At 65.9% G+C, this 56,094-nt stretch carries 53 protein-coding genes, 1 tRNA gene and 1 riboswitch (1 of these 55 only partly in view); of the genes, 42 read left to right on the top strand and 12 right to left on the bottom strand.

Annotation, left to right across the window (positions count from 1 at the left end; genetic code table 11):
- Positions 1-877: 877 nt before the first annotated feature.
- Genes ABE463_RS17755 through ABE463_RS17765 form a run of 3 tightly spaced genes read left to right on the top strand, consistent with a single transcriptional unit; the run spans position 878 to position 3,363 of the window.
- Positions 878-1,291, top strand: coding sequence for an acyl-CoA thioesterase (locus ABE463_RS17755; RefSeq protein ID WP_019184839.1), 414 nt, complete (start codon positions 878-880; stop codon positions 1,289-1,291).
- 46 nt (positions 1,292-1,337) lie between these two features.
- Entirely contained in the window at positions 1,338-2,156 is an 819-nt protein-coding gene (locus ABE463_RS17760; protein WP_346469054.1) for an NAD-dependent protein deacetylase, read from the top strand.
- Positions 2,157-2,214: 58 nt separating this feature from the next.
- Positions 2,215-3,363 carry an NADH:flavin oxidoreductase/NADH oxidase gene (locus ABE463_RS17765; RefSeq protein ID WP_346469055.1) on the top strand — a complete coding sequence of 383 codons (1,149 nt, stop codon included), beginning with the start codon at positions 2,215-2,217 and terminating at the stop codon, positions 3,361-3,363.
- 50 nt (positions 3,364-3,413) lie between these two features.
- Here ABE463_RS17765 and ABE463_RS17770 read toward each other — a convergent pair whose 3' ends face one another.
- Positions 3,414-4,346, bottom strand: coding sequence for a LysR family transcriptional regulator (locus tag ABE463_RS17770; protein WP_346469056.1), 933 nt, complete (start codon positions 4,344-4,346; stop codon positions 3,414-3,416).
- Between the two features lie 139 nt (positions 4,347-4,485).
- Here ABE463_RS17770 and ABE463_RS17775 point away from each other — a divergent pair, with 139 nt between their 5' ends.
- Together ABE463_RS17775 and purU are read left to right on the top strand one after the other, a co-directional pair.
- Positions 4,486-4,752, top strand: a complete 267-nt coding sequence (locus tag ABE463_RS17775; RefSeq protein WP_123731102.1) for a DUF2798 domain-containing protein — start codon at positions 4,486-4,488, stop codon at positions 4,750-4,752.
- Positions 4,753-4,829: 77 nt separating this feature from the next.
- Complete coding sequence (purU, locus tag ABE463_RS17780; RefSeq protein WP_346469057.1) at positions 4,830-5,681, top strand: formyltetrahydrofolate deformylase; 852 nt, start codon at positions 4,830-4,832, stop codon at positions 5,679-5,681.
- 129 nt (positions 5,682-5,810) lie between these two features.
- On the opposite strand, the gene ABE463_RS17785 is transcribed toward purU, so the two are convergent.
- From ABE463_RS17785 to metE, 3 genes are all read right to left on the bottom strand, one after another.
- Positions 5,811-6,437, bottom strand: coding sequence for a nicotinamidase (locus ABE463_RS17785; protein ID WP_346469058.1), 627 nt, complete (start codon positions 6,435-6,437; stop codon positions 5,811-5,813).
- A 52-nt stretch (positions 6,438-6,489) separates the two neighbouring features.
- The gene (locus tag ABE463_RS17790) at positions 6,490-7,179 is read right to left on the bottom strand and encodes an epoxyqueuosine reductase QueH (RefSeq protein ID WP_121044311.1); all 690 of its coding nucleotides are present in this window, start codon (positions 7,177-7,179) and stop codon (positions 6,490-6,492) included.
- 70 nt (positions 7,180-7,249) lie between these two features.
- Complete coding sequence (metE, locus tag ABE463_RS17795) at positions 7,250-9,547, bottom strand: 5-methyltetrahydropteroyltriglutamate--homocysteine S-methyltransferase (RefSeq protein ID WP_346469059.1); 2,298 nt, start codon at positions 9,545-9,547, stop codon at positions 7,250-7,252.
- 213 nt (positions 9,548-9,760) lie between these two features.
- Positions 9,761-9,992, bottom strand: a riboswitch (cobalamin riboswitch).
- A 321-nt stretch (positions 9,993-10,313) separates the two neighbouring features.
- Here metE and ABE463_RS17800 point away from each other — a divergent pair.
- From ABE463_RS17800 to ABE463_RS17815, 4 genes are read left to right on the top strand one after another with little or no spacing between them, the layout of a single operon-like run.
- Entirely contained in the window at positions 10,314-11,798 is a 1,485-nt protein-coding gene (locus ABE463_RS17800) for a class I SAM-dependent DNA methyltransferase (RefSeq protein ID WP_346469060.1), read from the top strand.
- Positions 11,799-11,800: 2 nt separating this feature from the next.
- Positions 11,801-12,898 (top strand): restriction endonuclease subunit S, encoded by a 1,098-nt coding sequence (locus ABE463_RS17805; protein WP_346469061.1) that lies wholly within the window; start codon positions 11,801-11,803, stop codon positions 12,896-12,898.
- 32 nt (positions 12,899-12,930) lie between these two features.
- Entirely contained in the window at positions 12,931-14,919 is a 1,989-nt protein-coding gene (locus tag ABE463_RS17810; RefSeq protein ID WP_346469062.1) for an RNA-binding domain-containing protein, read from the top strand.
- Positions 14,920-14,923: 4 nt separating this feature from the next.
- Complete coding sequence (locus ABE463_RS17815; protein WP_346469063.1) at positions 14,924-18,376, top strand: DEAD/DEAH box helicase family protein; 3,453 nt, start codon at positions 14,924-14,926, stop codon at positions 18,374-18,376.
- Between the two features lie 6 nt (positions 18,377-18,382).
- Here the strand turns inward: ABE463_RS17815 and ABE463_RS17820 are convergent, their stop codons facing one another.
- Positions 18,383-18,670 carry a HigA family addiction module antitoxin gene (locus ABE463_RS17820; protein WP_346469064.1) on the bottom strand — a complete coding sequence of 96 codons (288 nt, stop codon included), beginning with the start codon at positions 18,668-18,670 and terminating at the stop codon, positions 18,383-18,385.
- Between the two features lie 376 nt (positions 18,671-19,046).
- Between ABE463_RS17820 and ABE463_RS17825 the strand changes: the two genes are divergently transcribed.
- The 12 genes from ABE463_RS17825 (at position 19,047) to ABE463_RS17880 (ending at position 30,628) form a co-directional block, all read left to right on the top strand.
- On the top strand, positions 19,047-19,823 hold the full coding sequence (locus ABE463_RS17825) for a hypothetical protein (protein ID WP_346469065.1): 777 nt from the start codon (positions 19,047-19,049) through the stop codon (positions 19,821-19,823).
- A 70-nt stretch (positions 19,824-19,893) separates the two neighbouring features.
- Positions 19,894-20,460 carry a sigma-70 family RNA polymerase sigma factor gene (locus tag ABE463_RS17830; protein WP_346469066.1) on the top strand — a complete coding sequence of 189 codons (567 nt, stop codon included), beginning with the start codon at positions 19,894-19,896 and terminating at the stop codon, positions 20,458-20,460.
- Positions 20,457-21,251, top strand: coding sequence for an anti-sigma factor (locus tag ABE463_RS17835; RefSeq protein WP_346469067.1), 795 nt, complete (start codon positions 20,457-20,459; stop codon positions 21,249-21,251). The genes ABE463_RS17830 and ABE463_RS17835 overlap by 4 nt, the downstream gene beginning before the upstream one ends.
- A gap of 90 nt (positions 21,252-21,341) precedes the next feature.
- Positions 21,342-22,301: an acyl-CoA desaturase gene (locus ABE463_RS17840; protein ID WP_346469068.1), complete on the top strand. Its 960-nt coding sequence runs from the start codon at positions 21,342-21,344 to the stop codon at positions 22,299-22,301.
- A gap of 1 nt (position 22,302) precedes the next feature.
- Positions 22,303-23,583 (top strand): FAD-dependent oxidoreductase, encoded by a 1,281-nt coding sequence (locus ABE463_RS17845; protein WP_346469069.1) that lies wholly within the window; start codon positions 22,303-22,305, stop codon positions 23,581-23,583.
- Positions 23,580-24,347 (top strand): DUF1365 domain-containing protein, encoded by a 768-nt coding sequence (locus ABE463_RS17850; RefSeq protein WP_346469070.1) that lies wholly within the window; start codon positions 23,580-23,582, stop codon positions 24,345-24,347. The genes ABE463_RS17845 and ABE463_RS17850 overlap by 4 nt, the downstream gene beginning before the upstream one ends.
- The gene (locus ABE463_RS17855; RefSeq protein WP_346469071.1) at positions 24,344-25,600 is read left to right on the top strand and encodes a cyclopropane-fatty-acyl-phospholipid synthase family protein; all 1,257 of its coding nucleotides are present in this window, start codon (positions 24,344-24,346) and stop codon (positions 25,598-25,600) included. The genes ABE463_RS17850 and ABE463_RS17855 overlap by 4 nt, the downstream gene beginning before the upstream one ends.
- Position 25,601: 1 nt before the next feature.
- Positions 25,602-26,159 (top strand): DUF2878 domain-containing protein, encoded by a 558-nt coding sequence (locus ABE463_RS17860; RefSeq protein WP_346469072.1) that lies wholly within the window; start codon positions 25,602-25,604, stop codon positions 26,157-26,159.
- Positions 26,156-26,953 carry a DUF1295 domain-containing protein gene (locus ABE463_RS17865; protein WP_346469073.1) on the top strand — a complete coding sequence of 266 codons (798 nt, stop codon included), beginning with the start codon at positions 26,156-26,158 and terminating at the stop codon, positions 26,951-26,953. Before ABE463_RS17860 ends, ABE463_RS17865 begins: the two co-directional genes overlap by 4 nt.
- The gene (locus ABE463_RS17870) at positions 26,950-28,023 is read left to right on the top strand and encodes a class I SAM-dependent methyltransferase (RefSeq protein ID WP_346469074.1); all 1,074 of its coding nucleotides are present in this window, start codon (positions 26,950-26,952) and stop codon (positions 28,021-28,023) included. Before ABE463_RS17865 ends, ABE463_RS17870 begins: the two co-directional genes overlap by 4 nt.
- Before the next feature lie 28 nt (positions 28,024-28,051).
- Complete coding sequence (locus ABE463_RS17875) at positions 28,052-28,588, top strand: lipocalin family protein (protein ID WP_259260518.1); 537 nt, start codon at positions 28,052-28,054, stop codon at positions 28,586-28,588.
- A gap of 144 nt (positions 28,589-28,732) precedes the next feature.
- A complete protein-coding gene (locus ABE463_RS17880; protein WP_346469075.1) occupies positions 28,733-30,628 on the top strand; it encodes an RpoH suppressor in 1,896 nt (631 codons plus the stop codon).
- Between the two features lie 154 nt (positions 30,629-30,782).
- Here the strand turns inward: ABE463_RS17880 and ABE463_RS17885 are convergent, their stop codons facing one another.
- Positions 30,783-32,153 (bottom strand): short-chain fatty acyl-CoA regulator family protein, encoded by a 1,371-nt coding sequence (locus tag ABE463_RS17885; protein WP_346469076.1) that lies wholly within the window; start codon positions 32,151-32,153, stop codon positions 30,783-30,785.
- A gap of 111 nt (positions 32,154-32,264) precedes the next feature.
- Between ABE463_RS17885 and ABE463_RS17890 the strand changes: the two genes are divergently transcribed.
- From ABE463_RS17890 to mmsB, 5 genes are read left to right on the top strand one after another with little or no spacing between them, the layout of a single operon-like run.
- On the top strand, positions 32,265-33,770 hold the full coding sequence (locus ABE463_RS17890; RefSeq protein ID WP_346469077.1) for a CoA-acylating methylmalonate-semialdehyde dehydrogenase: 1,506 nt from the start codon (positions 32,265-32,267) through the stop codon (positions 33,768-33,770).
- Positions 33,771-33,795: 25 nt separating this feature from the next.
- Complete coding sequence (locus ABE463_RS17895; protein WP_346469078.1) at positions 33,796-34,962, top strand: acyl-CoA dehydrogenase family protein; 1,167 nt, start codon at positions 33,796-33,798, stop codon at positions 34,960-34,962.
- The gene (locus ABE463_RS17900; protein WP_346469079.1) at positions 34,959-35,756 is read left to right on the top strand and encodes an enoyl-CoA hydratase; all 798 of its coding nucleotides are present in this window, start codon (positions 34,959-34,961) and stop codon (positions 35,754-35,756) included. The genes ABE463_RS17895 and ABE463_RS17900 overlap by 4 nt, the downstream gene beginning before the upstream one ends.
- Entirely contained in the window at positions 35,753-36,928 is a 1,176-nt protein-coding gene (locus ABE463_RS17905) for an enoyl-CoA hydratase/isomerase family protein (protein WP_346469080.1), read from the top strand. The genes ABE463_RS17900 and ABE463_RS17905 overlap by 4 nt, the downstream gene beginning before the upstream one ends.
- The gene (gene mmsB, locus ABE463_RS17910; RefSeq protein ID WP_346469081.1) at positions 36,925-37,815 is read left to right on the top strand and encodes a 3-hydroxyisobutyrate dehydrogenase; all 891 of its coding nucleotides are present in this window, start codon (positions 36,925-36,927) and stop codon (positions 37,813-37,815) included. Before ABE463_RS17905 ends, mmsB begins: the two co-directional genes overlap by 4 nt.
- Positions 37,816-38,007: 192 nt before the next feature.
- On the opposite strand, the gene ABE463_RS17915 is transcribed toward mmsB, so the two are convergent.
- Both ABE463_RS17915 and ABE463_RS17920 read right to left on the bottom strand, forming a co-directional pair.
- Positions 38,008-38,790, bottom strand: a complete 783-nt coding sequence (locus ABE463_RS17915) for a hypothetical protein (RefSeq protein WP_346469082.1) — start codon at positions 38,788-38,790, stop codon at positions 38,008-38,010.
- Positions 38,791-38,877: 87 nt separating this feature from the next.
- A complete protein-coding gene (locus ABE463_RS17920; protein ID WP_346469083.1) occupies positions 38,878-39,303 on the bottom strand; it encodes an organic hydroperoxide resistance protein in 426 nt (141 codons plus the stop codon).
- 110 nt (positions 39,304-39,413) lie between these two features.
- Between ABE463_RS17920 and ABE463_RS17925 the strand changes: the two genes are divergently transcribed.
- Positions 39,414-40,250, top strand: a complete 837-nt coding sequence (locus tag ABE463_RS17925) for an AraC family transcriptional regulator (protein ID WP_346469084.1) — start codon at positions 39,414-39,416, stop codon at positions 40,248-40,250.
- Between the two features lie 21 nt (positions 40,251-40,271).
- On the opposite strand, the gene ABE463_RS17930 is transcribed toward ABE463_RS17925, so the two are convergent.
- A complete protein-coding gene (locus ABE463_RS17930) occupies positions 40,272-41,228 on the bottom strand; it encodes a cation transporter (protein WP_346469085.1) in 957 nt (318 codons plus the stop codon).
- A gap of 169 nt (positions 41,229-41,397) precedes the next feature.
- Here ABE463_RS17930 and dusA point away from each other — a divergent pair, with 169 nt between their 5' ends.
- From dusA to ABE463_RS17950, 4 genes are all read left to right on the top strand, one after another.
- A complete protein-coding gene (gene dusA, locus ABE463_RS17935) occupies positions 41,398-42,414 on the top strand; it encodes a tRNA dihydrouridine(20/20a) synthase DusA (protein ID WP_346469086.1) in 1,017 nt (338 codons plus the stop codon).
- 212 nt (positions 42,415-42,626) lie between these two features.
- On the top strand, positions 42,627-42,995 hold the full coding sequence (locus tag ABE463_RS17940; protein WP_313208862.1) for a hypothetical protein: 369 nt from the start codon (positions 42,627-42,629) through the stop codon (positions 42,993-42,995).
- A 77-nt stretch (positions 42,996-43,072) separates the two neighbouring features.
- Positions 43,073-43,756, top strand: coding sequence for a response regulator transcription factor (locus ABE463_RS17945; RefSeq protein WP_019185514.1), 684 nt, complete (start codon positions 43,073-43,075; stop codon positions 43,754-43,756).
- Between the two features lie 20 nt (positions 43,757-43,776).
- Positions 43,777-45,201: a sensor histidine kinase gene (locus ABE463_RS17950; RefSeq protein WP_070474511.1), complete on the top strand. Its 1,425-nt coding sequence runs from the start codon at positions 43,777-43,779 to the stop codon at positions 45,199-45,201.
- A 4-nt stretch (positions 45,202-45,205) separates the two neighbouring features.
- Here the strand turns inward: ABE463_RS17950 and ABE463_RS17955 are convergent, their stop codons facing one another.
- The gene (locus ABE463_RS17955; RefSeq protein ID WP_346469087.1) at positions 45,206-45,991 is read right to left on the bottom strand and encodes a M90 family metallopeptidase; all 786 of its coding nucleotides are present in this window, start codon (positions 45,989-45,991) and stop codon (positions 45,206-45,208) included.
- Complete coding sequence (locus tag ABE463_RS17960) at positions 45,958-46,233, bottom strand: hypothetical protein (RefSeq protein WP_346469088.1); 276 nt, start codon at positions 46,231-46,233, stop codon at positions 45,958-45,960. Before ABE463_RS17960 ends, ABE463_RS17955 begins: the two co-directional genes overlap by 34 nt.
- Positions 46,234-46,350: 117 nt before the next feature.
- Between ABE463_RS17960 and birA the strand changes: the two genes are divergently transcribed.
- The 7 genes from birA to ABE463_RS17995 all read left to right on the top strand — a co-directional run bounded on the left by birA (position 46,351) and on the right by ABE463_RS17995 (position 50,806).
- Positions 46,351-47,328, top strand: a complete 978-nt coding sequence (gene birA / locus ABE463_RS17965; RefSeq protein WP_346469089.1) for a bifunctional biotin--[acetyl-CoA-carboxylase] ligase/biotin operon repressor BirA — start codon at positions 46,351-46,353, stop codon at positions 47,326-47,328.
- On the top strand, positions 47,325-48,062 hold the full coding sequence (locus ABE463_RS17970) for a type III pantothenate kinase (RefSeq protein ID WP_346469090.1): 738 nt from the start codon (positions 47,325-47,327) through the stop codon (positions 48,060-48,062). Before birA ends, ABE463_RS17970 begins: the two co-directional genes overlap by 4 nt.
- Positions 48,063-48,071: 9 nt before the next feature.
- A complete protein-coding gene (locus tag ABE463_RS17975) occupies positions 48,072-48,911 on the top strand; it encodes an SPOR domain-containing protein (protein WP_346469091.1) in 840 nt (279 codons plus the stop codon).
- Positions 48,912-48,952: 41 nt separating this feature from the next.
- Positions 48,953-49,028, top strand: a tRNA-Thr gene (locus ABE463_RS17980).
- Between the two features lie 93 nt (positions 49,029-49,121).
- Positions 49,122-50,042, top strand: a complete 921-nt coding sequence (rocF, locus tag ABE463_RS17985; RefSeq protein WP_346469092.1) for an arginase — start codon at positions 49,122-49,124, stop codon at positions 50,040-50,042.
- 191 nt (positions 50,043-50,233) lie between these two features.
- On the top strand, positions 50,234-50,371 hold the full coding sequence (locus tag ABE463_RS17990) for an entericidin A/B family lipoprotein (protein WP_123731139.1): 138 nt from the start codon (positions 50,234-50,236) through the stop codon (positions 50,369-50,371).
- Between the two features lie 213 nt (positions 50,372-50,584).
- On the top strand, positions 50,585-50,806 hold the full coding sequence (locus ABE463_RS17995) for a CsbD family protein (RefSeq protein WP_019185523.1): 222 nt from the start codon (positions 50,585-50,587) through the stop codon (positions 50,804-50,806).
- A 90-nt stretch (positions 50,807-50,896) separates the two neighbouring features.
- Here the strand turns inward: ABE463_RS17995 and ABE463_RS18000 are convergent, their stop codons facing one another.
- A complete protein-coding gene (locus ABE463_RS18000; RefSeq protein WP_346469093.1) occupies positions 50,897-51,697 on the bottom strand; it encodes a hypothetical protein in 801 nt (266 codons plus the stop codon).
- Positions 51,698-51,805: 108 nt separating this feature from the next.
- Between ABE463_RS18000 and ABE463_RS18005 the strand changes: the two genes are divergently transcribed.
- The 4 genes from ABE463_RS18005 to ABE463_RS18020 form a co-directional block, all read left to right on the top strand.
- Positions 51,806-53,095 (top strand): tryptophan--tRNA ligase, encoded by a 1,290-nt coding sequence (locus tag ABE463_RS18005; protein ID WP_346469094.1) that lies wholly within the window; start codon positions 51,806-51,808, stop codon positions 53,093-53,095.
- An 81-nt stretch (positions 53,096-53,176) separates the two neighbouring features.
- Entirely contained in the window at positions 53,177-53,506 is a 330-nt protein-coding gene (locus ABE463_RS18010; protein ID WP_259260499.1) for a hypothetical protein, read from the top strand.
- Positions 53,507-53,546: 40 nt separating this feature from the next.
- Positions 53,547-54,479 (top strand): MBL fold metallo-hydrolase, encoded by a 933-nt coding sequence (locus ABE463_RS18015; RefSeq protein WP_346469095.1) that lies wholly within the window; start codon positions 53,547-53,549, stop codon positions 54,477-54,479.
- A gap of 71 nt (positions 54,480-54,550) precedes the next feature.
- Positions 54,551-56,094, top strand: partial view of a M28 family metallopeptidase gene (locus ABE463_RS18020; protein ID WP_346469098.1) — the 5' portion only. It continues 109 nt past the right edge of the window; the window shows 1,544 of its 1,653 coding nt (coding positions 1-1,544); the start codon lies at positions 54,551-54,553; its stop codon lies beyond the right edge, outside the window.

Here is a 56,094-nt window from a genome sequence, read left to right on the forward strand (position 1 = left end):
ACATCTGTCCCTTAAAATGCAGACGCCCGATGCAGTGCATCGGGCGTCCTTGGCCGCCTGACGGCGGCCTCTACATCCGCCACAGGTGTCAACCTATGGCAGGACGGGTCACCGCTTTACTCGCTGAAGCGATGAAGCGATGAAGCGATGAAGCGATGAAGCGATGAAGCGATGAAGCGATTAAGCGATGAAGCGATTAAGCGATGAAGCGATTAAGCGATGAAGCGTTGAAGCGTTGAAGCGTTGAAGCATTGAAGCATTGAAGCAAGAGCGTTGGCGTCCGGATGCTGCGAGTGGAAGTGACCCGGGCAGGCGAATGCTGGACCCGCCGTGAACACGTCCGTGTGGGCTCGTGGGCCGCATCCATGCGGCCCCAACGGTCCTGCATTCGCCTGCCCGGGTCACTTCTCACGGATCTCCCAGTGCGGTTGGAAAGGCACTTTGCTTCTGATGGCTTCTACTGTCGTGGCATGCCTTCCTATCACACGTTGGGTAGAGCCGAGCCATGCTCGGCTGCTCTTCCTTCCCCACACCACGTCGCGTAAGCATCCGCTGGAACTGCTCTCCCCACCGCGCAACGACACACTATCCAGAGGAGGTCGGGGGCCCCTTTGCAGGACCGTTAAGCGGCATGGATGCCGCTTACGAGCCTACATGGGTGAGAACGCATTGCCTGCGAGGTATTGCCTCGCATGCGTTCGAACGCACAGCCGCCGGCGGCTGGGCCGGGCCGCGGAGCGGGATTTACGGCGCGTCCAGCAAAGGGGCCCCCGACCTCCTCGAACCGATAGAGATAAATGCGCCAAGAGCGCTCTACGCGTCCAACCACCCCCTGTCGTATCATCCGCGCCACCCCACAAGACTCCCGGCCCACGCCATGACCCCCATCCCTGAGACCATCCCGCCCATCGAAGTCCGTATGGCCGAGATTGTGTTCCCCAACCACACCAATCACCTGGGCACCCTGTTCGGTGGCCAGGCACTGGCATGGATGGACAAGGCGGCGTTTCTGGCCGCCGCCCGCTACTCGCGCCGCACCGTGGTCACCGCGCGCTCGGACCAGGTCGATTTCAAGCTGCCGATCCGCATCGGCCAGATGGTGGAGACCGTCGGCCGCATCGTGGAAGTGGGCCGCAGCTCGATGAAGGTGGAGGTCGAACTGATCGCCGAAGACCTCCACACCGGTGAGCGCAAGCTGTGCACGCGCGGGCACTTCGTGATGATCGCGTTGGATGCCGACGGCCATCCGACCAGCGTCCCGTCGCTGCCGGGTGACATCCCGGGTCCGTAAGCGGCCCGCGATTGCCTCTCCGCGCCTGCGCCCCCATCTGCTGATCATGAGCACACCTCTCGCTGAGTTCATCGACCGCGCCCAGCGCCTGTTCGTGCTGACCGGCGCGGGCTGCAGCACCGATTCGGGCATCCCGGATTACCGCGATGCCGATGGCCAGTGGAAGCGCAGCCCGCCCGTCACCTACCAGGCTTTCATGGGTGAGCTGGCCACGCGCCAGCGCTACTGGGCGCGCAGCCTGCTGGGCTGGCCCCGGTTCGGGTGGGCCCAGCCGAACGGCACGCACGCCGCGCTCGCCGCACTGGAAGCCCGGGGCCAGGTCGAGCTGCTGCTCACCCAGAATGTCGACCGCCTGCATCAGCGGGCGGGGAGTGAGGCGGTGATCGATCTGCATGGGCGGCTGGACCAGGTGCGCTGCATGGGCTGTGAAGCACGCACCTCGCGCGAGGCGTTCCAGCACCGGCTGCTGGCGCTCAACCCCGGCTGGGAGCATCTGGAGGCAGGACAGGCGCCCGACGGCGATGCCGATCTGGAGATGGATTTCTCCGCTTTCCAGGTGCCGGCCTGCCGGGCCTGCGGCGGCGTGCTCAAGCCGGACGTGGTGTTCTTCGGTGAAAGCGTGCCGCGCGAGCGGGTCGCCACCGTTCACGACCATCTGCAGCGGGCCGATGCGGTGCTGGTGGTCGGTTCCTCGCTGATGGTCTATTCCGGATTCCGCTTCGTGCAGGCGGCCGCGCAGGCCGGGGTGCCGATCGCTGCGCTCAACCGTGGCCTTACCCGCGCCGACGCGCTGCTGAGCCTGAAAGTCGACCAATCCTGCGCCGAGGCGCTGGCCTTCCTGCTGCCGGGAACCGCCGCCGCCTGAGCCGCTACGAAACACTGATCCATTGGCACGGTTGCCTCCGCCGCCGCACAGGAGTGCAATGGCGTCCGGTTCCATTTCCTCTTCCCGAGTTCCCCCCTTGAGCCAGCTCTTCTCCTCCATCCCCTTCGGCCCGCTGACCCTGCCCAACCGCATCGTGATCGCGCCGATGTGCCAGTACTCCTGCGTCGATGGCCTTGCCAACGACTGGCACCGCATCCATCTCGGGCAGCTGTCGCAGTCCGGTGCCGGCCTGCTGATCCTGGAAGCCACTGCCGTGCTGCCGGAAGGGCGCATCAGCTGGGCCGATCTGGGTCTGTGGGATGACGCCACCGAAGCCGCGCTGGCCTCGGTCGTGGCCTCGGTCAAGCAGTGGTCACCGATGCCGCTGGGCGTGCAGTTGGGCCATGCCGGGCGCAAGGCGTCGGTCAACAAGCCGTGGGAAGGCGGCGGTGCGATGGACCCGTCCGATCCGCGCGCCTGGCCCACGGTCGCGCCGTCCGCACTGCCGTTCGCCAAGACCGATCCGACGCCGACCGAACTGGACCTGGCCGGTATCGATGCCGTGGTGGAGGCCTTCGCGGCTGCGGCCCGTCGCGCCGAACGCGTCGGCATGGATCTGATCGAGCTGCATGCCGCGCACGGCTACCTGCTGCACCAGTTCCTGTCGCCGCTGAGCAACCGCCGCGAGGACGACTACGGTGGTTCGCTGGAAAACCGCATGCGCCTGCTGGTGCGCGTGTTCGACGCCGTGCGCGAGGCCGTCTCCGATCGCATCGCGGTGGGTGTGCGCATCTCCGCCAGCGACTGGGTGGCCGGCGGCTGGGATATCGAGCAGACCACGACCCTGGCGCACGTGCTGGACGCGCGCGGGTGCCAGTTCCTGCACGTTTCCAGCGGTGGCAATGATCCGCGCCAGCAGATTCCGCTGTCGCCGGGCTACCAGGTACCGTTCGCGCAGGTGATCAAGGCGCACAAGCTGCGCATGCCGGTCATCGCCGTGGGCCTGATCACCGAGCCCTCGCAGGCCGAATCGATCCTGCGCCATGGTCATGCCGATGCGATCGCGCTGGCCCGCGGCATCCTCTACGACCCGCGCTGGCCGTGGCATGCCGCCGCGGCACTGGGCGATTCGGTCGCTCCGGCACCGCAGTACCTGCGCTGCGAACCGCGTGAAGCCCGCGGTGTGTTCATCGCGCCGGAACGCTGACACGCTGACGGGAGTGCCGGCCGCTGGCCGGCATCCGGGTGACCCTGCACTCAGCCGACGTGCACCCGCCACGCCGGCGGCAGCCCCTCGATGATGTGCTGCATCAGCGCCCGCACCTTGGGCGTCAGATCACGGCGATCGCTGACGCACAGGAACAACCGCATCGGCTCCGGTGAGGCCTGGGTGCTCTGCGCATCGCCGGGTTCGAACAACGCCTGCAGTTCGCCGCGCGCGAGATAGGGCGCGGCCACGAACGCTGCCAGGCGGGTGATGCCGCCACCGGCCACCGCCATCGCGGCCAGCGCGTCGATGTCATCACTGGCCAGTGCCGGGGTCACCTCGGCATCGAAGCGCATGCCGTCGCGCACGAAACCCCAGCGCAGGTAGCGCCCATCCAGCGGATAACGGAACAAGAGGCAGCGATGCTCGCGCAGCGCCTCTGGCGTGAGCGGGATGCCGGCACGCGCGAGATACGACGGTGCCGCGCAGACCACGAACGGCACCTGCGCGATGGGCCGTGCGACCAGGCCTTCTTCCAGCTGCGGTTCGATGCGGATGCTTACGTCCACGTCTTCGTGCGCATGGTCGACGCTGCGGTCGGCCAGCAGCAGTTCGATCGCCAGCCGTGGATAGCGTGCCTGCAATGCGGGCATCAGCGGCGCCAGCACATGACGGCCGAAAGCCGCGCTGCTGGCAATGCGCAGCCGGCCTTCGGGCGTGGCATCCAGATCGGTCACGGCGGCCTGTGCCCGCTGCAGATCACGCTCGATGTGGCGCACCTGGGCGAGATAGACCGCGCCGCGCTCGGTCAGCGCGAGCTGGCGGGTGGTGCGGTTGAGCAGGCGCACGCCGAGGTGGGCTTCGAGCCGGGCGATGTTCTGCCCGACCGCGGCGGGGCTGATGCCCAGCGTCCGCGCGGCCGCGGCCAGGCTGCCGGCATCGGCGGTGCGGATGAAACTGCGGATTGACTGGAGAATGTTCATGCTGAAGGCCATTTTCCATGGTCATTGCAAAGAATTGCTTTATAAAGCGCCAAGCCGGCGCGGTCTACCAGGCTTTCCGGGCGCTGGCTATCGTGCCGGTCCCGCAACCGCTGGTTGCCTGATCAAAGGAACCCTACGCATGACCGCTCCCCAGGCTGTGGCGATGCGCCGCTGGAAGCTCGGCGCCCGCGCTACCCCATTCGTGTTCGCCTTCTTCATGGCCTCGATCATGGCCATGCTGATGTGCCTGGTGATCACGGCCGCCAATGCCGGCGTGGGCGCGGACTACCCCGCGCGCGTGCTTGGCGCCTACCAGTTGGCGATGCCGACCGCGTTCTGTTGCGTGCTCATGGTGCGCCCGGTGGTGATGCGGCTGGTGGCGTGGACGGTGCATCCGCCGCGGTAACCCGGATGGCCTTGCCGAATGGTTGCAGGTGAGAGCAACCGTGCCGCGGATCCGGGCGCTCCTTTACACTTGAAAGGATGCGCCCCGATTCCATCCTCACCCTCTCATGCCCGGACCGTACCGGGATCGTCTACCGTGTGTCCGGCCTGCTGTTCGAGCTGGGCTGCAACATCCTCGATGCCCAGCAGTTCGGCGACGACGAGAGCGGCCGGTTCTTCCTGCGCGTTCATTTCGACCGTGCCGCCGAGCAGTCGCTGGGCGACGTGGAAGCCTGCATGGCCACGCTGGCCGCCGAGTTCGGCATGGACTGGCAGCTGCATGACGCCCGCCGCCGTGCGCGCCTGCTGGTGCTGGTGAGCAAGCAGGGGCATTGCCTCAACGACCTGCTGTTCCGCGCGCACAGCCGGCAGCTGCAGGTGGACATCGCGGCGGTGGCCTCCAATCACGAGGATTTCGCTGCCCTGGCTGGGTCCTACGGCGTGCCGTTCCATCACCTGCCGGTCAACGCGGACAACCGTGCCGTGCAGGAGCAGCAGATCATCGACCTGGTCGAACGCGAGCAGATCGACCTGGTGGTGCTGGCGCGTTACATGCAGATTCTGTCGCCGCGACTGTGCGAGGCCTTGGCCGGGCGCGCGATCAACATCCACCACAGCTTCCTGCCCAGCTTCAAAGGCGCGCAGCCGTATCACCAGGCGCACGCGCGCGGGGTCAAGATCATCGGCGCCACTGCGCACTATGTGACCCCGGATCTGGACGAAGGCCCGATCATCGAGCAGGACGTGGCGCGTGTGGATCACGCGATGACGCCGCGCGATCTGGTGCGGCTGGGCAGCGATACCGAATCCCAGGTCCTGGCGCGCGCGGTACGGCGGCATGTGGAGCATCGGATCCTGCGCAACGGGCATCGCACCGTCGTGTTCCGCTGACCGGTAGGTACCCACCGTTGGTGGGTACGACGCTACCAGCGCACGGCCGGCACCAGACGATCGTTCTTTGATCCGGTAGGTACCGACCGTTGGTCGGTACGCTTTCTGGCAGGCGCCCGGGTTCGCCGGTCAGATGACCGCGATCTTCGCCTTGGCCAACGCCTCACGCACCATGCCGTCATTGGCCTCGGTCACCGGCCGGGTCAGTGCCCAATGGAACTTGACCCGGAACCCGGACTTCACCGCGTCCTGCGCGCTCCACAGCACGCAGTAGTCGCGCGCCAGGCCGCACACATGCACCTCGCGGATGCCGCGCTCATGCAGCCAGCCGGCCAGGCCGGTCGCGGGGCGGGTGCCGTCAGGGCCATGGTTCTCACGGAACGCGCTGTAGGAGTCCACCTGCTGGCGCGTGCCCTTGCGCAGGATCAGGTCGGCCACCGTCCAGTCCACGCCCGGATGCAGCACGGCGCCGTCGCTGCCTTGTACGCAGTGGTCCGGCCACAGGGTCTGCGGCTGGGCGTGCAGCAGGATCGCTTCGAACGGGAGATGCCCAGGGTGCTGGCTGGCGAAGGAGGCGTGGTCGGCCGGGTGCCAGTCCTGGGTCGCCACCACGGTGGCATACCGGCGCTCGGCCAGCAGCGCCGTAATGTCCGGCACGATCGCATCGCCGTCCACGCAGGCCAGTGCGCCACCGGGCATGAAGTCCGGCTGCAGGTCGATCACGACCAACGCGACATCGGCGGGGTAACGGTGCATGGCGGCTTCACGGCGGTGGGGGCGCCCAGTCTAGCCGACGCCCCCGCAACGGTCAGTCGGCGTCGCCCTGCTTCGAGGTCCCGTCGCCGTAGTACAGCACGCCCAGCTTGATCCGCTCGCGGCCGGTCTCGCGACGGTGGCGGTTGGCGTCGCGCAGTGAGTACACGCAGCCGCAGTATTCCTGTTGATAGAACTGCTCGCGCTTGCTGATCTCCACCATCCGCGCGGCACCGCCGCCCTTGCGCCAGTTGTAATCCCAGTACTGGATACCCGGGTAGTGTGCGGCGGCGCGGTGGCCACAATCGTTGATCTGGTTCATGTCCTTCCAGCGCGAGATGCCCAGCGAGCTGCTGATCACCGCAAAGCCGTTCTCGTGCGCGTACAGCGCAGTGCGCACGAAACGCATGTCGAAGCACATCGTGCAGCGGATGCCGCGCTCGGGTTCGTTCTCCATGCCGCGGGCGCGGGCGAACCAGTTGTCGGTGTCGTAGTCAGCATCGACGAACGGCACGCCATGTTTCTCGGCGAAGCGGATGTTCTCCTGCTTGCGCAGTTCGTATTCCTTCACCGGGTGGATGTTGGGGTTGTAGAAGAAGATCGTGTAATCGATGCCGGAGGCGGTGATCGCCTCCATCACTTCGCCCGAGCACGGCGCGCAGCACGAGTGCAGCAGCAGCTTGGTGTGGCCGTCGGGAAGGGACAGGGTCGGGCGGTCGATCGGTGTCAGGTCATGCGGGTTCATGCGTTTCTCGTCGACCCCACCGCCGGCAACGGCGGCGATGGGGTCCTTGGGGCTGTCTACAAGGGTCGGATCAGGCGGCGTTGGCGTCGGCGGTTTCCTCGCGCAGTTCGCGCGCGGCGGCCACCAGCGCTTCCAGCGCGGCACGGGTTTCCGGCCAGCCACGGGTCTTCAGGCCGCAATCCGGGTTGACCCAGATCTGCTCCGGGCGCAGCACCTCGGCGGCCTTTCGCAGCAGCGCCAGCATCTCGGCCTTGTCGGGTACGCGGGGGGAGTGGATGTCGTACACGCCCGGGCCGATCTCGTTGGGATACTGGAAGCGCACGAAGGCATCCAGCAGCTCCATGCGCGAGCGCGAGGTCTCGATCGAAATCACGTCCGCGTCCATCGCAGCCACCGAGTGGATGATGTCGTTGAACTCGGAATAGCACATGTGCGTGTGGATCTGGGTCGCATCGCGCACGCCGCTGGCGCTGATCCGGAACGCTTCCACCGCCCAGTCCAGGTACTCGCGCCATTGGGCACGGCGGAGCGGCAGGCCTTCACGGATCGCCGGCTCGTCGATCTGGATCACGCCGATGCCGGCCGCTTCCAGATCGGTCACTTCATCGCGCAGCGCCAGCGCGATCTGGCGGCAGGTGTCCGCCCGCGATTGGTCATCGCGCACGAACGACCACTGCAGCACCGTCACCGGGCCGGTCAGCATGCCCTTCATCGGCCGCTGGGTGAGCGACTGCGCGTACTGCGACCAGCGCACCGTCATCGGCTGCGGACGGGTCACATCGCCGAAGATCACCGGCGGCTTCACGCAGCGCGAGCCGTAGCTCTGCACCCAGCCGTTCTTGGTGAAGGCAAAGCCATCGAGCTGTTCGCCGAAGTACTCCACCATGTCGTTGCGCTCGAACTCGCCGTGCACCAGCACGTCCAGTCCAATCTGTTCCTGCACGCGCACGCAGTGCTCGGTCTGGGTCGCCAGGAACGCATCGTAGTCCGCATCGGAGAGCTTGCCGGACTTGTTGCGGGCACGCGCCTCACGCACCTCCAGCGTCTGCGGGAACGAACCGATCGTGGTGGTCGGAAAACGCGGCAGCTTCAGCGCGGCGGCCTGGGCGAGGTGGCGTTGCGGGTAGCGGCTGTGGCGCTGTGCATCGGCCGGGGTCAGCGAGGAAAGACGCGCGGCGACGGCCGGGTTGTGCACGCGCGGCGAACGACGGCGCGACTCGATGCACGCACGCGCATGGGCCAGCGGTGCTTCGGCACGCGCGGGTGCATCGATCGCGTCGGCCAGTACGCGCAGCTCGCCGAGCTTCTGCCTGGAGAACGCCAGCCAGCTGCGCAGTTCGTCATCGAGCTTCTTTTCGTGGTCCAGATCGACCGGGGTATGCAGCAGCGAACACGACGGCGCCAGCCACAGCGCATCGCTGCCGACATGGCCGTGCGCGTAGCGCGCCAGCACCAGGGCGTTGTCCAGATGGGTGCGCCAGATGTTGCGGCCGTTGACCAGGCCGGCCGACAGCACGCGACCGGCCGGCAGCGCCTTGATCACCGCATCGAGCTGTTCCGGCGCACGGACCAGATCCACATGCAGGCCATCGACCGGCAGCGAGGCGGCAAGGGCGAGGTTGTCCTCCAGCGCACCAAAGTACGTCGCCACCAGCACGTTGGGGCGGGCAGCCTGGGACAGCACCGCGTAGGCATGCTCGAAGGCCGCACGTGTGGCCTCGTCCAGGTCCTGCACCAGCAGCGGCTCATCCAGCTGCACCCACGCCGCGCCGGCGGCCTTGAGTTCGCCCAGCAACTGCACGTACACCGGCAGCAGCGCATCGAGCAGGTCCAGCGCGTTGCTGCCATCGGTGGTCTTGGACAGCCGCAGGAAGGTCACCGGGCCGATCAGCACCGGACGGGTCTCGATCCCCAGTGCCTTGGCCTGGCGGTACTCGGCCAGCGGCTTGTCGCCGCGCACCGCGAAGGCTTGGCCAGCATGCAGTTCGGGCACCAGGTAGTGGTAGTTGGTGTCGAACCACTTGGTCATTTCCAGCGCATGCAGGTCGATGCCATCGCGCTGCAGGCCACGCGCCATCGCGAAGTAGCCGCTCAGCGGCTCGGCATCGGCGAGCGCGCGGTAGCGGGCCGGGATCGCATCGAACAGGAAGGCCGCATCCAGTACCTGGTCGTACAGGCTGAAGTCGTTGCTCGGCGGCACATCCACGCCGGCCTCGCGCTGCAGCTGCCAGTGGCGTTCACGCAGCTCGGCCGCGGTGTCCTGCAGCGACGCGGCGGTGCTTTCGCCGGACCAGAAGGCTTCGAGCGCGCGCTTGAGTTCGCGCTTGGCGCCGATGCGCGGAAAACCCAGGTTGGTAACAGTGGTCATTGGAACGTGTCCTCATTGCGTAGGGGCATTGAGGAACGAAGGAACCGCGCGCCGTCCGAGGCCTTGCAGCCCGTTCCGCCCCGCCAGCGACCTTCGCCCCCGCGGGCGAACCGGATGCCGTGAAGCGGACGCACGGGGGCAGCGCCAGGCAGGCGGCATGGCGGCAGGCCCCGGCAACCTCCCCGCGGACGTTCCAGGTCGAATCGGAGGACGGTCATGTCCTCCGGCCGGGGCCGGTATTCGGGCTGATGGACACGGGCGCAGGCGCCCACCTAGTACCTGCCGCTTCCCAGGCCGGGGCCCAGTGCTGTTGGCAGGAGTCGTTTCCATTCACCGCTGCGGGGCAGCTCCGGAATGGGCGCGGGATGCGCCTTCACCGGATTCCCGTTTAAATCCATCCATTCATCTGCATGAAGAGATGGATACCTTCGGCGAGCACAAGGTAGGCCGAAGGCGGGCGATGGTCAAGGGGGCGTCTATTGAACCCTGTCCGGAGCTCCCCTGCAGATCAAGACCGGCGTGGTCGTGTCCGGGGCAGGCCGGGCTTTTGCGTAGATCGGACCGATGTTGCACGCCGGATGAAGCTCGCGTCACCCTGTTCGGCAGGGAGCACGACCGCGTATTCTGTTCTTCTATCAGCGGTGTCCTGAGCTTGCCAAGCAATGCGCGCATCGCTCACGAACAGACGTCAAAAGAATGAGGTGGCGCTCCTGCCCCGCCATTCCAGGCATCTTCATCGAAGCATCGAACGGAAAAGCTGTACGACATGATCACAGGCAACCTCAAATCCCAGATCGACCGCATTTGGGACGCATTCTGGAGCGGCGGCATCTCCAACCCCATGGAGGTCATCGAGCAGATGACCTACCTGCTGTTCATCAAGCGCCTGGATGAAGAACAGACGCGTCGCGAGAGGCAGGCAGCACGCACCAGAAAGGATGTCGAAGACCCCATCTTCAACAAGCGCCAGCAGAAGCTGCGCTGGTCGAAGTTCAAGGAGTTGGGTGATCCGGCCGAGCTGTACCGGGTCATCGCCGATGAGGTATTTCCGTTCATCAAGGCGCTTGGCGGGCATGGCGCCGAGTCGGCCTATGCTCGGCATATGAAGGATGCGCGTTTCACCATTCCCAGCCCGGCATTGCTGGCAAAGGTAGTCGACATGATCGACGACGTGCCGATGGAGGACCGCGATACCAAGGGCGACCTGTACGAGTACATGCTCGGCAAGATCGCCAGCGCAGGCACCAACGGCCAGTTCCGCACGCCGCGCCACATCATCAAGCTGATGGTGGAGATGATGGCACCGACCGCCGATGACGTGATCTGCGACCCGGCCTGCGGCACCGCCGGTTTTCTGGTGGCGGCGGCCGAGTACCTGCAGCAGCACCACCGCGAGGCCATCTACAAGGACAGGAAGGCTGCACGCCACTTCAACCAGGACACCTTCCACGGTTTCGATTTCGACAGCACCATGCTGCGCGTAGGCGCGATGAACATGCTGCTGCATGGCATCGAACAGCCCAGCATTGAAAACCGTGATTCGCTCAGCGAAGGCCATGCCAAGGTGGCTGAGCAGTACAGCCTGATCCTGGCCAATCCGCCGTTCGCCGGCAGCCTGGACTATGAGAGCACCGCCAAGGACCTGCTGCAGATCGTCAAGACCAAAAAGACCGAGCTGCTGTTCCTTGCCCTGTTCCTGCGGCTGCTCAAGCCCGGTGGCCGCGCGGCGGTGATCGTGCCCGATGGCGTGCTGTTCGGCTCGTCCAAGGCGCACAAGGAACTACGTCGGATGTTGGTGGAGGAACAGCGCCTGGATGGCATTGTGTCCATGCCGTCGGGGGTGTTCCGCCCGTATGCGGGCGTTTCCACCGCCATCCTGCTGTTCACGCGGACTGACAGCGGCGGTACTGACAACGTCTGGTTCTATGACATGCGGGCCGATGGCTACAGTCTGGATGACAAGCGCAATCCGCTGGACGTAGACAAGCATGAGCAGAACAACTTGCCTGACGTCTTCAATCGCTGGAAAGATCGCAAAGCGGAAGTGACCCGACTACGTACCGACCAGAGTTTTCTTGTGCCGAAGACCGAGATTGCAGGCCATGGCTACGACCTTTCAATCAATCGCTACAAGAAGGTGGTGCATGAGGTCATGCAGTGCGACGAGCCGCATCAGATCATGGCGGAACTGAAGTCTCTGGAGGCGGATATCATGCGTGGTATGGAAGAACTGGAAGGGATGCTGCAGTGATGATGAAGCATCTCCCGTTCTCAGCTCTTGTCCGTGACGTATCTGGGGGAAATGCCAAAGTTGCCCAATCGGAATTTTTGTCGAGCGGGGATTTGCCAATTGTTGATCAAGGGAAGAGCTTCATCGCTGGATATACGGATAGTTCAGCCAGTGGATTCAAGAGCTCAGAGCTGCCTGTCATTGTCTTTGGCGATCACACCAAAGCAATTAAGTTCATAGATTTCCCGTTCGCGATGGGTGCCGATGGCATAAAAGTCCTGAAGGCAAACAAGGACTGCGATTCCAAGTATCTATACCACTACCTTCGTCAGGTCATACTCCCTGACGCTGGTTACAGTCGACACTACAAGTTCCTAAAAGAGCTGTTTGTTCCGTTGCCATCGCTTCCTGAGCAACGCCGGATTGCGGGGATCTTGGACAAGGCCGATGCGGTGCGCTCCAAACGTACCGATGCCATCGCAAAGCTCGATCTGCTGCTCAAGTCGGTGTTCTTTGAGATGTTTGGAGATCCGGCTACAAATCCGAAAGGACTTGAGATGGTGCGCCTGGGCGACCTTGGCGAATGGAGTAGCGGCGGAACTCCCTCAAGAAGCGATGCCGATAATTTCGAGGGGGATATCCCTTGGTATACGTCCGGCGAGTTGAATGATGTCTATGTACATAAAAGTGCGGAGCATATCTCTTCCAATGCACTACGAGCCAGTAGCGCAAAGCTGATGGCGCCTGGCACATTGATGCTGGGAATGTATGATACTGCGGCATTCAAGTCGAGCATTTCGACGATTTCCAGCGCATGCAACCAGGCAATTGCGTTCTCAAAGCTGTGTGCGGATAAGGTAGAGACGCTGTATGTCTATTACTTGCTTCAATTTGGAAAGGAGCATTACAAACGGTTGCAGCGTGGGGTGCGTCAGAAGAATCTGAACCTCTCGATGGTGAGGGAAACCAGAGTCTTGTACCCATCCATGATGCAGCAGCAGCAGTTCGTTCGGATTGCAGAGAGAGTCTTGAAGCATAAAGCGACGCTGCAGGCTCAAGCTGGGCAATTCGATGCTCTGTTAGTGGCCCTGCAACAGCGCGCGTACAACGGAACGCTGTGACCAACCCGTACCCAGCTGCCAGATCTTGGAAAATGACCGACATCCAGTCAATCGCCGATATCCAGTTGCTTCGCGAGTCAGTCGACCTCGAGTGCAAGCTCGCCCGCGGTCGAGACGGCCAAGGCGCGTTGCCTGACGACTTTTGGCCCACCTACAGCGCCTTCGCCAATGCCGGCGGCGGCGTGGTCGTACTGGGGCTGCGCGAGCGCAACGGGGCGTTTGCCATCGAAGGCATCGCCAATGTGGCCAAGGTGCGCAAGGAGCTGTTCGATGGCCTTGGCAACCGGCAAAAAGTCAGTGCCAATTTACTGGTGGATGCGGATGTCAGCGAACTGGTCCTGCCGGAAGGCACCTTGCTGGTCATCCAGATACCACGTGCTGGCCGCAAGCAGCGCCCCGTGTTTCTGAAGGGCAACCCGCTCGGTCACACCTACCTGCGGCTCAATGAAGGCGACCGTTGTCTGCCCGATGAAGACGTCAAGCGCATGCTGGCCGAACAGGTCGAGGACAGCCGTGATGACCGCATTCTTCGCGGCTATGGCATGCCGGACCTGTGCATGGAAACCTTCCGTGCCTACCGGCAGGTGTTCGCCAACCGTGATCCGCTGCACCCGTGGAATACGCAGGACGACCTGGGCTTCCTGCGCCAGATCGGTGGCTGGCGCCAGGACCGCGAAACCGGCGACGGTGGCCTGACGTTGGCTGGTCTGCTGATGTTTGGCTGGATGTCCACCATCCAGGAGGCGTTGCCGAACTACATGCTGGACTACCAGGAACGTCCGGAAGCCCGCATCGAAAGCCGCTGGGTGGACCGGATTACGCTGGACGGCAGGTGGTCGGGAAATCTGTATGACTTCTATCGCAGGGTCTACCTGAAGCTGACTGAAGATCTGAAGGTGCCGTTCTTGCTTGAGAAGGGTGAGCGTAAGGATGAAACCGCTGTACACGTTGCCCTGCGCGAAGCCTTGGCCAATGTGCTGGTGCATGCGGACTATTCCGAGCGCGCCCCGGTGCTGGTGGTGAAACGGCCGGACATGTTCGGCTTCCGTAACCCGGGCCTGATGCGGATTCCCCCTGAGATCGCCATCCGCGGTGGCGAGCATGATTGCCGCAATCGGACGCTGCACAAAATGTTCCGGTTTGTGGGTGTGGGTGAGCAGGCTGGATCCGGTATTCCAAAAATATATGGCGGCTGGGCCGACCAGCATTGGCGCGCGCCTGCGCTGTACGAGCGTATGGAGCCGTACAACCAGACCCTGCTGGAACTACGCATGGTCGACCTGTTGCCGGATGACCTACTGGCAGGATTGAGGACACGCTTTGGTGTCCGTTTCGATGCATTGCAGCGCAATGAGCGGCTGACCTTGGCAGCCGCTGCCACGGAGAAGACGGTTACCCATGCCCGGGTGATCGAGATGACGGCCCTGCACCCGGTGGACGCGACGCGTCTGCTCCAGGCACTGGTCAAGGAGGGGTTCCTGGAAGGGCACAATCCCGGGCGGGGCGCCGTGTACTGCCTGCCGGGGGCCGCGCTGCCGAGGCCGGAGGAAGTGTTCGGGGACAGCTCCGCACATTTGCCCGCGGGCTCCGCACATTTGGTCCCGAGCTCCGAACATTTGCCACACAGCTCCGCACACTTCCGCACAGATAACTCGGATAAATTGGTAGAAAATCAAAGAGATACAAACGGTCTTCTGATCAGCGCACAGCTCGACGCACCCATCATCGACTCGCTGGAGCACTTGGCCCCGACATTCCGTTCGATGCTGGAAGCGATGGCGGCACTGCCGCGCACCCGAAAGAAGGTAGGCAAGGCCGAAATGAAGGACGTCATCGTCCGTCTGTGCGTAGGCCATTACGTCACCGGTACCTGCATTGCCGCGCTAATCGCGCGCGATTCAGATGCGTTGCGGCAGCACTACTTGAAGCCACTGGTCCGGGAAGGCCGCTTGCGCTTTGCCTTCCCCACCACGCCCACCCATGCCATGCAGGCATATCAGGCCACTCAGCCCGGGGAATAAGGATTTGAGCAACTTCCAGTTTCTGCTGCCGGAATTCAACGCGCTCTGCGAGCCTGCCAAGGCCGCGGAGCAACTCGCGCATTCCGACCCGCGTGCGTGCTGCATGCGCACCCGCCACGCGCTGGAGCAGGCGGTGCATTGGCTGTACCAGAATGACCGTGACCTGCGGATGCCCTATGACGGCGGGTTGAACGTGTTGCTGACCCAGGTTGCGTTCACCCAACTGGTTCCGCCTTACGTGCATGACAAGATGCGGCTGATCCAGAAGCTCGGTAACCAGGCGGTGCACGGCAACCAGCGGCTGGGCAGTGGCGATGCGTTGCGACTCGTCCGCGAATTGTTCCACGTACTGTTCTGGCTGGCGCGCACCTATACCCGCGCCAGCGACCCGAAGCGTATCGTTGCCGAGTGGGATGAGCAGCGGGTCATAGGCTTGGTCCGTGCCGATGAGGCAGTTGCTTTTACCCGCGACGAGTTGAAGAAGCAGGAAGCCAGGTTCCAGCAACAGATCGGCGAACTGCATGCTTCGCTCGAAGCGCGTGAGGCACGCGTTGCTGAACAAGCAGCTACGTTGGCCGAGCGGGAAGCGCTGCTGGCGCAGCTGGATGGCGCCTTGGCCGGCCGACGTGCCGAACTGGCGCAGGCCAAGCTCGCCAACATCAGGGTGCCTGATGCCCATGACTACAACGAGGCTGACACCCGAACCTATTTCATCGATGTACTGCTGCGCGAGGCCGGATGGGAGGTAGGGCGCAACGTCTCCATTGAAGTTCCGCTTGCAGGTATGCCCAACAGCAAGGGAGAGGGCTTCGCCGACTATGTGCTCAATGGCAGCGACGGCAAGCCACTGGCAGTGGTGGAAGCCAAGCGCAGCTTCAGTGATCCGGATGTCGGCCGGCAGCAGGCCAAGCTGTACGCTGATTGTCTGGAGAAGATGACCGGCCAGCGCCCGTTGATCTTCTATACCAATGGCCACAACACGTGGCTGTGGGACGACATGAGGGCGGCGCCACGTGAGGTGCAGGGTTTCTACAGCGCCGAAGAGCTGAAGCTGTCCATTACCCGGCGTGAGTTGCAGCAGGATCCGCGGCGGCTTCAGGTCAACACCGGCATCGCAGGTCGTGCCTATCAGCTTCGGGCCATCAAAGCGATGGCAGAATCGCTTGCACATGGGCGGCGCTCAGGTCTGTTGACGATGGCGACGGGCACGGGTAAGACCCGTATGTCGATAGCCTTAGTGGACCTATTGATGCGTGCCAACTGGGCAAAACGCGTGCTCTTCCTGGCGGACCGCGTGGCGCTGGTGAAGCAGGCAGCAAATGCTTTCAAGGCCCACCTGCCTGATTCCAGTCCGGTGAATCTGGTGACAGAAAAAGACGGGCAGGGGAGGGTGTATCTGTCCACCTACCCGACGATGATGAACCTGATCGATCAGATTGCTGACGGGCGTCGTCGCTACGGCGTGGGCCACTTCGACCTGATCATCATCGACGAGGCGCATCGGAGTGTGTACCAGAAGTATGGTGCGATTTTCCGATTTTTTGACAGCTACCTGGTGGGTCTGACGGCAACGCCCCGCGACGAAGTGGATCGCGACACCTATCACCTGTTCGGGCTGGAAACTGGCGTTCCCACCGACGCGTACGGGTTGGATGAGGCGGTCGCCGACGGTTTTCTGGTGCCTCCGCGCGCGCAGTCGGTTCCCTTGAAGTTCGTTCGTGAGGGTATCCGGTATGACCAGCTCAGTGAGGAAGAGAAAGAACACTGGGAGTCGCTGGATTGGGGCGAGTGTGAGGAGGACGGCGCTCCAGGCGAAGTGCAGGCGTCGGATATCAACAAGAAACTCTTCAATGAAGATACCGTCGACAAGGTGCTTCAGCATCTGATGCAGCACGGTTTGAAGGTCGATGGCGGCGACACGCTTGGCAAGACGATCATATTCGCGGTCAATCAGCAGCACGCCGAGTTCATCTCGCGACGTTTCGATCATCATTACCCGCAACACAAGGGGCAGTTTGCGCGCGTCATCACCCATGAGGTGAAATATGCGCAAAGCTTGATCGACAGCTTCAGCATCGCGACAAAGATGCCGCAGATCGCGATCTCCGTGGATATGCTGGATACGGGCATTGATGTGCCGGAGGTTTTGAACCTGGTGTTCTTCAAGGCCGTAAGGTCGAAAGTGAAGTTCCTGCAGATGATCGGCCGTGGTACCCGTCTGTCTCCGGACCTGTTTGGTCCCGGGAAGGACAAGAAAGAATTCTTCATATTCGATTTCTGCGGCAACTTCGAGTACTTCAATGCGCATCCAGCGGGGGCTGCGGGTGCACTCGCAGAACCAGTGGGAAAGCGGTTGTTCCAGGCACGGATTGATCTATTGTCCCTGTTGCATTTGCCGGTCAACCAAGTGGCCGAGGATCACGTCGATTACTCAGGAACGAATCTCCGGACAGGTTTGATCGAACAGTTGCATGGCGATGTGGCGGCAATGAATCAGGATAATTTCATTGTTCGCATGGAGCTGGAACATGTGACACGTTTCTCTGAGCGCGACGCATGGAACAGACTAGGTGTTGCAGAACTTGGTGAGCTGCGTGATCGTGTGGCCGGCCTTCCCACTGAACGTGATCCTGAACAGATCACGGCCAAGCTGTTCGATCTGATCTGCACCAACCTGCAGCTTGCCATCCTGCGTTCGACTGCTGACTTCGCACGAAATCGCGACCGAATTATAGAGCTCGCCTCGGATCTGGAGACGATGCAGGCCATTCCTGCAGTGCAGGCGGAAATCATCTTGATCCAGGAAGTGCAGGACCCAGAGTTCTGGAAGGATGTGACCGTCGAGATGGTTGAACGGTTACGCCGCCGGCTGCGCAATCTCATTCAGTTCATTAAGCGCACTTCCTCCAAGCCTGTTTACAGCGTATTGGATGATGAAATCGGCGATGCGGTTGTTATCGAAATGGCGAATTTCAGCACTGGTATCAACCTTGCTCAGTATCGGCGGAAGGTAGAGGCGTGGATACGCGAAAATGAGAACCACCTCGCCATTGCCAAGCTTCGCCACAACAAGCCGCTGACCCCAACCGATCTGGCGGAGCTGGAACGGTTCGTTTATGCGGCGCCTGAAGTAGAGAGCAAGACTAGATTTGAGGCGTCATTCGGTGTCGAGCAATCGCTGCCGGTCTTCATCCGTTCCCTTGTTGGGCTGGATCGCGGTGCAGCCAAGGAGGCGTTCGCCCACTTCTTGGATGGCAGCCGGTACAGCAGCCAGCAGATCCGGTTCGTGGAGATGATCATTGATCGTTTGGTCAGTAATGGCGTCCTAGAGCCGGGGCAGCTATATGAGCCTCCCTTCACTGCCATCCATTACGAAGGTCTGGATGGCGCATTTGTAGATGCAGATGCAGACGAGATTGTCACCGTATTGACGAAGATCAGTCGCTTTGCGGCTTGATTAATTTCAACGATGAGGAGGAATGGCGGCAATCGGTAGAGCTTGGCGCTGCAACTGGAGGGCTTTATCGTAACCACGCTGCAGGTTCAGCCAGAAAGATGCAGTGGTCGCGAAATGTTCGGCAAGTTTATGCGCGACGGCATTGGTGATGAAGTCTCGTCCGGTGGTGATGCCCTCGAGATGTGCGAGTGGGACATTAATGCGACGAGCTAGATGTTCAGGTTTCATCGACAGGGGACGAAGAAATTCCTCTTTTAGGATCTGTCCGGGATGAGGGAATGGGACTGAGCGCATGAGGTCGCCGACCAAGATGGGGGGTTGAAGAAGCTGGTAGAGCAGCTAGTGTCGTCTGACGCGGCGGTTCTATTGCTACCGGTCTTCAAATTCTGGGCCCTTTTCAAAGTTGCGTATGCCGCTCCAGTCACAGTTTTGCCGGCAGAAATGGCTTTAGGTCCATTGGTGCAGATGAGATCAGGATCGAGGCCACCACAGCGAGGTTGGCCACGATTTCCAGTGCGCTGGTCATGTGGGCGGGCCGGGCAGGCGCTATATGGAATGCAATGGTGGTATGAGGCCTTCGAAATGGGGGGGCGCGAACTTCCGTACGGTCTGATGCATCCGCCGCGCCGCTGGCTACGTATCTACTCACGAACCCATCGTGGAGCCACGCATGCGCCGTCCCCCTCTACCCTCATTGCTGCTGCTGTTTTGCCCAGTGCTGCCGGCAGCCGCGCAGCAGGTACAGCGCCAGGAAGGCCGCGCGTACGCCACCGCCGATGGGCGCCTGCTCTACCGCGAGACCCATTGGCTGCAGGGGCCGGCAAGCGCACAGTCGCGGCTGGTGCTGTACCGCTGCAGCGACGGGCGCCCGTTTGCGCGCAAGTGGATGACCCCACAGGGCAGTCCGCAGACGCCGGATTTCACCTTGGACGATGGCCGCGATGGGTATCAGGAAGGCGTGCGCGGCGGTGCCGCCACCCGCCAGGTATCGGTCCGCGCCAGCGCGCAGGCACCGACGTTCAGCCGCGCGATCGCGGTTCCGCCGGGCGCGGTGGTTGATGCCGGTTTCGACGCGGCGGTGCGCAGCCATTGGGCCGCGCTGCAGGCCGGGCAGAGCGTGGCGTTCCAGTTCCTGCTGCCCAGCCGTCAGCGCTTGGTACCGCTGAAGCTGCAGCGCACCGGCGCGGTGACCTGGCAGGGTCAACCGGCCGAGCAGCTGCAGATGAAGCTCGATGCGTGGTTCGGTTTCGCGGTGCCCCCGGTCACCCTGGTCTATGCCAGCGCGGACCAGCGGCTGCTGCAGTTCACCGGCACCGGCAACGTCCGCGATGAGAAGGGTAAGTACCCGCAGGTGCGGGTCGAGTTTCCGGCGGCTCCCGTTGCCACGCCTGCGGCCGAGTTGTCCGCCGCGCGTACGCAGCCGCTGGTGAAGACATGCGGTGCCTGAGCGCCCCCTTGCAGACGGCGGCGGGAGCAGGGAGGATGCCGATACGCCCGTTATCGACATTGAGCCTGCAATGCCCGAGCTGGACGCCGCCGCTGCCGCATCACACCGTCTGGACGAGTTGCTCGTCCGCGTCGCCGGCGGTGATCGCCAGGCGTTCGAATCGGTCTACCAATTGTCTTCGGGACGGCTGTTCGCGATCTGCCTGCATGTGCTGCGCGACCGCGGCGATGCCGAAGAGGTGCTGCAGGACGTCTTCATCACGGTCTGGAACAAGGCGGCGCAGTTCGACCGCGCCAAGGCGGCGGCCATGACCTGGCTGTCGATGATGGCGCGCAACCGCTCGATCGACCGCCTGCGGGCCGCGCCGCCGCGCGTGCTGGATGATCTGTCGGTGGCGGAGGAGATTCCCGATGTCGCGCCACAGCCTGCCTTTGCCGCCGAGCAGGCCTCCGACCACGAGCGCCTGCAGGCGTGCCTGGAAACGTTGGAACCGCGCCGGCGATCCTTGATCCGGCTGGCCTTCCTCGATGGCGCGAGCTATGAAGAATTGGCGCGCCGCATCGGTTCGCCGCTGGGCTCGGTGAAGAGCTGGATCCGTCGTGGGCTGGGCCAACTGCGGGTGTGCCTGGAACGATGAACGTTCGCGACCTCCACGATCTGCACGACGACGGCGAGCCGCCGAGCGCCGACATCCTGGCCGGCGAGTACGTACTGGGCGTGCTCGATGCCGGCCAGCGTGCCGAGGTTGAACGCCGCATCGCCGGCGATCCCGGTTTTGCGCGATTGGTGACGCAGTGGGAGAACCGCCTTGCGCCGCTGCTCGAATCGTTCGGCAGTGAAGCGGTGCCTGCGCATCTGTGGCCCCGCATCCGCACGTCACTGGGCTGGCCCGCAGCAACGACCGCCTCGCCACGGGTCTGGCAGCGCACCGGTTTCTGGCAGGGCATGACCGCGCTTGCCGCCGCGTTGGCACTGGTGGCGGTGTTCAGTCGCCGCGATCTGGAGCCGACCGCACCTTCGCCTACGCCCGTGGCCGTTACACCGACGACGCCGACCACGCCAACGACACCGGCCGAGCCGGAGCAGGCCACCAAGCCGGTCACGCCGCTGTTGCACGACGATGGCACGCCGGGCTGGCTGGCGTCCGTCGACAAGGCCCAGGGCAAGGTGCTGATGGTGCCCGTCCCGGCCGCGGCCGATGCAGCCGGCCGTGCCCCCGAGCTGTGGTTGATTCCGGCCGGCGGCGCACCGCGTTCGCTGGGCCTGGTCTCCATCGACCGCGCGCATACCGTGGCCGTGCCGGACACGCTGCGTGATGCGCTTGTGAACGGCTCGGTGTTGGCGATCACGCTGGAACCGTCGACCGGTGCGCCGCAAGGCATTCCGACCGGCCCGATCATCGCCAAGGGCGACATCGCCAACCTGTAATCGCACGGAGTCGCGGTTTTTTTCCGGATCCGTGCATCCAAACGTCATGCCCTGTCGTATCTCCTGTTAACGCCTCAGGAGAAGCGAGTCATGTCGGACAGCCCCACCCCGGACGCAGGACGCACCGCACAGCCACGTCGCTGGGCGACGCTGCTGCGCTGGTTCGACACCCGCACCGATGCGGCTGCCGTGACCGGCCAGCCGCAGCGTGTGGACTGGGTGCGTGCGATTCCGTTCGCGGCAATGCACCTGGCCTGTCTGGCGGTGATCTGGGTGGGCGTGTCGTGGGTAGCGGTCGGCGTGGCGGTCGCGCTGTACGCGGTGCGCATGTTTGCGATCACGGCCTTCTACCACCGCTACTTCTCCCACCGCACGTTCCAGACGTCGCGGGCCGTGCAGTTCATCTTCGCGCTGATCGGCGCCTCCAGCGTGCAGCGCGGCCCGTTGTGGTGGGCGGCGCATCATCGCAACCATCACCGCCATACCGATACCGCCGCCGATCCACATTCGCCCTCGGTGCATGGCTTCTGGTGGAGCCACATGGGCTGGTTCCTCACGGTGGAAGGCTTCCGCACCGACTGGTCGCGCATTCCCGATCTCGCCAAGTACCCCGAACTGCGCTGGCTGGATCGCTTCGACACGCTGGTGCCGATCGCGCTGGCTGCGGCACTGTTCGGCCTGGGTGCACTGCTGGAACGTATCGCGCCGTCGTGGGGCACCAGCGGTGGGCAGATGCTGGTGTGGGGCTTCTTCATTTCCACCGTGGTGCTGTTCCACGCCACGGTGACCATCAACTCGCTGGCGCACCGCTTCGGCCGCCAGCGCTTCAACACCGGTGACGACAGCCGCAACAATCTGTGGCTCGCGCTGCTGACCTTCGGCGAAGGGTGGCACAACAACCACCACTTCTTCCCGGGCACCGCACGTCAGGGCTTCTACTGGTGGGAAGTGGATGTCACCTGGTATGGCCTGCGTGCGATGGCCGCGCTCGGGCTGGTGCGTGATATCAAACCTGTGCCGGCCTGGGTGCTGGCCAAGGCGGAGCACTGACATGCGTATCGCCGTGATCGGATCGGGTATCGCCGGCCTCTCCAGTGCGTGGTGGCTGAGCCAGCAGCACGAAGTAACGCTGTTCGAGGCCAATGACTACCTCGGGGGTCACACCCATACGCATGAGGTGCAGGTCGACGGCCGCACGCAGGCGGTGGACACCGGCTTCATCGTGTTCAACCCTGCGCACTACCCGCTGCTGACCGGCCTGTTCGACGAGCTGGGGGTGGCTTCGCAGCCGACCACGATGAGCTTCTCGGTGCACAGCGAGCGCAGCGGGCTGGAATACAACGCTACCTCGCTGGACACGCTGTTCTGCCAGCGTCGCAATCTGGTGTCGCCACGCTTCTGGGGCATGCTGCGGGATCTGCGCCGGTTCTACCGCGAGGCGCCTGCGCTGTTGGAGCGCGAGGACGACGGCCCTTCGCTGGGCCAGTTCCTCGCCAAGGGCCGCTATGGCCGCACCTTCATCGACGAACACCTGCTGCCGATGGCCTCGGCGTTGTGGTCCTCGCCCACGGCCAGCCTGGCCGCCTTCCCGGCGCGCTACCTGGTGCAGTTCATGGCCAATCACCAGATGCTGCAGATGACCGGGCGCGCGCCGTGGCGGGTGGTGCAGGGCGGTTCGGCCAGGTACGTCGATGCACTGCGCAGCCGCTGGCAAGTGCGCGAGCGTTTGGAGTGTCCGGTGTTCGGCGTGGAGCGGCATGAGCATGGCGTGCGCGTACACAGCGCTGCCGGCCTGGAAGGCTTCGACCAGCTGGTGCTGGCCTGTCACAGCGACCAGGCACTGGCGTTGTTGTCCGATGCCGATCTCACCGAGCGCGCGGTGCTGGGCGCGATCCGCTACCAGCCCAATGAGGTCGTGCTGCATACCGACGCCAGCCTGCTGCCGCGTGATCGCAAGGCCTGGGCGGCCTGGAATGCGCATGTACCGCGCGACCCGCTCGCACCGTGCACGGTCAGCTACTGCATGAACCTGCTGCAGGGCATCGACACGCCGACGCCCTTGGTGGTCACGCTCAACCGCAGCGAGGCGGTCGATCCGGCCACCGTGCTGCGCCGCCTGCAGTACGCCCACCCGGTGCACGATCACGCGATGGTGCGCGCCCAGCAGCGTTGGGCCGAAATCCAGGGGCATCGCCGCACCTGGTTCGCCGGTGCGTACTGGGGCTGGGGCTTCCACGAAGATGGCATCCGCAGTGCCCGCCGCGTGGTCGATGCGCTGCAGGCGCTGGATGCGGAGTCTTACTGGCCGCTGGCCGAGGCACTGCCGGCATGACCACCAGTGCGATCTACCGTGGCTGGATGCGCCATCGGCGGCACGCGCCGCATGCGCACGCGTTCGGCTATCCGATCGCGCAGCTGCTGCTGGACCTGGACGAACTGCCGCATCTGTTTGAGCGGCGCTGGCTGTGGTCGGTGGGCCGTCGCAACGTGGTCGAGTTCCGCCGCAGCGACTATCTTGGCGCGCCGGATCAACCGCTGGCCGATGCCGTGCGCGCACGCATCACCGAGGCATTGGGTCGCGCGCCCGCCGGGCCGATCCGCCTGCTCACGCATCCGCGTTATGCCGGGCATGTCTTCAATCCGGTGAGCTTCTATTACTGCTACGCCGCCGATGGCACCACGCTGGACAGCATCGTGGCGGAGATCACCAATACGCCGTGGAAGGAGCGCCACGCCTACGTGCTGCCGGTGGCGCAGGCCGATGCCCAAGGCCGCGCGCTGTGCTGGTCCTTCGACAAGCAGTTCCACGTGTCGCCCTTCATGCAGATGGACTGCGAGTACCGCTGGCGCTTCACCGCGCCGGGCGATGACCTGCACGTGCACATGCAGGTGTGGCGAGAGGGTGTGTGCCAGTTCGATGCCGACCTGGTGATGCAGCGCCATCCGCTCACCGGTCGTGGCCTGGCCGGCGTGCTGCTGCGCTACCCGCTGATGACCCTCAAGGTCGTTGCCGCGATCCACTGGCAGGCGCTGCGCCTCTGGCTCAAGCGCAACCCCGTCCACGACCATCCTTCTCTTGCCGGAAAATCCCCATGAACGACATGACCCGTGCGGTGGCCGTGCCGCAACCGTCCGCCCTTGAAGGGTTCCTGCGCGGGCGCCTGCTGGCGCAGCTGGCACCGCTGCGCGGCGGGCATCTGCGGCTGCGCGATGCCGTGGGCGATGTGGTGATCGGCGATCCGAAGGCCACGCCACAGGTGACGGTCTGGGTGGACGATCCCGGTTTCTACCGCGCGGTGGCCGCGCAGGGCAGCGTGGGTGCGGGCGAGGCCTACATCCGCGGTGACTGGCGCTGCGATGACCTGGTCGCGCTGGTGCAGTTGCTGGTGCGCAACCGCGATCTGCTCGATGGCATGGAGCGCGGCCCGGCGCGCATCGGCGGCTGGCTGCTGAAAGGCTGGAACCGGCTGCGCCGTAACACACGCGAAGGCAGCCGCCGCAACATCGCCGCGCACTATGACCTTGGCAATCCGTTCTTCTCGCTGTTTTTGTCGCCGGACCTGATGTACTCCTCGGCGCTGTATGCCAGTCCCGAAGACACGCTGGAGGCGGCGTCCGAGCGCAAGCTGGCCCGCATCTGCGAGCAGCTGCAGCTCACCGCGGCTGATCGCGTGGTCGAGATCGGCACCGGCTGGGGCGGCTTCGCGCTGTACGCGGCGCGCCATATCGGCTGCCACGTCACCACCACCACCATCTCGGTGGAGCAGTACACGCTGGCCAAGCAGCGGGTCGAGGCGGCCGGGCTGCAGGAGAAGGTCACCCTGCTGCTCAAGGATTACCGCGATCTGGACGGGCAGTACGACAAGCTCGTTTCCATCGAGATGATCGAGGCGATCGGCGCGCAGTACCTGGACACCTACTTCGCCACCCTTACCCGCCTGCTCAAGGACGATGGCCTGGCGCTGCTGCAGGCCATCACCATCGAAGACCAGCGTTACGAGCAGGCGCGGCGCAGCGTCGACTACATCAAGCGCTTCGTGTTCCCCGGCAGCTTCATCCCCTCGATCAACGCCATCGTCGCCGCCAAGACCCGCAGCAGCGATCTGCAGCTGATCGGCCAGCACGACTTCGGCCCGTCCTACGCGCTCACGCTGCGCGCGTGGCGACAGCGCTTCCTGGCCCAGCTCCCGGCGGTGCGCGCACAGGGCTTCGATGCGGGCTTCATCCGCATGTGGGAGTTCTATCTGGCGTACTGCGAAGGTGGCTTCCTGGAGCGCTCCATCGGCGTCTCGCACCTGCTGATGGCGCGTCCGGGCTACCGGCCCGCACTGATGGCGGGGGAGGCCTGAGGTGCCACGTTTCTGGGCCAACGTGATCGGCAACCAGCTGGTCTGGCTGTGTGCCGTGATCGGGGCCGGCCATGGGCTGCGCTGGCCCGCGCTGTTGGCGGCGGCGGTTTACGTGGGCACTCAGTTGGTCTGGTCCGCGCAGCCGTCAGTGGAGATCAGATTGATGCTGGTGGCGATCGCCTGCGGGTTGGTCGTAGACGGGCTGGCCGGGGCCTCCGGTTGGGTGACGTACGCGGCCGGCAATGATCCGGCGTGGCTGGCCCCGGTCTGGATCCTCGCGCTGTGGGCCGCGTTCGCGATGACGCTCACGGTGTCATTCGCGGTGCTGCAGCGTCATCTGGTTGCGGCAGCGCTGGTTGGCCTGCTGCTGGCCCCGCTGGCGTATCTGTCCGCCGCGCGCGGCTGGTCGTCGGTGGTGTTCGCCGCACCGCAGTGGCACGGCGTGCTGCTGCTCGGCGTGGGTTGGGCGATCGCATTGCCGGTGCTTGCGGCGTGCGCCCGTCATTGGCAGACACGTGCGGTACCCCTCGCCAAACTTGCTCCAGGAGACACACGATGAAGATGCTGTGGGTGGTGTGGCTGTACGCCGCCGTGATCATGACCTGGGGATGGTGGTGGCAGCGCCGGCACCAGAACATCGGCGTGGTCGATGTGCTCTGGGCCAAGGGTGTGGGCGCCTCTGCCCTGTTGCTGGCACTGCTCGGCGATGGCGCGGCGATGCCGAGGATCGCGCTGGCGGTGCTGGGCGGTCTGTGGGGTTCACGCCTGGCGCTGCACCTGTGGCATCGCGTGCGCAGCGAGCCCGAGGATGGTCGCTACCAGCATCTGCGCAAGCATTGGAACGGCCACCAGGGAAAGATCTTCGGCTTCTTCCAGTTCCAGGCGCTGTTGATCGTGCTGTTCGCGTTGCCCTTCGTGGCGGTGTCGGTGAATCCGGAAGCACATGGCTGGGGTTGGGTGATCGCGGCCGTGGCGATGTGGCTGCTGAGCGTGGGCGGCGAATCGCTGGCGGATCGTCAGCTGGCGCGCTTCCGTGCCGATCCGGCCAACAAGGGCAAGACCTGCCGCGACGGGTTGTGGCGCTACTCGCGGCATCCCAACTATTTCTTCGAATGGCTGCACTGGTTCACCTATGTGCTGCTGGCCGTGCAGTCGCCGTTGTGGTGGCTGGCGTGGGCCGGCCCGCTGGTGATGTATGTGTTCCTGCGCTGGGTCAGCGGCATTCCCTTCACCGAGGCGCAGGCGCTGCGCTCGCGCGGTGAGGATTACCGCGAGTACCAACGCACCACGCCGATGCTGTTTCCGTGGTTCCCCTCCCGTTCGTCGTCTGCCCGCAAGGAATCTTCACCATGAATGTCGCCAGTGACCGTCTTCCGCTGCCGGACTACGCACCGGGCCTGACCGGCCTGGCCGAGCGCGGGGTGCTGCCCGATGCGCTGTTGCGGCTGGGCATCCGCCGCCAGTGCGAGCAGCGCCTGCGCGAAGAGCTTGCCGGTGGCCAGCAGGTCCAGTCACAGCGCTTTGCCGCGCGCATCGCCGGGCTGGCCAGCAGCGCGGTCGCGCTGCACGTGGATGCAGCCAATCGCCAGCACTATGAAGTCCCGGCCGAATTCTTCCACCGCTGCCTCGGCAAGCGCCTGAAGTACAGCAGCTGCTACTACGCCACCGGCACTGAAACCCTGGACGAGGCCGAAGAGGCGATGCTCGCGCTGTACGGGGAGCGCGCACAGCTGGCCGATGGGCAGCACATCCTGGAACTGGGCTGCGGTTGGGGGTCGCTGACGCTTTGGATGGCCGAGCGCTATCCGAACGCGCAGATCACCGCCGTATCCAACTCCAACAGCCAGCGCGAGTACATCCTGGCCCAGTGTCGTGCACGTGGCCTGATCAACGTCAGCGTGCTGACCCGTGATGTGAATCACCTGACGCTCGATGCCGAGACCTTCGATCGCTGCGTCTCGATCGAGATGTTCGAACACATGCGCAACTACCCGCAGCTGCTGCAGCGCATCCATTCGTGGCTGCGGCCCGAGGGCAAGCTGTTCGTGCACATCTTCGTGCACCGCACGCTGATGTACCCGTTCGAGACCGAGGGCGACGACAACTGGATGGGCCGCCACTTCTTCACCGGTGGCCTGATGCCGGCGGCCGATACCCTGTTGTTCTTCCAGCAGCACCTGCAGCTCCAGCAGCGCTGGCTGCTGGATGGCACGCATTACGAGCGCACCGCCAACCACTGGCTGGCCAATCAGGATCGCGAGAAAGAAGCCGTGATGGCGGTGCTGCGGCAGACCTACGGCGATGCCTCGGCCGCGTTGTGGCACCAGCGCTGGCGCATGTTCTGGATGGCCTGCGCAGAGTTGTTCGGCTACCAGCAGGGCCAGCAGTGGCAGGTGGCCCACTACCTGTTCAACCGTCCGTGATCACCCCACGTTCCTGGAGGAAGCCGTCATGTCCATCCGTGCTCTCGTTCCCCTGCTGGTTGTCGGCATGATGCTCGGCGGCTGCAGCGGCAACACCCGTCCGATCCCGCCCGTGGCGCATGTGGACGTGCCGCGCTTCATGGGCGACTGGTATGTAATCGCCCATATCCCCAGCCGGCCCGAACGTGAAGCGTTCGATGCGGTGGAGTCCTACGCACTGCGTCCGGACGGCCGCATCCAGACCACCTTCCGTTATCGCAAGGGCAGCTTCCAGGCACCGATCAAGACCATGCACCCGGTCGGAACGGTCAAGGAAGGCACCGGCGGCGCGATCTGGGGCATGCAGTTCATCTGGCCGATCCAGGCCGAGTACGTGATCGTGGATCTGGATCCGGACTATAAGCAGACCATCGTGGGCCGCAGCAAGCGCGACTACATGTGGCTGATGGCGCGCACCCCGACCATCTCCGATGCCGACTATCAAGCGGCCATGACCCGCATCGCCGCGCTCGGCTACGACCTCTCCCAGGTACGGCGCGTGCCGCAGTCCGGCAACGCCGAATAAGCCGTTCCGTGCCGCGCTTCTCAGGCCCTGAGAAGCGCGCAGGCGATACTGTCGCTATCGATCTCCCCGGTGCCTGCCTCGTGGCGGGCACCGCTGCGGAGGGTGCGTGGATGGGCCACGCACGGGCGGACAGAGGACGGCAACGTGGCGGACAAGTACTGCGATCTGGTCATGAAGGGCGGCATCACCAGCGGCATCGTGTATCCCAACGCGGTGCTGTCTCTGGCCCGTGAGTACCGCTTCAAGAGCATCGGCGGTACGTCGGCCGGTGCCATTGCCGCCGCCGTGGCAGCGGCGGCCGCGCTGGGCGATCGGCGCCGCCAGGCCGGTGAGCCGGTAACGGCGGCGGTGGGCTTTCCGGGGCTGGCCGACGTGTCCGCCCAGCTGTCCCGACAGGGCTTCATCCACAGCCTGTTCCAACCGGCGTATGGCGCGCGCACCGCGTACCGCCTGCTGGTGATGCTCACCGGCAAGGCCGGCCTGCTGCGCAAGATCGCCTGTCTGCTCGCCGCGGTGTTCGCGATCGCGCCGCTGGAGGTGCTGCTGTCGCTGGCCGGCCTGCTGGGCATTGGCTACTTGGCCGGTGGCATTGATGGCATCTGGGCGACGTTGCTGCCCTCGCTGCTGTGCGCGTACGGCGCCGGTGTACTGGCCTCGGCGCTGCGCGTGGCCAGGGTGGCGCGGCGTAACCTGCTCGGCCTGTGCAACGGCAGCACCCAGCCGAATGCCTCCGCGCCGGCGTTGACGGATTGGCTGCACACCCAGCTGCAGGCCTTGGCCGGCAAGCCGCATGACCAGCCATTGACCTTCGGCGATCTGCACACGGCGCCACGCTATCCGGGCGAACCAAGCGGTGCGCATGCGATCACGCTGCAGATGATCACCACCTGCGTGTCGCACAGCGAGCCGCGCACGCTCCCGTTCAACGCGGCGCACTTCTGGTTCCTGCGCGAGGAGTTCGCGCAGCTGTTCCCGGCCAGCGTGGTCGCGTGGCTGGTTGCACGGGCCGGCGCACCAGAGCGGGTCGATGGGCGCGATTACTACCGTCTGGTCGATGGCGAGGAACTGCCAGTACTGGTCGCCACGCGCATGAGCCTGAGCTTCCCGCTGCTGATCAGCGCGGTGCCGCTGCACGAGCCGGCCCGTCGCGAACGTCGCTGCGAGCCCGTGGCGGATGCCGAGCCACCGCGCGACAACACCAACGTGGCTGACAGCATGGAAGGGCTCACCAGTGGTGGCCAGAGCTGTGGTCCGGTGATCACCGCCTTCCGTGTGTGCTGGTTCTCCGATGGCGGGATCAGCAGCAACTTCCCGATCCACCTGTTCGATGCCGCGTTGCCTCGCTGGCCCACGTTCGGTATCAATCTGGTCTACGCGCAGGCCGCCGAGGCGATCAGTGCCGTGCCGGAGGGTGAGACGAACGCGCATGCGCGTGCGGAGCAGGCGGTGTTCCTGCCGACCGAGAACCGCCATGGCTGGCAGCGCACCTACCAGTCCATCGCGCGGCCGCTGGCCGCCGCGGAGATGTCCGGCTTTCTTTTCTCGATCGTCTCGACCATGCAGAACTGGCGCGATGTGCTGCAGGCGCGTGCGCCGGGCTACCGCGACCGCATCGTGCATGTCGCGCTGGAGGGCGACGAAGGCGGCATGAACCTGGACATGCCACAGGCCGTGCTCAGCCGCATCGCCGACAAGGGCAGCATCGCCGGGGAGCGCTTCTGCGATTTCTCCTTCGCCAACCACTATTGGATCCGTTGGCGCAATCTGGCCTCGGCCTACCAGCGCTACACGCTGGATGTGGCGCGCACCGATGACCCCGCACAACGCGTGGCGGCATACGAAGCGGCGTATCAAAGTGTGGCCACCGGCACGCCGGTGCCGCCGTCGTACCGCTTGAGCTCGGAAGACAGACGCCGCGAATCGCAGCAGTTGTGGCGGCACATGGTCGAGCAGGGCCAGACCTGGGAAGACCTCGGGCCGGACCTCACCGACGGCGCGCCGCGCCCGCTGCCGCAGATGAAGGTCACACCGATCTACTGATCCGGGGATGGACCGCATCCTGATCCGAAATGCGCGCCGTTGGTCGGCTTCCCATGAAACGTCACATGACCGGTAGAGCCGACCGTTGGTCGGCTGCGCTCCGCAACGGGGCCAACATTCTCGGCATCGGACGCAAGTCGACCAACGGTCGACGCTACCCGCGGCCTGGCAGCTGCGGGAACGCGCGCTGCATGCAATCCTCGCGCGGGCACACCCGGCAGCCCGGGCCGATCGACACCGAGTTGCCCGGGCTCTGGATATCCAGCCCACGCGTGTAGATCAACCGCTCGGCGTGCTGCAGATCGCAGCCCAGCGCCACCGCGAACGTTTTGCGCGGCTGGCCATGCCCGATCGGGCCGCTGCTGACCTGCCGCGCCAGCCAGAAGTGGCGGCGTCCGTCAGGCATGCGCGCGGTCTGGGTCAGTACGCGCCCCGGTTGGTTGAAGGCCTCGTACACGATCCACAACGGGCACGAGCCACCCACCTGTGAGAAGTGGAAGTCGGTAGCCGAATGCCGTTTGGAGACATTCCCGGCGCGGTCCACGCGGATGAAGAAGAACGGCAGGCCGGGCGCGCTGCGCCGGGCCAGCGTGCTCAAGCGATGGCAGACCGCCTCGAAGCCCACGCCGAAGCGATGGGCGAGCGCATCGATGTCGTACGCGCTGTGCTCGGCGGCACGCAGGAACTGCGCATACGGCATCACCAGCGCACCGGCGAAGTAGTTGGACATGCCGATCCGGGCCTGCGCGATCTGCTCTGCTTCGCCGAACCCGGCGCGTGCGATCACCGCATCGATCTGCACCGCGTAGCCGAGCAGGGCCAGCTCGGCCGCCATCTGGAACGCCTGCTGGCCCGGCTCCAGGTAGTCGGGCAGCCACAAGGTGCGGCTGCCGCCGTCGTAGACGCGCTTCTCGCGCCCGGCCTGCAGCGGCCCCACTTCCACCAGCACGCCGTGGCGGTCGGCCAGCAGCTGGCGCAGTCGCGGCGCCACATGCCCGGCCACCAGCCCCCATTCGCCGAACAACTGCTCGGCCAAGTCATCCAGCTCGGGGATGTGGTTGTGCATGCGGTTGAAGAAATCGCGGACCTGGTCGCCCGCGGGCAGCGCCTGCCCGGCATGCACATCGCCCAGCTGGAACTCCAGCGCGGCGGCATGCTCGCGCAGCATCAGGTGGCGGCGGTGCAGGTCGAGCAGGGCACGGCTGATCTGCGGCAGGTTGCCCGCCATCGCGCGCAGTTCGGTGCTGCTGACATCGGCCAAGCCCAGGTCGCGCAGGGTCTCGCCCAGCGATTCCTGCAGCGCGCCGGGGTCATCGACCTCGAACAGTTCGCTGACGTCGCCCAGTACGTCGCGCAGCTTGCCCTGCACCGCCGGGGTCAGCGGCCGCTTGTTGCGCTCGATCTGGTTCAGGTAGCTGGCTGACAGCCCCAGCGCCTTGGCCAGGGCCAGCTGGCTGTAGCCGCGCTGCTCGCGCAGCTTGAGCAGACGCAGGCCGATCTGGCGTTGGACGGGCTGGCTATTCACAGAATTCACAAGAATCGTAGCGGGCATTGGCCAGATTAAGCGCATACAGGCCGGAAATCGAGGGTGGCACTGTGAATAATGCCAACAACTTTCGACCCGCCGGGATTGTCCATGACTGTTGCAGCGCCCCGTACCCGCATGTTGATCGATGGCCAGTTCATCGAATCGGCCAGCTCGCATTGGCAGAACGTGGTCAATCCGGCCACCCAGGACGTCCTGGCCCAGGTTCCGTTTGCCACCCCCAGCGAAGTCGACGCCGCCGTCGCCTCGGCCAAGGAAGCGTTCAAGACCTGGCGCAAGACCCCGATCGGCACCCGCGCGCGCATCTTCCTGAAGTACCAGCAGCTGATCCGCGAGAACATGAGCGAGCTGGCCCACATCCTCAGCGCCGAGCAGGGCAAGACCGTGCCGGATGCCGAGGGCGATGTGTTCCGCGGCCTGGAAGTGGTCGAGCACGCTGCCGCGATCGGCAACCTGCAGCTCGGCGAGCTGGCCAACAACGTGGCCAACGGCGTGGACACCTACACCCTGCTGCAGCCGCTCGGCGTCTGCGCGGGCATCACTCCGTTCAACTTCCCGGCCATGATTCCGCTGTGGATGTTCCCGATGGCCATCGCCACCGGCAACACCTTCATCCTCAAGCCGTCCGAGCAGGACCCGATGGTCACCATGCGCCTGGTCGAACTGGCGCTGGAAGCGGGTATCCCCAAGGGCGTGCTGAACGTCGTGCACGGCGGCGAAGACGTGGTCAACGCGATCTGCGACCACCCGGATATCAAGGCGGTGTCCTTCGTCGGTTCCACCCGCGTCGGCACCCACGTGTACAACCGCGCCTCGCTGGCCGGCAAGCGCGTGCAGTGCATGATGGGCGCCAAGAACCACGCGGTGGTGCTGCCGGACGCCAACAAGGAACAGAGCCTCAACGCGATGGTCGGTGCCGCCTTCGGTGCGGCCGGCCAGCGCTGCATGGCCGCCTCCACCCTGGTGCTGGTCGGCGAAGCACGCGAGTGGGTGCCGGACCTGGTGGCCAAGGCCAAGACGCTGAAGGTCAGCGGCGGCAGTGTCGCCGGTACCGACGTCGGCCCGGTGATCTCCTGCGCCGCGCGTGAGCGTGTCGAAGGCCTGATCGCCTCGGGCGTGGAGCAGGGCGCCAAGCTGGTGCTCGATGGTCGCAACCCGCAGGTCGATGGCTTCGAGAAGGGCAACTTCGTTGGCCCGACCATCTTCGCCGGCGTCAAGCCGGGCATGCGCGTGTACGACGAGGAAATCTTCGGGCCGGTGCTGGTGATCCTCGAAGCGGACACGCTCGAAGACGCCATCGCACTGATCAACGCCAACCCGAACGGCAACGGTACCGCGCTGTTCACCCAGTCGGGTGCGGCCGCCCGCAAGTTCCAGGAAGACATCGACGTCGGCCAGGTCGGCATCAACGTGCCGATCCCGGTGCCGGTGCCGCTGTTCTCGTTCACCGGTTCGCGCGCCTCCAAGCTCGGCGACCTGGGCCCGTATGGCAAGCAGGTGGTGATGTTCTACACCCAGACCAAGACGATCACCTCACGCTGGTTCGATGACGAGACGCTGGGTCACGGCGTCAACACCACCATCAGCCTGAAGTAAGCAACAGCAACAACGGAGTTCGACCATGAGCCACTCGATGACGACGGAACTCGACGAAGCGCAGCAGGCCTATAGAGAGGCAGCGCGTGACTTCGCCCAGGCCGAACTGGCGCCGCACGCCGCGCGATGGGATGCGGAGGGCATCTTTCCGCGCGAGGCGATCGCCAAGGCAGGGGAACTCGGGTTCTGTGGGTTGTACATGGACCCCGAGGTCGGTGGCAGCGGCTTGAGCCGTCTGGACGCCGCCGTCGTCATCGAGGAGCTCGCCAATGTGGATCCGTCCACGGCGGCCTATGTCAGCATCCACAACATGGCGTCGTGGATGGTGGCCAAGTGGGGCCAGCAGAGCCTGCGTGCCGCGTGGGGTGCAGACCTCTCTTCCGGCACCAAGCTGGCCTCGTACTGCCTGACCGAGCCGGGTGCCGGCTCGGACGCGGCCTCGCTGAAGACCAGCGCGGTACGTGACGGCGACGATTACGTACTCAACGGCTCCAAGGCCTTCATCTCCGGCGCCGGTGCCACCGAACTGCTGGTGGTGATGGCGCGTACGGGTGGCCCGGGCGCCGGCGGCATCAGTGCGATCGCGGTGCCGGCCGACCTGCCGGGCATCAGCTATGGCCGCAAGGAAGAGAAGATGGGCTGGAACAGCCAGCCCACCCGCGGGATCACGTTCGAGAACGTGCGCGTGCCGGTCAGCCATCTGCTCGGCGAGGAAGGCAGTGGTTTCAAGCTGGCCATGAAGGGCCTGGACGGCGGCCGCATCAACATCGCCGCCTGTTCGCTGGGCGCTGCCCAGGGCGCACTGGATGCCGCCCGCCGCTACATGGGCGAGCGCCGCCAGTTCGGCAAGGCGCTGTCGGAATTCCAGGCGCTGCAGTTCAATCTGGCCGACATGGCCACCCAGCTGGTCGCCGCCCGGCAGATGGTGCACACCGCCGCGCGCAAGCTCGACGCGGGTGCCAGCGATGCCAACGTGTGGTGCGCGATGGCCAAGCGCTTCGCCACCGATGCCGGTTTCAACATCTGCAACGACGCGCTGCAGATCCACGGCGGCTACGGCTATATCCGTGAATACCCGATTGAACGGCTGCTGCGTGATTCGCGCGTGCACCAGATCCTGGAAGGCACCAACGAGATCATGCGTGTGATCGTGGCCCGCCACCTGCTCAACACTGAAGAGGAACTGCGATGATGGAGTGGCGCCAGCATGATCATGTCGGCCTGAAGGTCGAGGCCGATGGCCACGTCGCGGTCATCACCCTCAACAACCCGCCGGCGCATACCTGGACCGTGCACAGCCTGACCGCGCTGCGCGATCTGGTCGGCGCGCTCAATGCAGACCGCGATATCTACGCGCTGGTGATCACCGGCGATGGCGAGAAGTTCTTCTCTGCCGGTGCCGACCTGAAGCAGTTCGCCTCCGGCGACAAGGCCGCCGCACGCGAAGCTGCACGTCGCTTCGGCGAGGCGTTCGAAGCCCTGTCCGGCTTCCGTGGTGTCTCCATCGCGGCGATCAACGGCTACGCGATGGGCGGCGGCCTGGAATGCGCACTGGCCTGCGACCTGCGCATCATCGAAGAACACGCCCAGGTGGCGCTGCCGGAGGCCACCGTCGGCCTGCTGCCGTGCGCCGGTGGCACCCAGAACCTGCCGCGCCTGGTCGGCGAAGGCTGGGCAAAGCGCATGATCCTGTTGGGCGAGCGCATCGATGCGGATACCGCACTGCGTATCGGCTTGGTCGAAGAGAAGGTCGCCAAGGGCGAAGCCAAGGCGCTGGCCTTGGCATGGGCGCACAAGGCGGGCAAGCAGAGCCCGACCAGCATCGCTGCGTGCAAGACGCTGGTGCAGGCAACCCGCACCGGTACCCACGCCTCGGCGCTGGTGGCCGAGCGCGAGGCCTTCGTCGATCTGTTCGACAGCGCCGACCAGGCCGAGGGCGTGAACGCCTTCCTGGAAAAGCGCGCTGCGCAATGGAAGAACGCATGAGCACGGTCGTCGCCAACGACGAGGCGCCGGTGCTGTTCGAAGAGCGCGCTGCCGGCAACGGCACGCGCATCGGCATCGCCACGCTCAACGCAGCGCGTACCCTCAACGGGTTCTCGCTGCCGATGGCGCACCTGCTGCGCGAGCGGCTGGAGGCCTGGGCCGTTGATGACGGCATCGCGCTGGTCGTGCTGCAGGGCGCGGGCGAAAAAGCCTTCTGCGCCGGCGGCGACCTGCACAGCCTGTACCGCAGCATGGTCGACTACCGCGAGAGCGGAAAGACCGACATCCGCGACAACAGCTATGCCGCCGAGTTCTTCGACGTGGAGTACCGCGTCGACTACGCGATCCACACCTATCCCAAGCCGATCCTGTGCTGGGGCCATGGCATCGTCATGGGCGGTGGCATCGGCCTGATGTCCGGCGCCAGCCACCGCGTGGTCAGCGAGCGCTCCAAGCTGGCGTTCCCGGAAATCACCGTCGGCCTGTTCCCGGACGTGGGCGGCAGCTGGCTGCTGCCGCGCGTGCCCGGCCACGGTGGCCTGTTCCTGGCCCTGACCGGTGCACCGCTCAACGCAGGTGATGCGATCTACGCCGGCCTGGCGGATATCCACATCGCCGAAGCCCAGCGCGAGACCGTGTTCAACGCGCTGGCGGACGTGCACTGGAGCCGCGAGGCCAAGCGCAACCACGAACAACTGACCGCGCTGCTGCAGCAGCATGCCAGCGATGCGGCCACCGGCCCGTTGCTGCGCAATGCCGCCACCGTGGATGCGCTGTGCGCCGGTGACGACGTCGGCGCGATCGTCGAGGCGATCCTTGCCCTGGAGACCGAGGACGCCTGGTTGAAGACTGCGAAAGCCACGCTCGCCGCCGGTGCGCCCGGCTCGGCGCGGCTCGCGTTCGAGCTGCAGGACCTGGCCGACGGCGCCTCGCTGGCCGAGGTCTACCGCATCGAGTACATCGCAGCACTGCATGCGGCCGCCCATGGCGATTTCGCCGAAGGCATCCGCGCGCTGCTGATCGACAAGGACCGCACCCCGAAGTGGCAGCCGCGCACGCTGGCGGACGCCACGGCCGAGTGGGCCCGCACCTTCTTCGTTTCGCCGTGGTCCGATGCCGCGCATCCGCTGGCCGACCTCGGCGCCACCGTCCCTGAAAGGAGCCACGCATGAGCCGTATTGCATTCATCGGGTTGGGCAACATGGGTGGCCCGATGGCCGCCAACCTGGCCAAAGCCGGTCACGCCGTGCGCGTGTTCGATCTGGTGCCGGCTGCCGTGCAGGCCGCCGTCGATGCCGGCGCCACCGCCGCCAGCTCCGCGCTGGATACCCTGACCGACGCCGAGATCGTCATCTCGATGCTGCCCGCCAGCCGCCACGTGGAAGGGGTCTACCTCGGTGGTGATGGCCTGCTGGCCGATATCCCGGGTGGCGCGCTGATCATCGATTGCAGCACCATCGCCCCGGCCACCGCCCGCAAGGTCGCCGAAGCGGCCGCGGCGCGTGGCCTGCAGATGCTGGATGCCCCGGTGTCCGGCGGTACCGCAGGTGCACAGGCCGGCACGCTGACCTTCATTGTCGGTGGCGAAGCCGAGGCACTGGAGCGGGCGCGCCCGCTGCTGCAGACCATGGGCAAGAACATCTTCCATGTCGGCGCCAGCGGTGCCGGCCAGGTGGCCAAGCTGTGCAACAACATGGCGCTGGGCGTGATCATGGCGGTGACCGGTGAGTCGATCGCGCTGGGCGTCGCACACGGGCTGGACCCGAAGGTGCTCTCGCAGATGATGGCGGTCAGCACCGGCCGCAGCTGGGCCACCGAAGTGTGCAACCCGTGGCCCGGCGTGCTGGAAAACGCCCCGGCCTCGCGTGGCTACAGCGGCGGCTTCGGCAGCGACCTGATGCTCAAGGACATGGGCCTGGCGGTGGAAGCAGCGATGAGTGTCGGAGCCTCGATACCGCTGGGCGAGCTGGCCCGCAACCTGTATTCGATGAATCACCAGGCCGGTCGCGGCAAGCTGGATTTCTCCAGCGTGGTGCAGCTGATCACGCACGACAAGTAGCGGGTAGTGCCGGCCGCTGGCCGGCAACTTCACTATCGAAACCGGTGACATCCGGCTTCACTGGTAGGCAACGACCGTTGGTCGTTGCGCGCCACACCAGACGCATCCCGTGGGCTTACCACGGGATCCACAGCGGTGGGATGGGCGGTTGCCAGGCTATAGAGCCAGGCAGCCGCCCATTTTTTCATCGCGTCACTCGGCCGTCGCCGGCGCGCCCGGCAAGTCCCGGCAGCGTGCCTGCATATGCTCGCCACCGGGTGTGCCGGCACGGATCTCCCCGTCCTGCAACCACCCGTAGATTTCGCGCCGCACGCGATACGCCGCATCCGCTGACTCGACCACGTCTGCATTGTCGCTGGCGAGCGGGGCACCCGGCAGTGCAGCCTCCGGGATCCTGCCCAGGACCGCCAGTTGCGTGCACAGACCGGCGTAATAGGCAGTGCGCTCGTCAACTGCACCGCGATCACCGGCGGCGAAGCCCAGGGCATGGAAGGTTTCATGAGCGACCAGGTCCACGAGATTGGCCTCGGTCCGCGCGCGCGCTTCGTAAACCCGCATGGCCAAGGTCAGATGCGGCACGCGGAAGCGCAGCGATCGGGTGCGCAGGTTCAGGCGCGTCCCGTGGGGCACGAGCAGTGCCGTATAGGCCGCGCGTCGCTCGGGATACCACTGCTGCGCGTGGCGTGCAGCGGCATCGATCAGGGCGCAGGCATCGGTAGCCGGCAGGGTCGCCGGCGGATAGGCCGCAATCCGGATGCGGGTTGCCGCGTCAGGGCAGGCGTAGGTCTCTGGCAGCCCGGGTGCAGCCGTGCCGGGCAGATACAGATCGGTCACCACGTGCACGAACCCGGCGCCGCGGAAGAGAGACAGCGCGTTCATCCCGTTCGAGGCGATCGCCTCGGGTGGCGCGATGGGAGCGGTAGCGCAGCCCCCCAGAAAACCGCTGAGCAACAGCGCGGCCAGAATCCTGTGCATGTCCGTTTGCCAGTGAGGATCGTCTGGCCAGTCTACCGGTGGCGACGGAGCTGTCTGCCCGTCGCCACGGCAGGTCATGCGGGGGGATCAGACCACCGTCAGCGTCACGTCGATGTTGCCGCGGGTGGCGTTCGAGTACGGGCACACGATGTGCGCCTTCTGCACCAGGTCTTCGACCTGCTCGCGCGGCAGGCCCGGGACCGAGATTTCCAGCGCCACTTCGATGCCGAAGCCGGTCGGGATCTGGCCGATGCCGACCTTGCCGGTGATCTGCGTTTCAGCCGGCAGAGCGACCTTGGCCTGGCCGGCCACATACTTCAGCGCGCCCAGGAAGCAGGCCGAGTAGCCGGCGGCGAACAGCTGCTCCGGGTTGGTGCCCGGGCCGCCCGCACCGCCCAGCTCGCGCGGGGTGGAGAGCTGGATGTCCAGCACGTTGTCGGAAGAGACGGCGCGGCCGTCGCGGCCGCCGTTGGCAGTGGCCTGGGCGGTATACAGAACGTTGGCAATGGACATGGGAATCTCCTGCGGAGTGAAAGGGGTGGGCCAGATGGCAGGTGTACTTTGCGCGTCTGCTCTGTACTTGTGGCAACATTTCGTCCAGAAAACTTGATCTGGAGTCCGCCATGGTCGACCGACTGCAATCCCTGCTGGACCGTTTCGCGGTGTCTGCCGAGGTCTTCCACGCTGGCGCGCTGTGCGGCATCAACGATCTGCCGGCAGACGGTGAGCGCGGCCAGCTGCATCTGATCCGCGACGGCGATGTACGCGTCGAGCACCCGGACGGCAGCACGCTGCAGATCACCACCCCCAGCGTACTGCTCTACCCGCGCCCGCTCGCGCACCGCTTCGTCACCGATGCCACGCGGGGCGCGGATTTCGCCTGCGCCAACCTGCAGTTCGAAGGCGGCGCCAACAACCCGGTCGCCGCTGCCCTGCCGCCGATCGTCTGCCTGCCGCTGGAAGGCTTGTACGGCGGCCAGCCGGTGCTGTCGCTGCTGTTCGAAGAAGCCTTCGCGCAGCGCTGCGGCCGCCAGGCGCTGCTGGATCGCCTGTTTGAAGTCGTGCTCATCCAGATCCTGCGCGCGCTGATGGAGAGTGGCCAGATCCGCGTCGGCCTGCTCGCCGGCATGGCGCATCCGCGCCTGCGTCACGCGCTGGTGGCCATGCATGAAGCGCCCGCCGATGAGTGGACGCTGGAGTCGCTCGCGCAGCGCGCCGGCATGTCACGCAGCGCCTTCGCCGACAGCTTCCGCGACACCATCGGCAGCACGCCCGGGCACTACCTGCAGGGCTGGCGCACCCGCCTGGTGCAGCAGGCGCTACGCCGTGGCCATCCACTCAAGCGCATCGCCGTCGATGTGGGTTACGGTAGCGAAGCCGCGTTGTCGCGCGCGTTCAAGGCACAGACCGGGCAATCGCCGCGGCAGTGGAAACAGGGCAGCGTGGCGACCGAGCGATAACGCGATGCGCGTCGCCAGCGCTCAGATCGCCCACTCCCGATCCGTCGTGAACATGATCGTCAGCCACCGGTCCGGCGACTCCTCACCCAGCGCTTCGCCGATCTCATCGCGCAGGCGATCCCATTCGATCAGCGCCCGCGGTGGATCATCGGCGCGTACCACGAAGAACAGTTCGATCTGCTCACCGCGCCCGACCTTGGCCACGTAACTGCGGTATTCCAGGAAACGATGCCTGGCCACGATATCGCGCGCGACTTCGTCCACATGCGTCTGCAGATCCAGCGGCGTGATCAGCAAAATGTCCGACAACGCCTGGCGCACCGTGCCCATCGGCGCGACGACCACGAACAGGCAGACCACCAGCAGGATCGCCGGATCGATGTAGGGCACCAGCCACGCCCACTGCGTGCCGCCCAGTACATAGCCGCCGAGGAAGGCGACCAGATAGGCGGCTGACATGCTCGCCGCGACCACCCAGTTCTTTGCATCAAGTGCGATGAAGTCCGAGCCGATCGTGCGGTTCGCGCGGCGCACGAACAGTGCCAGGCCGGTTTCGGCCACGATCGAGATCACCGCGAACAGGATCGCCGGCCCCAACGCGATCTCGCGCCCGCCGGACATCAGTGCGTCCACCGCATTGACCGCCGCGTACAGCGCCGCGCCGATCATCAACGTGCCGCTGACCCCGAGCACGATTGGCTCCAGGTGCCAGAAGCCCATGGTGAAGCGCTGGTTCAAGCGCGACTGCAGGGTATCCACATGGGTCGACAGGCTGATCAGGCGCACCACCAGCAGCGAAAGCCAGGTCATGACCACGTCGATCAGCCCGTAGATGCCGTCGAAGATGATCAGCGAGGAGTTGGCCAGCAGGCCGAAGGCCACCGCGGCGGCGGCCATCGCCAAGGAGGCGGCGATCGACAGGCGCAGGACGCCTTGTTCGGTGGTGGGGTCGAAGCTGGGAAGGCGAAGTGCGGGCATGGCTGCCTGGGAGGGACGTGCAGGGCTGCATTGTCTACTGCCATGGTTGCAGGCGTGTACTCCCTATGCGGTCCTGGGATCGTCGGGCTCCACGGGCAGCGTTCATGGGAAGGAGGTAAACTATTGATTGCGCTGGTATTGCCAGTGAATCCAGATAGCCCCGCGCCGCATGACCCAGTCCGCCACCGCCGCCGCCGCGCGTTACGCCGCCTCCCTGCGCCTGTCCGTCGCCCCGATGATGGACTGGACGGACCGCCATTGCCGGTATTTCCACCGGTTGCTGGCGCCGGGCGCACGGCTGTACACCGAGATGGTGCACGCCAACGCGGTGATCCACGGCGACCGTGAGCGCCTGCTGGGCTTCGACGGCAGCGAGCACCCGCTGGCCCTGCAGCTCGGTGGCAGCGATCCGGCCCTGCTGGCCCAGGCCGCCCGCATCGCGCAGGAATGGGGCTACGACGAGGTCAACCTCAACTGCGGCTGCCCGTCCGACCGCGTGCAGGCCGGGCGCTTCGGTGCCTGCCTGATGCGCGAGCCGGCGCTGGTTGCCGAGTGCGTGGGCGCGATGGTCGCCGCGGTGGACATCCCCGTCACGGTCAAGTGCCGCTTGGGCGTGGATGACGACAACGACTACGAAACATTCGTTAACTTCGTCGATCAATCGGCCAACGCCGGCAGCGCGATGTTCGTGGTACATGCCCGCAACGCGTGGCTGAAGGGCCTCTCGCCGAAGGAAAACCGCGAAGTGCCGCCGCTGCGTTACGACTGGGCGCACCGTCTCAAGGCCGACCGCCCGCAGCTGCAGATCGTCCTCAACGGTGGCCTGGCCACGGTCGAGGCCGCGCAGGCCCAGTTGCCGGCGCTGGACGGGGTGATGCTGGGCCGTGCCGCCTACCACGACCCCTACGTGCTGCATCAGCTGGAGGCGGCCCAGACCGGTGCCCCGCTGCAGTCGCGCGAGGCGCTGCTGCGCGCCATGCAGCCTTACATCGAGGCCCAGCTGGCCCGAGGGCTGGCGCTCAAGCACATCACCCGCCACCTGCTGGGCCTGTTCCATGGCCAGCCGGGCGGCCGTGCCTTCCGCCAGATCCTGAGCGAAGGCTCGCACCGTGTCGGCGCCGACTGGAGCCTGATCGAGCAGGCGCTGGCGGTGACCCGCGCCCAGGCCGAACGCGTCGCCGCGTGAGCCGCGTCACCCTGTCGAGTTGACAAGGGCCCCGCTTTGGCCGCCAATGTTCACTTAGATGAACGGCGCGGGGAGGCAACCGGAAAAGTTCAGACCGGATTCACTGGCTAAAACCAAGAATTCGCTAAAGATTCGTAAAGCGCCGGCCCAGGCTGGCGGTTGCCGATTCACAACTTTTGAACGTTTAGCCGCGCTCCGCTAGGATCAGACCGATGTTCTCCGTGACCCGCCACCGCCGCATTGCTGCCTTCGCCCTTCTGGCGACGGGCGCAGCTGCCTCCACCAGTGCGTGGGCGCAGATGCCGCCGCCGGAAGCGGCCCGTGCCGAGATGATGCGTACGGCCGAACGCGGCGGTCCGCAGGAGCGCTCGCTGTCCGATGCCGTGCGTCGGGTGCAGCGGACTACCGGTGGACACATCCTCGGCGCCGAGCGCGTGCCCTTCGATGGGCGCGATATCAACCGGGTGAAGTACATGGATGATCGCGGTCGCGTCCGCTATATGGACGATCCGGCGACATCGCGTTCACAGCCCCGCACGCCGCGCTCGGATATGTCATCACTACGCGGCGATAACCCCTGAACAGGGATAGTTGTCCGCAGTCATCTGCATTACCCACTGGCCCCATGGGGCCATACCCAGGACACTAGGGAGAGTTCATGCGTATCCTTCTGGTCGAAGACGAAGCCCCGCTGCGGGAAACACTGGCAGCCCGGCTCAAGCGCGAAGGCTTTGCCGTCGATGCTGCGCAGGACGGTGAGGAAGGTCTGTACATGGGCCGCGAAGTTCCGTTCGACGTCGGCATCATTGATCTGGGCCTGCCCAAGATGTCGGGCATGGAGCTGATCAAGGCCCTGCGCGACGAGGGCAAGAAATTCCCGGTGCTGATCCTGACCGCGCGTTCGAGCTGGCAGGACAAGGTCGAGGGCCTCAAGCAGGGCGCCGACGATTACCTCGTCAAGCCGTTCCACGTGGAAGAGCTGCTGGCCCGCGTCAATGCGCTGCTGCGCCGTGCCGCCGGTTGGAGCAAGCCGACGCTGGAGTGTGGCCCGGTCGCGCTGGATCTTGCCGCGCAGACGGTCAGCGTCAACGGCAGCAACGTGGACCTCACCAGCTACGAATACAAGGTGCTGGAGTACCTGATGATGCATGCCGGTGAACTGGTCTCCAAGGCCGACCTCACCGAACACATCTATCAGCAGGACTTCGACCGCGACTCGAACGTGCTGGAGGTCTTCATCGGCCGCCTGCGCAAGAAGCTCGATGCCGACGGCGAACTCAAGCCGATCGAAACCGTGCGTGGCCGCGGTTACCGCTTCGCCATTCCGCGCAACGAAGGCTGAGCTGCGGCTGGCGATAGATGATGTCCGGCCGTCTGTGGTTCTTTAAACGCTGGCGGCCGCGCTCACTGCAGGCGCGCCAGCTGTTGGCCGCCTCGGTGGGCCTGGTGGCCTTCCTGGCCCTGGCCGGCTACGCGCTGGACGCTGCCTTCGCCGATACCGCGAAGGCCAATCTGCGCGAGCGGCTGAAGAACTACGCCACCGCGTATGCGGCCGGCATCGACTTCACCCGCGACCGCTCGCTGTACATCCGCGAGCAGCCACCGGATCCGCGCTTTGACGTGCCGGGCAGCGGCCTCTACCTGCAGGTCGTGATGCCGGACGGCAAGGGCAACTCCATGTCCGCCGAAGGCCCGATGCTGCCCACCGTGGGCGGCGGCATGCTGGCCCCGCGCCAGGAAGTCTTCGAAGGCCCGTTGCCGATGATCCAGATCGACGGCAGCGAGGGCTCGGCCTACCGCTATGGCATGGGCCTGGTCTGGGATGCCGACGCCGACCCGGCCACCGAATTCCCGTACACGATCTACGTGCTGGAAGACTCGCGCGCGCTGGGTGCACAGCTGCGCGTGTTCCGCGGGCGGGTGTGGTTCTACCTCGGCGGCATCGGCCTGATCCTGCTGCTGCTGCAGACGGTCATTCTGCAGTGGAGCCTGCGCCCGATGCGGCGCGTGATCAACGAACTGACCAAGGTGCAGCGCGGTGAAACCGAGCGCATGAGCGAGCGCCATCCGCGCGAGCTGGAGCCGCTGACCGACAGCATCAACGCCTTCATCGAGAGCGAGCGCGAGAACCTCGAACGCCAGCGCAACACCTTGGCCGATCTCGCGCACAGCCTGAAGACGCCGCTGGCGGTGTTGCGCACGCAGCTCGACAGCGGCGCACGCGATGAGGATCTGCGCGAGGAATTCGACGTGCAGCTGCGGCGCATGAACAACCTGGTGTCCTACCAGCTGGCGCGCGCGGCATCCTCCGGTCACAAGCTGTTCTCCGCCCCGTTGCCGATCGAATCCAACGCCGAGGAAATCGTGCGGGGCCTGGAGAAGGTGTACGCCTCCAAGGGCGTGCTGTGCGAATTCGATATCGACCCGGCCGCACGTTTCCACGGCGAGCCCGGTGATCTGCAGGAACTGCTCGGCAACCTGCTGGAGAACGCCTTCAAGTGGGCCAAGCGTCGCGTGCTGTTGACCGCGCACCCGTTGCCGGCACCCGGTGCGCGTCGCGCGGGGCTGGTGCTGTCGGTGGATGACGATGGCCCGGGCATCGCACCGGAAGACATCGCCAAGGTGCTGCAGCGTGGCGTGCGTGGCGATGAGCGCGTGCAGGGTCACGGCATCGGCCTGTCGATCGTGCAGGACCTGATCAAGGATTACCGCGGCGAGCTGCAGGTGAAGCGTTCGCCGGAATTGGGTGGTGCACGCTTTGAAGTGAAGCTGCCGCCCGGGCCGTAACGCATCACCGCATCAGCGGTGACGGACCATAGAACCGCTGCAGATGCCCGGCCACCGCCGGCATCTCGCGCGCCAGCAGCGCCGGTGCGGAGAAGTGGTACTCGCTGACCACGGCAAAAAACTCCTCCGGCGCCTCGGACGCATACGGATCGATCAGCGTCTCGCGGCCTTGGTCCACCTCGGCGCAGAACGCGTCATAGGCCTGCTGGAAATCCGCCGCCCATTGTTTCTGCCACGCCCGCGGCAACGGCGGCGTGCCGTCGATCGCCCCGTCCAGCGCATCGATCTTGTGCGCCATCTCATGCACGGCCACACAGAACCCGGCCTCCGGGTCGGCGATGTCGGCCTGGATATCGGCCCACGACAGAATCAGCGGGCCGCTGTCCCAGGATTCGCCAATCAGCGCATCGTCCCATTCGTGCAGCACGCCGGCCGCATCCACTTGGCTGCGGTGCACGCGGAACGCCTCGGGATACACGATCAGCTGCGACCAGCCACGCAGGCCGATCTCGCCGATTTCCAGCAGCGGCAGGCAGCAGAGCGCGGCCAGCAACACGCCATCGGCGTCCGCCAGCTGCAGTTCGGCAGCGGGGCTGATGGTTTTCTCGTGCAGGAAGCGGGCCGCCAGGGCACGCAGGCGTTCGCGGCGGGCAGGGTCCAGCTGCTGCAGCCAGGCGGCGCGGCGGCAGGTAGTGTCCCAGAGGGTAGGGTCGATCTCGCGTGGCGTGCGGCGCAGCCAGCCCAACAGTCGTTCGATCAGCGGAACATACCTGGCAGGAAGCTGTGCCACTTCGGTGCGCGCAGGCGTGGCAGCACGTCGTCATCGCCGCCACCGCCGGTGCTGGTACCGCTGCTGGCGCTGGGCTTCACCGCGGCCGGTGCCGCAGCCGCCGAAGCCGATGCCGGTGCGCTGCGCTCGTTCTCGTTGGCCGAATAGACACACGCGCCGCGGCCCGCCGTGGTGAGCGCATCGGAAGCATGCGCGGCCAGCGGGGCCATCAGGAGGAGCAGGCAATGGGCGAACGGGCGCATCGTCAACATCCAGCGGCGGGTCAAGTTCTCGATTCTAGCCCGATTCGGCCAGGGGATTGGAAGGCCCCCGGGCGGGCGCTGGCGGCGGCTTTCCCGCATACTTTTCCCGTTTACCCGATGGAAGCTGCCGTGGACGACCGCCAACTGCTGGCCAAACTGGGCGCCGGGCGCCTGTCCGGCGACGCGCTGGCGCGCGAGCTGGGCCAGACCCGTGCCGCGATTTGGAAGCGGATTCAAGGACTTAGGGAGGCTGGCGTCGATATCGACGGCCGCGCCGGTGACGGCTACCAGTTGCAGCAGCCGCTGGATCTGCTGGACGCCGAGGCCATCCAGGCCGCGTTGCCGGCCGCGGCCGGCGGCCAGCTGACCTCCCTGCAGGTGGCCTGGTCGGTCGCGTCAACGAACACCGAATTGCTGCGCTGCAGCGCGCCAGAGCGCGGGGCGATGGCCCTGCTGGCCGAGCGTCAGACGCGTGGCCGTGGCCGCCGCGGGCGGGCCTGGGCCTCGCCGCTGGCGGCGCATATCTACCTTTCGGTGCTACGCGGGTTTGCCGGTGGTCTCTCGCGGCTGGGCGGGCTGAGCCTGGTCGCCGGGGTCGCGGTGGCCGAAGCACTGCGCGAGGCCGGCTATCCAGGCGTCGCCCTGAAGTGGCCCAATGACCTTGTCGTCGACGGGCACAAGCTCGGCGGCCTGCTGATCGAGGGCGGCGGTGAATTCGCCGGTCCGGCGCGCGCGGTGATTGGCCTCGGCGTCAACGTCCGGATGCCCGCTGCGTTCGCGGCGGAGATCACCCAGCCCTGGACCGATCTGGATACGCTCTCCGGCGCACAGACCTCGCGCAACGCGGTGGTCGCGCACATCCTCGCCGCCCTGCTGCCCGCACTGGACGCCTTCGAGCAGGACGGCCTCGCGCCGTTCCTCGCCCGGTATGCCGCGCTGGACAGCCTGGCCGGGCGCGAGGTGCAGGTGGAAGAAGGCGGCGTGCTGTTTGCCGGCACGGCGCTGGGTCTGGCCGACGACGGGGCGCTGCGTGTGCGCATCGACGGCGGTGAACGGGTTTTCCATGCGGGCGAAGTCAGCGTGAGGGCGCAATGAGCGACTGGTTGTTTGATCTGGGCAATTCGCGCTTCAAGTTCGCGCCGCTGCAGGGCGTGCGCGCGGGCGACGTGCAGGCGTGGCCGCATGGTGCTGAAGCGATGCCGGCCGCGGCACTGGATGCGCTGCCGTCGGGCGACACCGCCTACGTTGCCAGCGTTGCCGCACCCTCGTTGACCACCGCCATGCTGGATGTATTGCAGGCACGCTTCCGCCATGTCCGGGTGGCGCGCACCGAAGCCGACTACGCCGGTGTGCGGATCGCTTATGCCGATCCCACCCGCTTCGGCGTGGACCGCTACCTGGCGCTGCTGGCCGTGGCCGCGCGTGGCCAGGCCGTGCTGATTGCCGGCGTGGGCACCGCACTGACCATCGATCTGCTGGATGCCGAGGGCCAGCATCACGGCGGGCGTATCTCGGCCTCGCCCACCACGATGCGCGAAGCCTTGCATGCACGTGCCGTGCAGTTGCCGGCGGCGGGCGGTGACTACAGCGAGTTCGCCAATGACACGGCCGATGCGCTGGCCTCCGGCTGCGATGGGGCGGCGGTGGCCCTGATCGAACGCAGTCGTGTGCAGGGCGGCGAGCGGCTCGGCGCGTTGCCGCATCTGCTGGTGCACGGCGGCGGTGCGCCGGCCCTGCTGCCGCTGCTCGGCGATGCCGAATTCCAGCCCGCGCTGGTGCTTGATGGGCTGGCCCGCTGGGCCGTGCATCAACCGCCGTCGGCAGGCTAGGATCAACCGATGCTTACCCGTGCCCTGATCGTCGTCCTGGTCATCCTCAACCTCGGTGTCGCCCTGTGGTGGCTGCTGCGCGGCGAACCGGCCAGCGCACCGCCGGCATCGCCCGTCGGTGTGGCGCAGTTGGAAGTGCTGCCGAGCACGCAGGCGCCGCCGGCCACGGCGACGCCGGTGACCGCGGCACCGGCACTGCAGGACGTCACGCCCGCCTCCGCGTCCGCGCCTGTGACACAGCCGCCGGTGACCACCGCCGCGCCGGCCACCGCCGTGGCCGACACGCCTGCGCCAACGCCGGCTGCCAGCGTCCCTGCACCGGCCCCGGTGGCCGCAGCGCCCACACCGGCCGCCGTACCCGCACCCGTCACCGCGACACCCACTCCCGCCCAATGCGTGAGCCTGGGGCCCTTCGCGGACCGCGCAACGGCCCAGACCGCCCAGTCGCGCGCCGGGAATGCCCTGCGTGGCGCCAAGCTGCGTGAGGTCGCCGATGCCGGCGCCACCCGCTACCGCGTGCTGCTGCCGCCCGCCGCCAGCCGTGAGGAGGCGCAGGCCACGGTCAAGCGCATCGTCGCGGCCGGCGTGAGCGACTACTACATCATTGCCCAGGGCAAGGACACCAACGCCATCGCGCTTGGCCAGTACCGCAATCGCGAAGGCGCGGATCGCCGCCTGGCCGCCCTGAGCGCCGCCGGTTTCAAGGCGACCATGGTCGCCAGCGGGGGCGATGGCAGCGCGCAGTGGTGGCTGGATGCGACCCTTGCCGAAGGCACCGACCCCGCCGTGGCCCGCCAGCGCAGCGGCGCAGCTCAGCACCGCTCGCTGGAATGCGCGCGCTTGCGCTAGAATCCCGGCTCCGCGACGGGTCGTCCCGCCGCAATGCCCATGCCGGCATAGCTCAGTTGGTAGAGCAACCGCCTTGTAAGCGGTAGGTCCCCAGTTCGAATCCGGGTGCCGGCACCATTGATGCACGGTCGATGACGACTGCTGCAGCGCCGCGAGTCGTATCCCCCCGCGCTGGCTATGCTGGTCCTCTTTGCAATGGAGGCAACAGCGATGGCGATGTATTCCCCGGTTTCCCTGATTGGCGTGCCCACCGATGTTGGCGCGGGCCACCGTGGCGCGGGTCTGGGACCGGACGCCCTGCGCATCGCGGGCCTGGGTGATGCGCTCACCGCGCGCGGCGTGGACGTACGCGACCTCGGCAATCTGGCCGGTCCGCGCAACCCGTGGACGGCACCGGTGCAGGGCTACCGCCATCTGGATGAGGTGGTGGCCTGGAACCGTGCGTTGATGGACGCCACCTACGCCGAGCTGCAGGCCGGGCGCATGCCGATCATGTTGGGCGGCGACCACTGCCTGGGGATCGGCTCGATCACCGCCGTCGCGCGCTGGTGCCGCGAACAGGGCAAGGACCTGCGCGTGCTGTGGCTGGACGCGCATTCGGACTTCAACACCAGCGAGGTCACGCCGTCGGGCAACGTCCACGGCATGCCGGTAGCCTGCCTGTGCGGCCTGGGCCCGGACGCGTTGACCCGGCTCGGCGGCGACGCCCCGGCGATCCGCCCACAGCAGGTGCACCAGATCGGCATCCGCTCGGTGGACCAGGAGGAAAAGCGCCTGATCAAGCAGCATCAGGTGGATGTCTATGACATGCGCTACATCGACGAAGCCGGCATGAAGCGCACGATGGAGGCAGCGCTGGCCGGCATCGACGCCAACACGCACCTGCACGTCAGCTTCGACGTGGATTTCCTGGATCCGAGCATTGCACCCGGCGTCGGCACCACCGTGCCGGGCGGGGTCAATTACCGTGAAGCGCAGCTGGTGATGGAGATGATCGCCGACACCGGGCGCATGGGCTCGCTGGACATCGTCGAGCTGAATCCGCTGCTGGACAACCGCAATGCGACCGCCGAACTGGCCGTCGATCTGGTCGAAAGCCTGTTCGGGAAATCGACGCTGATGCGCGATTGAGAACGCTTGGCTGAACCGCGTTTTCCTGCGTTCACATCCGCTGCACGCCTCTCCAGCCAGATTGCACGTCACGCGGCGCCGTGTGTTTCCACTCACGGCACTGCAGGTCAGGAAGGGGGGCTGCGCTGGCGTGCTCTCCTGACAGGCGGGACCGGATTTCGGTATTGAATTTGAACAACCAGGAGAACCCCATGAAGCGTGTTATCGCACTGATGCTGTTGTCGATGTTCTCGGTGGCCATGCTGTCCGGCTGCAACACCGTTGCTGGTGCAGGCAAGGACGTGCAGAAGGCCGGTGAATCGGTCGAAGACGCTGCCAAGGGCAACTGATCCGCGGATCAGCAGTCAACGGAAAAGGCCGGGGATTCCCGGCCTTTTTCATGCGCGCGAGATAACCGCGCGATCACAGTGTGGCTGCATGCCGTAGTGAATCCATTCAAGCTCGTGAGCGCGTGTTTCATCGCTGGTTGACCGTATGCCAACGTGCACCGTCGCATTCTGGCCCCACGGCGAGATGGCCGTTGCAATCAAGGATGCGAACCCATGAACAAAGACATCATTTCCGGCAAGTGGACGCAGCTCAAGGGCAAGGCGCAGGCCAAGTGGGGCGACCTGACCGACGACGATTTCAAGGTGGCCGAAGGCAATGCCGAATACTTGGCAGGGCGCCTGCAGGAACGCTATGGCTGGGCACGTGACCGTGCTGAAACCGAGGTCCGCGACTTCGAAGCGGCCATGCGCAAGGATTATCCGGATTACCACTGAGTGGTGATCCAGTACGACGGATCAGCCGTCGGGGGTTGAAACCGGGACGGGCCGCGAGAGCGGCCCGTTTTTCATGCGCGTCGTTCCCGATCAGCGGCCTGGATACGGCGGCGGATCCGGCACGTACCGGTTGGGGAATGCCTGGGGTTCACCGCGTGCCGGTGTGCCCGTCCGTGGAATGATCCCGCGGGCGATCAGAGTGCGTTCGCTGTCGTAGCGGACCTGCACCTGCTGCACCGGGTAGGGGGTATCGCGTTCAAAGGCGGTGTTGCGCACGCGGGAGGCCTCGCGCTCGCCATGACCGGTGCCGAGCTGGGGGGGCGGTGCGGAGGAGCCGGTGACACGCACACTTTCCAGTGAGGACGAGCGTGCCTGTGGGCGCGCCTTGGCATCGGCCGATCCCGCCGCCGCTGGGGCGACTGCCATGGACACCCGCCCGGCCTCGTGGAAGACCGCCACGCCGATCACGCCGATGTTGTCCGGGCGCCCGGTACGGCCGGCGTAGCTGCGGTCCGGATCGGTGAACACGAACTGGGCGACCTCCTCCGACGACTTGCGCCAGCCATGGATGTCCGTGGTCTGCCAGGGGTTGAGGACGTAGCCGGTCTGGCCGGGCGCGGCGACCTCACCGCTGATGGCGTTCAGCCCATCGACCGAAAGCACCACCAGCACGCGCTCGGCGCTGCCGTTGCGCAGGCGCACGCTGTAGCGGTGGCCCTGTTGCCCGGCCACCCAGCGTTGCGGGCCTTGGCGGTACTGGGTCAGGGCCTTGCCGCTGTCGCGGTCGATCACCGTCAGGTGGACCGGACCGGTGTCGTAGCGCAGGGGGAGCCCGGGTTTGAAGCCGCACAGGGCCAGCACGGCCAGCAGGGGCAGGATCAGACGCTTCATGGCAAGGCTCCGCAGGGCAGGTGCAGTATCAAACGCACGGCCCCGGCCAACGGGGTTGAGCGCGGGCAGGTAAACTGGGGCGGTTCACTTGTCAGCACTGATTCCCCCATGACGACCCGCGTTCTTACCGGCATCACCCCCTCCGGCACGCCCCATCTGGGCAACTATGTCGGTGCCATCCGCCCGGCGATCGCCGCCAGCCAAGCCTCGGATATCGAGAGCTTCTTCTTCCTGGCCGACCTGCACAGCCTGATCAAGGCGCAGGAGCCCGAGCGCACCCAGCGATCCACGCTGGAGATCGCGGCAAGCTGGCTGGCCTGTGGGCTGGACCCGGACAAGGTGTGGTTCTACCGGCAGAGCGACATCCCGGAAACCACCGAGCTGATGTGGTTCCTGACCGTGATCGCCAGCAAGGGCATCCTCAACCGCGCGCACGCCTACAAGGCCGCCGTGGACAAGAACCGCGAGGAGCAGCTGGATGACGACGCCGGGGTCAGCGCGGGGTTGTTCATGTACCCGGTGCTGATGGCCGCCGACATCCTGATCTTCAAGGCCAACCGCGTGCCGGTCGGTCGCGACCAGATCCAGCACATCGAGATGGCGCGCGATTTCGCGCAGCGCTTCAACCACGTCTACGGCCAGGAATTCTTCCCGCTGCCGGAGGTGGTGATCGATGAGCAGGTCGCCACGCTGGCCGGCCTGGACGGCCGCAAGATGAGCAAGAGCTATCACAACACCATTCCGCTGTTCGCCCCGCGCGCGGAACTGAAGAAGCTGGTGTTCTCGATCCTCACCGATTCGCGCGCGCCCGGCGAGCCCAAGGGCACCGAAGGCTCGGCGCTGTTCCAGATGTACCAGGCGTTTGCCACCCCGGAGCAGACCGCGGCGTTCGCGCAGGCCTTCGCCGACGGCATCAGCTGGGGCGATGCCAAGCAGCAGCTGTTCGAGCGCATCGACAGCGAGATCACCCCGCTGCGCGAGCGCTATGACGCACTGATGGCCGAGCCGGAAAAAATCGAGGCGCTGCTGCGTCGGCGTGGCCAGCAGCTGCGCGAGCAGTTCGCCGTGCCGTTGCTCAAGGAGCTGCGTCATGCGGTGGGCCTGCGCGATCTGTCCACCGCCGGTGACGTGCCCAGTGAAGAAAGCGGGGCCGCACGCGCTGCACCGCCGCTGTTCAAGCAGTACCGCGAACAGGATGGCCGCTTCTACTTCAAGCTGCAGGCCAGTGACGGCACGCTGCTGATCCAGAGCGAAGGTTTCGATTCGCCGCGTGACGCCGGCCAGCTGATCGGCGTGCTCAAGCAGACCGAACATGGCGACGGCCTGCAGAGTGAGCTGTTCAAGCTCGAGGCCGAAGTGGACGTGGTGCTGGCCGCATTGCAGGCGCTGCGCGGGTAACCCCCGCCGCGGGCCGACAACCGGGCTATGGCATGATGCCCCTGCACGCCGCAGGGGCGTGTTCCTGCACGGGAGACTGCGATGGCCTGGTTGTCGTTGTTGTTGTTCCTGCCCTGGTTCGTGCTGCTGGGCACGTTGTACTGGCTGTTTCCGCGCCAGCCGCGTGGCACCGCGCGCCGCCTGTTCGATGGTGCTGCGCTGGTGCTGGCCTTCGTGCTGAGCATCCTGGCGATGCTGTGGGGCCACCACATCGGCGTGGTGCAGAACGATGCCGGGCCGATCTGGCGACAGGTGCTGGCGGTGCTCTATGCCTATGGCGCGTTCCTGGCGGTGATGGTGGCCGCGCTGCTGCTGCGTGGGCCACTGCTGAGCGCGACTGCGACCAAAGCCGCATCGAAGCCGCTGCACTGATCGACGTAAGATGGGGGCGTTTCGCGCCAGGGAGGTGGTGATGCACGTCGGCCCCAGCATTCATACGATCGACACCGCGTTCCAGCGCGATGATTTCGACGCCGCCTACCTGATCGTCGAGAACGGCCGGGCGGCCTTCATCGATTGCGGTACCGGCCTGGCCGTCCCGGCGATGCTCGCCGCGTTGACGCGCGCCGGCTGCACGCCCGAACAGGTCGAGTGGCTGATCCTGACCCACGTGCACCTGGATCATGCCGGCGGCGCAGGCCTGCTGATGCAGCAGCTGCCCAACGCCACGCTGGTGGTGCATCCGCGCGGTGCGCCGCACATGGTCGATCCGACCCGCCTGATCGCCGGTGCGACCGAGGTGTATGGCGAAGCGGAAATCGCGCGCAGCTATGGGCCGATCCTGGCGGTCGCCGCCGACCGGGTGGTGATCGCCGAGGATGGCCATACCGTGGATCTGGCCGGCCGCCCGCTGCTGTGCATCGATACGCCCGGGCACGCGCGTCATCACCTGTGCGTGTGGGATGCGCGCAGCCGCAGCTGGTTCACCGGCGATACCTTCGGGCTGTCCTACCGCGAGCTGGACAGTGCGCAGGGGGCCTTCATCGTGCCGACGTCATCGCCGGTGCAGTTCGATCCCGAGCCGCTGAAGCAGTCGATCGCGAAGATGCTGGCCCACGATCCACAGGCCATGTACCTGACCCACTACGGGCGCGTGGCACCGCCGCAGAAACTGGCGGCGGATCTCGTCGAGCAGATCGATGCGATGGTCGAGATCGGCCGCCAATGCGACGGTCGGCCGGATCGGCATCGCTGTCTGGTCGCGGCGCTGACCGCGCTCTACCTCGAGCGCGCACAGGCCCACGGCTGCCCGTTGGACGATGAGGCGGTGACCCGGGTGCTGGCGATGGACATCGAACTCAACGCGCAGGGCCTGGCCTGCTGGCTGGATCGCGACCGCCGCTAGTGCACGGTCATGCGGGTGTCACGTTACACTCCGGTGTCCTGTTTTCCGTCCTGGTGTCTGCCGTGAATCCGATGCGCATGCTGCTGCTGTCGTCCTGCCTGTTCGTGGGCGGCCTGGCCCACGCCGCCAATGACCTGCCCGGCGGCGGCATCGACCCGCAGGCCCTGTCGCGGCACGTACGCATCCTCGCCTCGGACGAGTTCGAAGGCCGTGCCCCGGCCACGCCCGGCGAAGAGCGCACCGTCCAGTACCTGATCGAAGAATTCAAGACGTACGGCCTGCAGCCCGGCGGCGTTGACGGCGGCTGGGTGCAGCCGGTGCCGATGGTGCGTGCGCAGGTCGATGGCCCGGTGCGTGCGCAGCTGCGCCAGAAGGGCAAGCAGCGCGCCCTGGTCAATGGCGAGGACGTGACCCTGCAGAGCCTGCGTCCGCAGGATGCGGTGGCGATCAAGAACGCCCCGCTGGTGTTCGTGGGCTACGGCATCGATGCGCCCGAGCGCCACTGGAACGATTACAAGGACGTCGATCTGCACGGCAAGATCGCCGTGGTGCTGATCAACGACGCCGATTTCGAGGCCGACCAGCCGGGCGCGTTCGATGGCAAGGCGGTGACCTACTACGGCCGCTGGACGTACAAATTCGAAGAAGCCGCGCGCCGTGGTGCGCAGGGCGTGCTGATCGTGCATGAGACCGCGCCGGCCGCGTACGGCTGGGCCACGGTGAAGAGCTCGGGCACCTCGCCGCTGTTCGATATCGAACGCACCCGCGAGCAGGCGCTGGCCCAGCACGTGCCGGTGCGCGGCTGGATGCAGCGCAGCCTGGCCGAGCAGCTGTTCCGCGACGCGGGCCTGGATTTCGAGGCCGAGAAGCGCCGCGCGATGACCCCGGCCTTCAAGCCAGTCGCGCTGGGCGATGCGCAGCTCTCGGTGGACTTCAAGCTCAAGCGCGAGCAGGTGATCACCCGCAACGTGGTGGCCAAGCTGCCGGGCGGCGCACACGCTGATGAAGCGGTGATCTTCTCCGCGCATTGGGATGCCTTCGGTATCGGCCAGCCCGATGCCAAGGGTGACCGCATCCGTCGCGGTGCGATCGACAACGCCACCGGCGTGGCCACCGTGCTCGAGCTGGGCCGTGTCTTCGCTGCCGGCCCGCAGCCGCAGCGCACCCTGTACTTCGTGGCGCTGACCGCCGAAGAGAAGGGCCTGCTCGGCGCCAGCTACTACGCCGCGCACCCGCTCGCCCCGTTGGACAAGACGGCTGCAGTGTTGAACATCGAGATGTTCAGCCCGGATGGCCCGACCCGTGATATCGCCTCGTGGGGCAAGGGCCGGGTCTCGCTGGAAGGCGACCTGGAGCGCGTGGCCAAGGCACGCGGCCGCACCTACTCGCCGGATCCGAATCTGGAAGCCGGCTTCTTCTACCGCGCCGACCACTTCGCCTTCGCCCGCCTCGGCGTGCCGGCAATCACCATCGGGCCGGGGCTGGACATGCGCGAGGGTGGGGTCGAGAAGGGCCGTGAACTGCGCGATGCGTACTTCGCCGCCTGCTACCACCAGGCCTGCGATGCCTGGACCCCTAACTGGGATCCGAGTGGCCATGCCGCCGACACCCTGCT

The organism is Stenotrophomonas sp. TWI819, assembly GCF_039673075.1.
Taxonomy (GTDB): Bacteria; Pseudomonadota; Gammaproteobacteria; order Xanthomonadales; family Xanthomonadaceae; genus Stenotrophomonas; species Stenotrophomonas rhizophila_B.

Coding starts and splice junctions, on each gene's coding strand:
- ABE463_RS17755 (WP_019184839.1), top strand. CDS start 878: ATGACCCCCATCCCTGAGACCATCCCGCCCATCGAAGTCCGTATGGCC.
- ABE463_RS17760 (WP_346469054.1), top strand. CDS start 1,338: ATGAGCACACCTCTCGCTGAGTTCATCGACCGCGCCCAGCGCCTGTTC.
- ABE463_RS17765 (WP_346469055.1), top strand. CDS start 2,215: ATGGCGTCCGGTTCCATTTCCTCTTCCCGAGTTCCCCCCTTGAGCCAG.
- ABE463_RS17770 (WP_346469056.1), bottom strand. CDS start 4,346: ATGAACATTCTCCAGTCAATCCGCAGTTTCATCCGCACCGCCGATGCC.
- ABE463_RS17775 (WP_123731102.1), top strand. CDS start 4,486: ATGACCGCTCCCCAGGCTGTGGCGATGCGCCGCTGGAAGCTCGGCGCC.
- purU (WP_346469057.1), top strand. CDS start 4,830: ATGCGCCCCGATTCCATCCTCACCCTCTCATGCCCGGACCGTACCGGG.
- ABE463_RS17785 (WP_346469058.1), bottom strand. CDS start 6,437: ATGCACCGTTACCCCGCCGATGTCGCGTTGGTCGTGATCGACCTGCAG.
- ABE463_RS17790 (WP_121044311.1), bottom strand. CDS start 7,179: ATGAACCCGCATGACCTGACACCGATCGACCGCCCGACCCTGTCCCTT.
- metE (WP_346469059.1), bottom strand. CDS start 9,547: ATGACCACTGTTACCAACCTGGGTTTTCCGCGCATCGGCGCCAAGCGC.
- ABE463_RS17800 (WP_346469060.1), top strand. CDS start 10,314: ATGATCACAGGCAACCTCAAATCCCAGATCGACCGCATTTGGGACGCA.
- ABE463_RS17805 (WP_346469061.1), top strand. CDS start 11,801: ATGAAGCATCTCCCGTTCTCAGCTCTTGTCCGTGACGTATCTGGGGGA.
- ABE463_RS17810 (WP_346469062.1), top strand. CDS start 12,931: ATGACCGACATCCAGTCAATCGCCGATATCCAGTTGCTTCGCGAGTCA.
- ABE463_RS17820 (WP_346469064.1), bottom strand. CDS start 18,670: ATGCGCTCAGTCCCATTCCCTCATCCCGGACAGATCCTAAAAGAGGAA.
- ABE463_RS17825 (WP_346469065.1), top strand. CDS start 19,047: ATGCGCCGTCCCCCTCTACCCTCATTGCTGCTGCTGTTTTGCCCAGTG.
- ABE463_RS17830 (WP_346469066.1), top strand. CDS start 19,894: ATGCCCGAGCTGGACGCCGCCGCTGCCGCATCACACCGTCTGGACGAG.
- ABE463_RS17835 (WP_346469067.1), top strand. CDS start 20,457: ATGAACGTTCGCGACCTCCACGATCTGCACGACGACGGCGAGCCGCCG.
- ABE463_RS17840 (WP_346469068.1), top strand. CDS start 21,342: ATGTCGGACAGCCCCACCCCGGACGCAGGACGCACCGCACAGCCACGT.
- ABE463_RS17845 (WP_346469069.1), top strand. CDS start 22,303: ATGCGTATCGCCGTGATCGGATCGGGTATCGCCGGCCTCTCCAGTGCG.
- ABE463_RS17850 (WP_346469070.1), top strand. CDS start 23,580: ATGACCACCAGTGCGATCTACCGTGGCTGGATGCGCCATCGGCGGCAC.
- ABE463_RS17855 (WP_346469071.1), top strand. CDS start 24,344: ATGAACGACATGACCCGTGCGGTGGCCGTGCCGCAACCGTCCGCCCTT.
- ABE463_RS17865 (WP_346469073.1), top strand. CDS start 26,156: ATGAAGATGCTGTGGGTGGTGTGGCTGTACGCCGCCGTGATCATGACC.
- ABE463_RS17870 (WP_346469074.1), top strand. CDS start 26,950: ATGAATGTCGCCAGTGACCGTCTTCCGCTGCCGGACTACGCACCGGGC.
- ABE463_RS17875 (WP_259260518.1), top strand. CDS start 28,052: ATGTCCATCCGTGCTCTCGTTCCCCTGCTGGTTGTCGGCATGATGCTC.
- ABE463_RS17890 (WP_346469077.1), top strand. CDS start 32,265: ATGACTGTTGCAGCGCCCCGTACCCGCATGTTGATCGATGGCCAGTTC.
- ABE463_RS17895 (WP_346469078.1), top strand. CDS start 33,796: ATGAGCCACTCGATGACGACGGAACTCGACGAAGCGCAGCAGGCCTAT.
- ABE463_RS17900 (WP_346469079.1), top strand. CDS start 34,959: ATGATGGAGTGGCGCCAGCATGATCATGTCGGCCTGAAGGTCGAGGCC.
- ABE463_RS17905 (WP_346469080.1), top strand. CDS start 35,753: ATGAGCACGGTCGTCGCCAACGACGAGGCGCCGGTGCTGTTCGAAGAG.
- mmsB (WP_346469081.1), top strand. CDS start 36,925: ATGAGCCGTATTGCATTCATCGGGTTGGGCAACATGGGTGGCCCGATG.
- ABE463_RS17915 (WP_346469082.1), bottom strand. CDS start 38,790: ATGCACAGGATTCTGGCCGCGCTGTTGCTCAGCGGTTTTCTGGGGGGC.
- ABE463_RS17920 (WP_346469083.1), bottom strand. CDS start 39,303: ATGTCCATTGCCAACGTTCTGTATACCGCCCAGGCCACTGCCAACGGC.
- ABE463_RS17925 (WP_346469084.1), top strand. CDS start 39,414: ATGGTCGACCGACTGCAATCCCTGCTGGACCGTTTCGCGGTGTCTGCC.
- ABE463_RS17930 (WP_346469085.1), bottom strand. CDS start 41,228: ATGCCCGCACTTCGCCTTCCCAGCTTCGACCCCACCACCGAACAAGGC.
- dusA (WP_346469086.1), top strand. CDS start 41,398: ATGACCCAGTCCGCCACCGCCGCCGCCGCGCGTTACGCCGCCTCCCTG.
- ABE463_RS17940 (WP_313208862.1), top strand. CDS start 42,627: ATGTTCTCCGTGACCCGCCACCGCCGCATTGCTGCCTTCGCCCTTCTG.
- ABE463_RS17945 (WP_019185514.1), top strand. CDS start 43,073: ATGCGTATCCTTCTGGTCGAAGACGAAGCCCCGCTGCGGGAAACACTG.
- ABE463_RS17950 (WP_070474511.1), top strand. CDS start 43,777: ATGTCCGGCCGTCTGTGGTTCTTTAAACGCTGGCGGCCGCGCTCACTG.
- ABE463_RS17960 (WP_346469088.1), bottom strand. CDS start 46,233: ATGCGCCCGTTCGCCCATTGCCTGCTCCTCCTGATGGCCCCGCTGGCC.
- birA (WP_346469089.1), top strand. CDS start 46,351: ATGGAAGCTGCCGTGGACGACCGCCAACTGCTGGCCAAACTGGGCGCC.
- ABE463_RS17970 (WP_346469090.1), top strand. CDS start 47,325: ATGAGCGACTGGTTGTTTGATCTGGGCAATTCGCGCTTCAAGTTCGCG.
- ABE463_RS17975 (WP_346469091.1), top strand. CDS start 48,072: ATGCTTACCCGTGCCCTGATCGTCGTCCTGGTCATCCTCAACCTCGGT.
- rocF (WP_346469092.1), top strand. CDS start 49,122: ATGGCGATGTATTCCCCGGTTTCCCTGATTGGCGTGCCCACCGATGTT.
- ABE463_RS17990 (WP_123731139.1), top strand. CDS start 50,234: ATGAAGCGTGTTATCGCACTGATGCTGTTGTCGATGTTCTCGGTGGCC.
- ABE463_RS17995 (WP_019185523.1), top strand. CDS start 50,585: ATGAACAAAGACATCATTTCCGGCAAGTGGACGCAGCTCAAGGGCAAG.
- ABE463_RS18000 (WP_346469093.1), bottom strand. CDS start 51,697: ATGAAGCGTCTGATCCTGCCCCTGCTGGCCGTGCTGGCCCTGTGCGGC.
- ABE463_RS18005 (WP_346469094.1), top strand. CDS start 51,806: ATGACGACCCGCGTTCTTACCGGCATCACCCCCTCCGGCACGCCCCAT.
- ABE463_RS18010 (WP_259260499.1), top strand. CDS start 53,177: ATGGCCTGGTTGTCGTTGTTGTTGTTCCTGCCCTGGTTCGTGCTGCTG.
- ABE463_RS18015 (WP_346469095.1), top strand. CDS start 53,547: ATGCACGTCGGCCCCAGCATTCATACGATCGACACCGCGTTCCAGCGC.